The sequence below is a fragment of the Vibrio sp. CAU 1672 genome (assembly GCF_029223195.1).
Classification (GTDB): Bacteria; Pseudomonadota; Gammaproteobacteria; order Enterobacterales; family Vibrionaceae; genus Vibrio.
The window spans coordinates 1-56,183 of sequence record NZ_JARHUF010000027.1 but is presented as its reverse complement, the minus strand read 5'-3'; the positions used below and the strand labels follow the sequence as shown (position 1 = coordinate 56,183).

The following is a 56,183-nucleotide window of genomic DNA, read 5'->3' as shown; positions in this document are numbered from 1 at the left end:
CGGGTATGACTGTTATCAGAATGCTTTAGCAGAGCGCGTAAATGGGATACTCAAAATGGAACTTTTACTGAGGAAACCGAAAGATCTGGAAGAAGCGAGGAAAATGGTAGCAGAATCCGTAGATATCTATAATCAAATGAGGCCTCATACGGCTTTGAAATACAAAACGCCCGATGAAGTACATCGAGCGTTTTAGTTAAAAAGTGTCAACCCATATCAGGACGGGTCAATGTCACGCCAAGCTGGCTATTCACCGGCGATTTTCATCCGTCCAATTAAAATTGAGCCGGTTTGGATCTGTGAGCGGGTTTCCAGATCATTCCCCACAGCAACAATCTGCTTAAACATGTCCGGCAGATTACCGGCAATGGTAAACTCCGATACCGGGTATTGAATTTGCCCGTTCTCAACCCAAAAGCCTGCCGCGCCGCGCGAATAGTCACCAGTGACAATGTTCACCCCCTGGCCCATCACTTCCGTGACCAGCAAGCCGGTGCCGAGCTCTTGCAGCATTTGCTCAAAATCTTGTCCGGTTGACTGGACAAACCAATTGTGGATGCCACCGGCATGACCGGTTGGGGTCATATTAAGCTTGCGAGCCGCATAGCTGGTCAACAGATAGGTGGCCAGCACCCCATCAGTGATGATTTCACGATCCTGGGTAAAGACCCCTTCACTATCGAACGGGCTAGAAGCCAGGCCGCGTTTAATATGCGGACGCTCACTGATATTAAACCATTCCGGCAACACAGACTCGCCCAGCTTATCCAGCAGAAAAGAGGACTTGCGATACAAGTTCCCGCCACTGATCGCCATAACCAGATGGCCCATCAGCCCGGTTGCCACATCAGACATGAACATCACCGGGTAGTGGCCCGTTTTGAGTTTTTGCGGGTCAAGGCGACTGATGGTTTTTTCTGCCGCCAAGCGCCCAACGGTTTCCGGTGTCCAGAGATCGTCACGATGGCGGGCGACGGTGTAGCTGTAATCACGTTCCATCTCACCATTTTTGCCCAAGCCAATCACACAGCAACTGGTGCTGTGACGGCTGGAAGCATAACTGGCCAGCAGACCATGGCTGTTGCCATAAACTTTTACGCCATAGTGGCTGTCATAGCTCGCGCCATCGCTCTGTTTGATGACATCGCTGTAGTTCAGTGCCTCCTGCTCGGCCGCAATCGCAACCTGCGCTGCATAGTCCGGATCCGGTGCATCAGGGTGGAACAAATCCAAATCCGGGATCTCTTTTACCATCAACTCTTTCGGTGCCGGGCCAGCAAATGGATCTTCTGATGTGAACTGGGCGATATCCAACGCGGCCAGGACCGTCTGCTCAATTGCGGTCTGGCTCAAGTCAGACGTTGACGCGCTGCCTTTACGCTGGCCCCGGTAAACGGTAATGCCCAACGCACCATCACTGTTAAATTCGACATTTTCCACATCGCCCATGCGGGTGGAAACACTCAGACCGGTGCTTTTGGTGATCGCAACTTCGGCGGCATCCGATTTCGCTGAGGCGATATCGAGTGCCCGGGCAACGGCTTGTTCTAGCTCAGTTCGTTGCTCGGCAACCTGCTGTTTAATATCCATTGTCTTTCACATCATATTTTTAGTTGCCAATAGAATAACAAGATTTTCGCTTTCTCCCCAAGATTCTTGTTAAAATAGTCATATTATCCATCAAAGACAGGCTACAAAAATGGCACGTAAGAATCAAAAGGCGCCATGGGAACCGGAAGAAGAGATCATTTGGGTCAGCAAGACTGAAATGAAGCGCGACATGGAAGAGCTGCAAAAACTGGGTGAGGAACTGGTGTCTCTTAAACCTGCGGTTTTAGAGAAGTTTCCTTTAAGTGACGATCTGCGTGAAGCGATTGCTGATGCGCAGCGTTTTAAAAATGAAGCTCGCCGCCGCCAACTGCAATACATCGGTAAGTTAATGCGTCATGAGGATCCAGAGCCGATCCAGGCGGCGCTGGATAAAGTGCGCAACAAGCACTCCCAGGCAACTGCGGCACTGCACAAACTGGAGACCCTGCGTGATCGCGTTGTGGAAGAAGGCGACAGTGCCATCAGTGATGTGATGGAGCTGTATCCGGAAGCCGACCGCCAACGCCTGCGCCAACTGGCCCGCCAGGCGGCGAAGGAGAAAAAAGCCGGTAAACCGGCCAAAGCGTTCCGCGAGATTTTCCAGATCCTCAAAGAGCTCAATGACGAAGAAATTTAACTCTTCCGGCTCTACACAAAATACAACCAAGCAGACCTCCGGGTCTGCTTTTTTATATCGCCGGCCAAGGCGTGCACCTGGCTACACCAAACGGTTAAGCGACTCCCCCGCCTGAAAAGCATTAATGTTGTCGATAAGAATGTTAGTCAGCCGCTGAATGGATGAATCACTGCCCCAGGCCACGTGTGGGGTAAGTAACAAATTTGGCAGATGCATACTGGCGATCAATGGATTATCTTGATCTGCGGGCTCCTGGCTGAACACATCACAACCAGCTGCAGCGATCTCACCACTGCGTAACGCCTCGACCAGGGCGTTTTCGTCCACCAACCCTCCCCGGCCTGTATTGATCAGAATCGCGCTGGACTTCATCTGCGCCAGTTCATCTTGGCCTATCAGATCCTGGGTATCGTGATTAAGCGGGCAATGCAAGCTGATCACATCGGCCTGGGCCAGTACCTGATTAAACGGCAGATACCCCTCCCGGCACTGACTTGCACCTTTACGCTCAGCAAACAGCACTTTCATCCCCACAGCCCGGGCAAGCTTGGCGGTGGCTTTCCCCAGCGTACCACTGCCGATAACCCCCAGGGTGCTGCCAGCCACATCGCCAATCGGATGGGTAAAAAAGCAGAACTGCTGATTACGCTGCCACTCGCCGCGGGCAATATCCTGATGATAGGCGAACAGGTTCCGGCGCAGAGCAAACAGCATGGCAATCACATGCTCGGGGACCGTTTGGGTTGCATAGCCACGTACGTTGGCCACCGCGATCCCCCGCGCGGCACAGAACTCCACATCAACGTTATTAAATCCCGTCGCCGCGATGGCGATCATTTTCAGCTTTGGCAGTTGAGCCAGCACAGTTTGATCGAGCAACACCTTATTGCTGATCACGATCTCGGCATCGTTAGCCCGTTCAACAACCTGTTGCTCTGAAGTCACATCATACTCCAGCCACTGGTGCGCAAACGCCGGGCGGGGAAGGGAAATGTGAGCCGGGATGGTGGCCCGGTCAAGAAACACCACTTTAGGCAGTGACATAAAAACTCCTTTTTCTTTCACTGCCGGGCAATCGCCAGTTACGGACGTGGCAGTGTTTTATAATCCGGTAATTTACGCTCCGGATCAAAAATATCAAAGATCATCTCTTGCGCTTCAGGATAAAAGTCACACGCGACAAAAATACTGCGCAACCAGTGGCTCCGGGGGTGATAAAAACTCAGCTCTGAGGCATGCAACGCCAGACGGTCAGAGAACGCTTTCGCCTCAGGCGTGGCATAAAACTCATCCCCGACAATCGGGTGCCCCAACGCCTGCATATGTACCCGCAGCTGATGTGAACGTCCGGTCACCGGCAGCAGGCGGACGATGGTGGTCTTCTCCCCGCCCGGATGCAGCTCACGCTTTGTGACTTCAAAGCGCGTTTTAGATGGTTTTCCCTGCTCAAAGCAGACTTTCTGCAACGGCCGGTTTGGCCAGTCGCAGATCAAAGGCAGGTCAATTTCCCCCTGCTGCGGATCGACATGCCCCCAGACCCGGGCGTAATAAATTTTATGGGTCAGGCGAAACTGAAACTGCTTTTTCAGGGCACTTTCCGCACGCTTATTTTTGGCCAGAACCATCAGGCCAGAAGTCGACATGTCGAGGCGATGCACTATCTGGATATCTGGGTACTGCTCTTGCAGCCGGCTCCACATGCTGTCGTGGTGCTCCGCCAGGCGCCCGGGCACCGATAACAAGCCAGATGGCTTATTGACCGCCAGAATATGCTCGTCTTCATAAACAATCTCAGTCCAGGGATCGGTCGGTGGCGTGTACTCAAGCATTGCCATGGGTCAGTCTCTACTCAATTAAAACGCGCCAATTATACCTGACTCTCACCAAGATGCGCGGAGAAAACACACCGGCCCGCCAAATGCAAATGGCCCACCAAAAAGAAAGAATGTCAACCCGGACCAAAAAACAACAAAATCCCAAAGCGTAAGTTTTTATTGACAGCATTAATATGCATGTTATTTGTATGTAATCAATAACATCAAAGGACAGAAATACACATGGAATCCGTAGTACCAACCCGCCCCCAATCCAGGCTTTCCCAATTCATGCGCTCGTTAGGACCCGGCATTCTGATGGCCTCTGCCGCAGTTGGAGGATCCCACCTTGTGGCCTCAACCAAAGCCGGCGCTATCTACGGCTGGCAACTAGCCGCACTGATCCTGCTGGTCAATCTGTTTAAATACCCATTTTTCCGTGCCGGGGTGCAATATACCATGGGCACCGGTCTGACACTGGTGGAAGGCTATGCCAAACTCGGACGTCCCTACCTGTGGGTGTTCCTGTTTCTGAGTTCAGTGTCGGCGGTGATCAATACAGCGGCCCTGCTGATGTTCAGCGTCAGTTTACTGGGCTACTTCATTCCATTTTCACTCTCTATGGCGTCACTCAGTGTCATTGTGCTGCTGACCTGTTTGACCATTCTCATCGCCGGGCACTACAAGGCGTTAGATACGTTATCCAAAGTGATCATGTCGGTCCTTACCCTTGCCACATTACTGGCGGTGGCCATTGCTTTTAATAACCCCGTAGAGCCGGTGGCAAACTTTGAGGCCCCTTCTCCCTGGTCTGTTGCTGCAATTGGTTTTATTGTCGTAACCATGGGTTGGATGCCCGCTCCGATAGAGATTTCCTGCTTAACCTCTGCCTGGCTCAAGCGCCAGTCAAGCCAGCAAGAAGTAACCCCGCGCTCTGCCTTGTTTGACTTCAATGTTGGTTACATCGGCACAGCCATACTGGCTATTGTCTTTTTGTCTCTGGGCTCACTCATGCTGCACGGCTCAGGTATTGAACTGAAGAGTTCCGGGGTGGGATTTTCGCACCAGTTGGTTGGCTTGTACGCCTCCACCATTGGTGAGTGGTCACGGTATCTAATCGCGGCGATCGCGTTTTTCTGTATTTTCGGCAGTACCATCACCGTGATCGATGGCTATTCCCGAGTCATTTCTGACTCGCAGCGCCTGCTTCGCAGCCAAACACAAGCTAATCCCAACGTAACCTCGGCAATTATGGTCACCGTGTCGCTTCTGGCTTTGGCTATTATTGTGTTCTGGGCGTCAGCACTGTTACCTATGCTTGATTTTGCCATGGTCCTCGCTTTCATGACGACCCCATTCTTTGCGCTGCTGAACTATATTCTTGTGAGCAGAACTGAATTACCACAACCATTGGCACTGGGCACTAAATTGAAATGGCTATCCGTTGCTGGCTTGATTTACCTATTTGGCTTCCTGGCGTTATTCATTTGGTGGAAGTGGCTGATGTGATCCGGCCTACACCGACAAGCAGGCTCAGGGTAATAGCACTTCCCTGGCTGAGATAAAACAAAGGCCTTCAGATGAAGGCCTTATTTATTTGACATGCGCTGTTTAGTTATGGCTGACGACTATCAAACGCAGTGAGTCAAGCTGAACCTGGGCTTGGTTGATATACCCACTCAACTCTTGTACTTGCGCTTCAATCGCTTCAATCTCTTCATCTCGGATATTCGGGTTGACCGCTTTGAGCGCCTGCAAACGCTCCAGTTCCGCATTCAGGCTCTGGTTCATCTCTTGTTGCGCCTGCTGACGTGCTTGTTCAACCTGCTGCTCCACCAACACATCACCGGCTTCAATCAGGCGATGGACATCACTTTGTACCGAGGTAACCAACTTACTCGCCAGATGACGGTTGACCGGGCTGAGCTGGCGGTTGAAACTTTCAAACTCCACCTGGGCAGACAGATCGTTGCCACGCGCATCCATCATCAAACGGATTGGCGTTTTCGGCAAAAAGCGGGCAATGCCGCTGCGTTTCGGTGCCTGCACATCCACCGCGTAGATCAGCTCCAGCAAAATGGTTCCTACCGGCAGGGCTTTGTTTTTGAGCAGTGACACAGCCGAAGTACCGACGCCCTCACTCATCAGCAGGTCGATCCCGCCCTGGATCATCGGGTGTTCCCAGCTGATAAAATGCATATCCTCACGTGACAACGCCGTATCACGATCAAAGGTGATGGTAGCACCTTCATACGGCAGTCCAGGGTAGCTTGGCACCATCATATGTTCAGACGGGGTCACCACCAGGGCGTTTTCGCCTTTATCGTCTTGGTTTAGGCCGATGGTATCAAACAGGCTGAGTGCAAATGTTACCAGATTGGTATCGCCATCGGTCGCCGCGACTTTATCTACGATTTGTTGGGCTTTTTCACCGCCGTTAGAGTGCATTTCCAACAGGCGATCCCGGCCCTGCTCCAGTTGTGCCTTCAGAGATTTATTCAGCTTGGCCGACGCATCAATGACCTCATCCAGCTCACTGGTATCACCAGAAGCCAGCATTTCGATCAGCGCATCGGCATACTTGTCATACACTGCACGGCCGGTTGGACAGGTTTCGCCGAACGCGTTTAACCCCTCATCAAACCAACGAGCCAGAATTGCCTGCGAGGTCCCCTTCAGGTATGGAACGTGAATATCAATATCACGTTGCTGACCAATCCGGTCCAGACGACCAATACGCTGTTCAAGCAGATCCGGGTTAAATGGCAGATCGAACATCACTAACTGGTTGGCAAACTGGAAGTTACGTCCTTCCGAACCAATTTCGCTACAGATCAGCACCTGCGCACCGCCCTCTTCCTGGGCAAAATACGCCGCCGCTTTATCCCGCTCCAGAATCGACATGCCTTCATGGAACACTGTGGCACGGATGCCTTCACGTTCACGCAGGGCCTGCTCAAGCTGCAGTGCCGTACTGGCGCGTGATGCAATCACCAGGATCTTCTCACTGCGTTTTTCTTTGATCTTTTCCAGTAGCCAGTTGACCCGGGAGTCAAACTGCCACCAACTTGAATCTTCACCTTCAAATTCCTGGAAGATCTCTTCAGGGTAAAGGTTTTTCACCGCACGGGCTTCGGCGCTCATCTTGCCGCCGATCATGCCAGCCACGCGCATTGAGGTACTGTATTGTTGCGGGATCTCCATCGGCAACAAATGCACATTCCGCACCGGGAAGCCTTTCACCGCCGAACGGGTATTACGGAACAGCACCCGACCGGTGCCGTGGCGGTCCATCAGATTATCAATCAGCTCCTGACGGGCTGAGGCCACCGCTTCTTCTTCCGTGGCACTTTCAATAATGCGGAACAGCGGTTCCACGTCTTGTTCCGACAACAGTTCAGTAATCTGGTTTTTCGCTTCATCCGAGAGTGTTTCGCCGGAGAACAGTGCAGTAATCGAATCCGCCACCGGGGCATACTGCTCTTCTTCTTCCACAAACGCGTCGTAATCATAGAAACGGTCAGGGTCGAGCAGGCGCAAACGGGCAAAGTGGCTTTCGCGGCCCAGTTGCTCCGGGGTCGCGGTCAGCAACAGTACGCCCGAGGTACGCTCTGCCAGACCTTCCACCACCTGGTATTCGCGGCTTGGCTTATCCTGGCTCCACTCCAGATGGTGCGCCTCATCCACCACCAACAGATCCCACTCGCCTTCAAGCGCCTGTTCAAAACGCTTACGGCTTTTACGCAGAAAATCCAGTGAGCACAGTACATATTGCTGGGTATCAAACGGGTTTTCCGCTTCAGCAAACGCTTCAATACAGCGCTCTTCATCGAAAATTGAGAAATGCAGGTTGAAACGGCGCAGCATTTCCACCAGCCACTGGTGCTGCAGGGTTTCCGGTACCACAATCAGGATACGTTCAGCGCGACCGGACAGCACTTGCTGATGGATGATCATCCCGGCTTCAATGGTCTTACCCAGACCGACCTCATCCGCCAGCAATACCCGTGGAGCATGGCGGCGACCCACTTCATGCGCGATATACAACTGGTGCGGGATCAAGCCGGCACGCATACCGCACAGGCCTCGCATCGGGCTTTTATGCTGCTGATACTGGTTTTGCAACGCACGATAGCGCAGGACAAAATTGTCCATCCGATCGATTTGGCCGGTATACAACTTATCTTGCGGCTTGTTAAAACGAATTTGGTTACTGAGGAAAATCTCACGCAGCACGACCGCGGTCTCTTGGGTATCTTCGCGGGTACCAAAGTAGGTGTACAGTCCCTGGTCTTCCAGAACCTCTTCCACCTTCAGTGACCAGCCTTCCTGACAGTCAATCACATCGCCAACATTAAACGTTACTCGGGTCACTGGTGCATCATTACGTGCGTAAACTCGGTTCTCTTCTGATGCTGCAAACATCAATGTCACGGTGCGTGCATCCAGTGCTACGACGGTACCTAAACCTAAATCGCTTTCCGTATCGCTAATCCAGCGCTGCCCCAAAGCAAATGTCATGAATTGACTACCTCGTTGTTGTTCATTGTTGGTTTACCCATCCGGCATGGGTAATAGTTTAGATCTGTTTCTGGCTTCTGCTACGTGGGCAACGCATGTTTAACCGCGTTACCCTGCTTAAAATCCGGCCACCGCAACATCATAATCCGAGCGGTATCCAAGCGCAGAAAAAGGTCGCTAATCTTACTTGAAGCCGTGATTCAGGTCACGTGTAAACGGCCTTTCGTACAAACTTTTTTTGTTTAACTCTGAATGCAATCAAATTGTAAAAAACTCATGACAATTATTAGCTTGTAGTCAGTGATTCTTACGTATAATTCAATTGAGGAGCACGTTGCTGCATAAGCAAAAGTGCGTGATTACACGATTAGGATCAACACGGGTTTGCAGTAAGTCGTCTTGCTACTCGGTTGCGCTACTAACCGCTACGCCCGATGACCTCTGTTGCAAAAGTCAGAGCCAGAGCTGGTTCGATGCTGTGTGCCACCCGGCTCTCAGCCAGCAACGCCGCGCAGCGGCAAGGAGTATCTATGGGCGATACCGATCGGAAACTGTTTGTCCTCGACACTAATATCCTGCTTCATGAACCTTTCGCTATTTTTTCTTTCCAGGAACACGATGTCGTCATTCCGATGACCGTTTTAGAAGAACTCGATCGCATCAAAGACAGTAAACGCGACGTGGCGCGTGACGCACGCGTGGCAATTCGGGCTCTTGAAGATCTGTTCCGGGATTCCACCCCGGAAGACATTTCAGAAGGGATACCGGTCAACAAAGAGTGCCCCGAACAGGGCAGCATTGCTATTCTGGCTGATTTTGAACTGCAAGAAACCGTCAAAGCCTTCGCCGATAAAGCCGGCGATAACCGTATTCTCAATGCAGTACTCTATTTGCAAAACAAACGAGCACCACGGGAAGTGGTACTGGTGACCAAAGACATCAACATGCGCCTGAGAGCCAAAGGTGCCGGGGTGCGTTATGTCGAAGACTACCGCACCGATCAACTGATTGATGACGTACAATACTTAACCAAAGGATTCCAGCTGTGCGAGGGGAACTTCTGGAGCAAGGTCGAGGAAGTAGACAGTTATACGCTGGGTGGCCGCACCTACCACAAGCTCAGCCGGGAGCCGTTTGAACCGACCTTCCTCAATCAATACATTATCGACGAAGAGAGCGATTTTGCCGCCCGGGTCGAATCGATCAACGAAGAGCAACTGACCCTGCTGGATCTCAGCCGCGAGCGGATGCTGCACCGCAAAGCGTGGGACATTACCCCGAAAAACATTTATCAGGGCATGGCGCTCGATGCGCTGCTCGATCCGGACATTGATTTGGTGATCCTCACCGGGGCCGCCGGTAGCGGTAAAACCTTACTCGCGTTGGCTGCAGCGCTGGAACAAACCATCGAAAAAAACATGTTCGATAAGATCATCGTTACCCGTAATACCCCGGATATCGGTGAATCGATCGGCTTTTTGCCCGGCAGCGAAGAGGAAAAAATGCTGCCCTGGCTGGCGGCGGTTACCGATACTTTAGAAGCGCTGCACAAACACGATCACTGTACCGAAGGCTCTTTAAAATACATCTGTGACAAGGCCAATATCCAGTTCAAATCGATCAACTTCATGCGCGGTCGCTCGATCCAGAATGCGTTTGTTCTGCTGGATGAATGCCAGAACTTAACCGCCTCACAAATCAAAACCATCATCACCCGCTGTGGTGAGGGCACCAAAATCGTCTGCTCCGGAAATCTGGCACAAATTGACTCACATTACTTAACCCCGGTCACCTCCGGACTGACTTATATGGTAGAGCGGTTTAAAAACTTCGAAGGCAGTACCAACATCCACCTCAATGGGGTTGTACGTAGCCGCCTGGCTGAGTTTGCCGAAGAAAATTTATAGGGCACAACACAAAAGAGCGCTCAATGAGCGCTCTTCCTCGTCCGGTTTTCGGGTAACCTACTCTGTACCACCCACGGTTATCGCATCGAGTTTCAGGGTTGGCTGTCCGACACCGACCGGTACGCTTTGACCAGCCTTACCACAAACCCCAACCCCTTTATCGATGCTGAGATCGTTGCCGACCATCGAGACCTGTTGCATTGCCTCGATTCCCGAGCCGATCAACGTCGCGCCTTTTACCGGGCGGGTGATCTTACCATCTTCAATCATGTACGCCTCAGAAGTCGAGAAGACAAATTTGCCAGAGGTAATGTCCACCTGGCCACCACCAAAATTAGGCGCATACAGGCCGCGTTTGACCGTCGAGATGATCTCTTCCGGGCTATGCTCACCCGGCAACATGTAGGTGTTGGTCATGCGTGGCATCGGCAGGTGCGCGTAAGACTCACGGCGCCCATTCCCCGTCGGGTTAACCCCCATCAAACGCGCATTGTGTTTGTCTTGCATATAGCCTTTCAGCACCCCGTTTTCAATCAGGGTATTGTACTGGCCGTTTACCCCTTCATCATCGATGTTCAAAGAACCACGCAGATCGGTCAACGTCCCGTCATCGACAATCGTACACAACGGAGACGTCACTTGTTGCCCGAGCTTACCGGAGAAGACTGACGAGTCTTTACGGTTAAAATCGCCTTCCAGGCCATGCCCCACAGCCTCATGCAGCAGCACGCCCGGCCAACCAGAGCCCAGTACAACCGGCATCGTGCCCGCCGGTGCAGCTTCCGCTTCCAGATTAACCAGCGCCATGCGTATCGCCTCATCAGCAAATTCAAACGCCTGTTGCACACCGTTATTCTCGGTCAGGAAAAAATCGTAGCCATAACGGCCACCGCCTCCGGCGCTGCCCCGCTCACGGCGATCGCCTTTTTGCGCTAACACACTGATAGAAAGACGGACTAAGGGACGGATATCCCCGGCATAGGTACCATCCGTGGCGGCCACCAGCATCTGTTCATGCACGCCACTTAAGCTGATCGATACCTCTTTGATCAGCGGCTCCTTGGTGCGAATATAGGCATCCAAAGACTTTAACAATTCAGTTTTCTGCTGTTTTTCCCAGCACATCAACGGGTTTACCGCCTGGTAATAAGCCTGGTTATCATGGCGCTTGAAGGCCTGCACCTTACCATTCTGCCCGTGTTGGGCGATGCCTCGGGCGGCAATCGCACTCTGCATCAGGCCCTCAAGCTGGATCTGATCCGAATAGGCAAAACCAGTTTTCTCTCCGGTGACCGCGCGCACACCGACACCACAATCGATGTTAAAAGAGCCGTCTTTGATGATGCTGTCTTCAAGAACCAAGGACTCATGCCAGCTGGACTGAAAATAGATGTCCGCATAATCGATCTGACGGGTGGCGATACTGGCTAGAGTATCAGCAATATCTTGCTCGGTCAGACCATTAGGGGCAAGCAGTGCCTGTTCAATTTGATTCGTGCTCATAATTAGCTCTTTTGTTTCCGTTTCAATTGAATTTGAAATCGATTGTGTTGGGTTAGCGGCATATTCTGCCTCACTTGTCGGCATTGTGACAAATCTATCTCAGTAACCAGCAGCCCCGGCTCATCGCCCAACTGCGCCCATACCTCGCCCCATGGAGAAATGACCATCGAGCGGCCCCAGGTTTGCCGGCCGCAAGGATGGGTTCCGGTTTGCCCGCAGGCTATCACCCAGCACTGGGTTTCAATCGCCCTGGCTTTCAGTAAGGTTTCCCAATGCGCAGCGCCGGTCACCGCGGTAAACGCGGCCGGCACCAGCAGGATCTCCGCCCCCTGTTCAGCGAGTGCCTGGTACAGCGCAGGGAAGCGCACATCATAACAAATACTCAGCCCAAGCGTACCAATATCACTCTCAGCGGCCACAGTCCGCTCCCCGGCGCTGAAGGTGTCTGATTCACGGTAACTGCCGTGGCCATCTGTGACATCAACATCAAACATATGCAACTTGTCATAATGAGCCAGTAACTCGCCGCGCGGTGAGAAGAGCAACGAGGTGGTCGTGACGCCATTCTCGGTTCGGATCGGCATACTGCCTAAAACAACGCTGACCTGATACCGACGGGCCATCCCGGCCAGCCGATCCTGAATAGGGCCATGGTTTAGCCACTCAGCATGCTGGTGGTAGGCCTCGCGGTGCGCGAACAAAACCGCATTTTCCGGCGTCACTACCAATTGTACCCCCTGTGCCGCAGCGAGCTGACATTGCCGGTCGATTTCCGCCAGATTGGCCTCTATATCCGGGCCGGACGTCATTTGAATGATACCCACACGTTCCATATGCGAAGGTTCCTTATTTAGCTTGTTCGAGGAGTTTTTCCGGTAATTTGTACTCGCCTTTACTCCTGGAGATCTCTTTTACGGTCGGCGAATCCAGCGAGCCTTTGACTTCATAGTTAACTTGAGTAAAAACCTCGACTACCGGTGAGATCACGGTGGATATCGCCAAAACATATAATGCCGTTTGGGGTGCCACCGCAAATGCGGTAAGCATTGGAATACCAGATGTCACGTCTGGGGTAAACTGAACTTCAGCATCGACCATTTTGGTATTGATATCGGCCATGCCGCGAATTTTCATCTCCCCCGCGAGGGCATCCATGACAATGTCATTGGTCACGAACACCCCGTCCTGGAATCGGCCCGTGCCGGTAATTGAGTTAAACGCCATCCCCTTATCGAAGACATCGGTAAAATCCAGCTGCATCTTACGAATAATAGAATCAAGGCTAAATAAACCGAGCAGTCTTGCTGCACCGCTGACTTCAGAGATCACCCCTTTACCAAACTCGGTCGACACGTCCCCCTGCAGGGTTTTGGTCTGCATTGCCCACGGTGCCCCTTCCCACTCCATGTTGGAGCTGAGCTCAAACGGTGCCTGCTGGATCCCAGAAGTAATACCAAACCGCTCCATCAATTCGGTGTTGTTATCACTGATGATTTTCGTTACCAAACTGGAGTGACTGCGATGCTCATCCAACTCCCACCAACCGGTCAAATCAACCCGGTTTTTCCCACTGCGAATGGTCGCCTGGTTCAACTCAAGGCGCTGTTCACGGCGTTGCACACCAACATTAACCTGGCCGACTTTGTAACCCTGCAACCAGAAATCATCAATGTTGAGGGTCAAATTGGGCATAGCGGTATGGAGCTGGCGGTCAAAATCAGAAATCAACGGCATCTGCTGATCGTCATTAGCGAACAGTGAACCACGCGTCTGGGCCAGTTCATCCAGGCCGGGGATGTAAAGATGCAAACGCTCCAGAGAAACCGCTAACTCGTAGGGCTGCAAATAGTTTGCTTTGCCTTTCATCTCCTGGCTGTTGACATCCAACTGCCAGCTGAGGTTCTTCTTGCGCGCGTGGAAGTCCACATCATTAAACTCAATACCGCCCAACGTCAGTGAGTTAACATCAGCATTAATCTGGGTCGGCAGCGGTATTTTCGGCGTCGTCATGTCAGACAACACCGAAGGGGCTTCGCTTTCCGGCAGCTGCATCAACGCGCTCCAACGATCCAGATTGAGTTTATCCAGTTTCACATTAGCCTGATGGCCAACCACCGGGCTGACTTTAAACTCCCCCTCTCCCAGCACCAGATTCGAGGCGGTTAACAACGGCACACTGCCGCTGATATCGATTTCGGTTTGGTATTTGGCATGCGGAAGTTGTAGTCGCGCCGATACACTCTGCTGATCTCCGGAAGCCTGCAGCTTAGCCTGGGCAACCTCACCGGCAGGTTTAGCCAGCGGGTAAGGATAATCACTGACCAGTGGCGCTAACTGTGCCAGCACGTCGATCTGATAAGTAAAACCGATGTCGTTAAGCTGCAAATCGATGTCCATTTGCCAGGGGGCATACCCTGAGACCAAGCTCAGCCACCGTTCACCCAGATAAGGCTTCAGTGGCTCCACTTCCCAGTCACCGATGGTATTGATCACAACGTTATAGCCCTGTTCAGCACTTTCACCTCTGAAATCAACTGAAATCGGCTGTCCCAGCAGCTCTGCGGCTAAACCTGAAGTGGTCACCACATCGTTGTCAAAATAGATCCGCCCGGTGGCTTTTTCCAGCTTCATCGGCGGGGCATCAATCTCAACCGGATTGGCCTTTAGATCAGCAAATCCCCAGGCTCGCGCCTCCTGATCCAGGTCAAAGGGGATACTTAATTGAAACTCCGACGACACCGGGCCACTAACCTGCAAGGCCGTCAGTGCAGCACCAACCGAGTCAACCAGTGGCGTCGCCATCATATAATCACGCACTTCATTGCCCGGGGCGCTGGCTTTGGCTTCGATTTCGATATGTCCGTCGGGAGCCAGCGACGGGATCCGGCCGGTTATTTGCTTTGACGTGACCCCTTTTAAGGTGGCGGATCTGGAATCCAGGTACATCGCATCGTTTTCAAACAACAAATCGAGTTGCAAATCGGTGATCGGTGGCCAGGCGGTGTCAAAACTGAACTTACCCTCTTTTAGCCCCACCCAGGCCTGGAACATGCCATTGTGCTGATGATAAGGAAAATCACCCAGTTCACCATACCAAAGCAGTTTGGCCGTATTAGCTTTACCACCTTGAATGGCTGCCGACAGGTAATCGGTCAACTCTTGCCCAAGCGCCAACGTTGGCAGATAGCGCCAGGTCTCCCCGGCGTTATACAAATCCGCTTCAGCATAAAAAGACAGAAAAGGACTTTGCTGGATTGGAAAGTCGAGACGAAAAGCCCCTAAGACCTGTAGATCCGGGGTTGCTGCAGTGACTTTATCCGACCACAAACGCCAGCCTTGCTCATCACGTTGCCAGTTGATCTCGACTTCCCCCTGCTTGATATTCAGCGGAGCCTGAAAGACATCACCATAGGGAAAAACATCATCAATCACGTTAATGCTAGCTTGGGCCTGATAAAGATCCCCAGACAGTCGGCCATGTACCTGATGAAAGCCGGGTAGCAAATCCCACTGAGTTAACCCTAAACGTTCCAGCTCAGCAGAATAACGCAGAGACTCCCAACCGTCTTGCATCGATATACGGATATCTTCCACTTCGCCTTTCGGCGCCAATTGTTGTAACTGCTGACTCAGTGAAGCAGAATCCGGCATTAGCTTTACCAGCGGGAGCAAGGCTTCGATATCCACCTGAGACAGGTTTAACACCCAGCCCTCTGGCTGCCAGTCAAACGCCACATCGAGTTCAGGCCAGGGCATGTCATCTGTGCGGATCTGAAATGAGTGACCACTTACTTTCCAGCCATTGCTATCCGGTGAAAGCTTCACTCTGCCAGATTCGACTAATAGTTCATGACGCCCATCTTCACTCCACACCAGCTCCGAAGGTTGTAATTCAGCATACGCATCACTAGGCTGGCTGTGGCTTAACGTCAACCAAACGTTCAGGCTGACTTTCCCCGACTCAATACCCGATTCCGTCTGGATGTAATGGGTTAGCCAGGGAGTAACCGATACATCCAGTGCACTGATATAAAACTCACCTGAAACGTCGCGCAAAGACCCATGATCAAAAAAGTTAGCACTTACTTGCAAAGAGTTGAGTTTCGCGTCGGCAATGCTGACCGTACCCTCAGCGAAATGGCGCCGGCCCTGGTTACTCCAGCGCAGCTGGTCGATATCAAGGCGACGCTCTTCACCCGAGATCGATTTGTACCAAATTTTTGAATCGGCAATAGTAAAGTCTTCAAACTGGCGTAAAAACAGAGAGTCAAGCTGATCGATCAGTTTGATTTCGCTTGGCTCGCTGGTTGCCTGCGGCCTCACTTCCGCCTGAGGCAGAAGATCCACAGTCCGAATGTCCAAAGCCAGATTGCGAATAGACAAATCCGCCACCACCGGCTTGAACTGCCACAGCGACTGGAGCAAATCGAACTCGATGTGGATTTCATCCACGGCAAAACGCGCATCATTATTGTCAGGTAGATTAGCTTCTAAGCCAATAAGTGCCACGGAAGGGTGGCTGTTGCGCCAGGCCCCGGCCACACTGGAGATAGAAAAATCAAAACCTGTGCCGTGCTTGACCCAGGTTTTGATCTCATCTTGAAATTGATTAAGGTGAGGTAAGGCTATACGCAAGCTGGTCACTACAATGGCCAATAGCACCAGTAGTGTAACCAAGCTCCACGCACAAAAGCGCCCTAAACGTTGAAAACCAGAACTCACAAAATTTCCATTACATCATAACGACGTCAAACTGCTCCTGAATATACAAAGGCTCGGCTTGCACACGGACTTGTTTACCAATGAAAACTTCAAGTTCCGCCAGTGCGTGGGACTCTTCGCCCAGCAGTGCCTCGGCAACAGAAGGGGATGCATAAACCACGAAATTATCGGCGTCGTAAGCACGGTTAACCCGGGTAATTTCCCGCAGTACTTCATAACACACCGTTTCCACTGTTTTGACACTTCCACGCCCCTCACAAGTAGGACAACCAGAACATAAGATGTGTTCAATACTTTCACGCGTGCGCTTGCGGGTCATCTCAACCAGGCCTAACTGGGTAAAACCGTTGATATTGGTTTTTACCCGATCTTTTGCCAATGCCGCTTCCAGTGAAACAAGCACTCGCTTCCGGTGCTCTTCCGATGACATATCGATAAAGTCGATGATGATGATACCGCCCAGGTTACGCAAACGTAACTGACGTGCAATGGCCTGAGTAGCCTCAATATTGGTATTAAAGATAGTTTCTTCCAGGTTACGCCGCCCGACAAACGCACCGGTGTTAATATCGACGGTGGTCATGGCTTCGGTTTGATCAATGATCAGGTAACCGCCCGACTTCAGTTCGACTTTACGCTCCAGAGAACGCTGAATTTCGTTCTCGGTATCGTACATATCAAAAATCGGCTTATCCCCTTCGTACAGCTCAAGCTTATCCGTCAGCTCAGGGACATACTCAGAGGTGAACTCGATCAGGTTTTCATACTCCATACGTGAGTCAACCAGGATCTTATCCAGCTCTGTACCAACAAAATCACGCAAAATACGTTGCGCCAGGCCAAGCTCACCATAGAGAGTCGAACGGGTTTTGTACTTAGAACGACGCTCCATCACCTTAGTCCACAGACGCTTAAGGAAGGCCGCGTCTTGTGAAAGCTCTTTTTCATCCGCACCTTCGGCAGCAGTGCGAATAATAAAACCGCCGTGTTCATCGCAGTAATGACTGACCACTTTCTTCAGCCGCTCTCGCTCGCGTTCACTTTCGATACGTTGTGAAACCCCGACATGGCTGGCTCCCGGCATAAAGACCAGGTATCGTGACGGCAGGGTGATATCAGTGGTCAGGCGTGCCCCTTTGGTACCGAGCGGGTCTTTCACCACCTGTACCACGATGTCTTGCCCCTGACGCACCAGTTCCGAAATATCACGAACCTGAAACTGCTGCTTTTCGTTCTCTGCCACACACTCGGTATGAGGAACAATATCCGACGCGTGCAAAAACGCCGCTTTGTCCAGGCCAATATCGACAAATGCAGCCTGCATGCCCGGTAAAACCCGGCTGACTTTACCCTTATAGATATTACCCACAATGCCACGCCGAGCCTCGCGCTCAATGTGAACTTCTTGTAGTACTCCGCCTTCAATCATGGCCACACGAGTTTCACTCGGGGTCACGTTAAGCAGCAACTCTGCACTCATGTGCGCACCTCAAAATACAATTTATAAAAATTCGTGCAAGAGCTGGTCAGTTTCAAACATAGGTAGGCCGACTACGGCGTGATAACTTCCTTCTATCCGGGTGACAAAGCGTCCCCCGAGTCCCTGAATACCATAACTGCCAGCTTTATCGCATGGTTCACCTGACTGCCAATATTGTTCGAGTTCCTCTAAAGTCAGGGTTTTAAACCATACATCAGTGGTAACAACCACCGAATGTTGTTGTTCAGACGAGACGACGCTCACCGCGGTCATCACCTGATGCTGACGACCGGATAACTGCATCAGCATCCGTTTGGCATCTTCAAAACTGCGTGGCTTTTCCAGCACCTGCTCATCACACACCACTACGGTGTCGGATCCCAGCACAACGGAATCAGGCTTAGCCAATGCCAAGCCTGCCTGTGCTTTTTCCAGCGACAAGCGCAGCACGTACTCTTGCGGTTGCTCATCAGGCCGTTGTGCTTCCTCTATATCCGGAAGCACAATATCAAAATCATACCCGAGTTGACTGAGTAACTCTTTTCTTCTTGGTGAACCCGAGGCTAAGACCAGAGAGATAGCTTTGCTCACGACATTACCTTACATGCCACAAACGGCGGATACGCCGCATCAGTAAAAACATCCATGGCCAAAGTATACAGTTTATTACCGCCGTCCATAGCGATAATGGATTGAATACTACGTCCTGGTTCAAATATTCCCCACAGAATATCAGCAGCTCGAGTAAAACGGTAAAAAATGCTATTAAAATAGACTGTTGCCACAATGCCATATTGCGGATCACTAAGAAGTTCAGTGCCACAAGATAAATCACGATCGACATCATCATGCCGCGGATCCCCAGCGTTGAGCCGATCAGAATATCCCACAACAACCCCACTACCAGCGCGCTACCGACATTCACCCGGTGTGGCAATGCCAGTACCCAATAGCAAGTGACGAGAAACAGCCACGACGGACGCAGCAGATCGAGCACCCCGGGCCAGGGAATGGTCTGCAGCACCAGGGCGACCAAAAAGCTGACGCCAATAACCATCTTGCTTCTTAATACACTATTGGCCATGGCTTACCTCATTTGCTCGGTCTTCACTTTCGTTAGACTGTAAGACTTTATGTTGTCGATCTTCATTTGGCCATATCAGCAACAGATACCTCAAGCGGTCAAACTCCACCACCGGTTCAGCTTTGATCGAGGCGAATTCCTGGCGGGTATCATGATCCACCATCGAAATGTAGGCCACTGGATAGCCTTCAGGATAAATGCCCCCCAGCCCGGAGGTGACCAGTAAATCCCCTACCTGTATGTCGGTACTGGTAGGAATGTGCTCAAGCTGGATTTCATCCATTTCGCCATTACCCGAAGCGATCACCCGGATGTCGTTACGGATCACCTGAACCGGGATCGCGTTTTTCGCGTCAGTCAGCAGTAACACGCGCGCATTGTGCGCGGCGACAAAGGTCACCTGGCCAACAATCCCTTTTTCATTAATCACCGGCTGACCAACATACACGCCATCAGTACGGCCCTTATCAATCACAACCTGGTGACGATACGGCGAAGTATCAACCGCCATCACTTCCGTCACGACCTTCTTCTCATCGCGAACAAATGATGAGCCAAGCAACTTACGCAAGCGTTGGTTTTCTTCCCGGTACTGTTCCAGCAAGATCAGCTCACTCTTAAGCCGCAAGACTTCTCGCTTAAGGTTACGGTTGCTTTCAATCAATTCCTGGCGGGTATGAAAACGTTCAAACACCCCATCGAACATAGTGCGTGGTAAATTGGCCGCATATTGGATAGGGGCCACCATACTGTTAAGCAGATATCGTACGTTGGCAAAAGTATCGAGACGACTGTCGGCCAGCATCAAACAAGCTGACACAATGACAGCAAGAAAAAGACGCAATTGCAGGGATGGGCCTCTGCCAAAAATCGGTTTCATCTTGTTTTGGACCTGAATGCTACCATGATCACTAAGCCTATACTGGCCTCCGTCGACGGGATAAGAGTGGGCTCTTATCACCTTTCCGGTGTTGTAGCGTTTTGGATGATTGAGAGTGCAGAAGTAACAAGGTGAAGCTTGGTAAGCTTCACCAGATTAACTTATTCTTCAGAGAACAGATCGCCACCGTGCATGTCGATCATTTCCAGCGCTTTACCGCCTCCGCGAGCCACACAAGTCAGGGGATCTTCTGCAATAACGACAGGAATCCCGGTCTCTTCCATCAGCAGGCGATCCAAATCTTTCAGCAGAGCACCACCACCGGTCAGCACCATACCGTTTTCAGAGATATCAGACGCCAGTTCAGGTGGACACTGCTCTAATGCGACCATCACCGCAGAGACGATACCTGACAGCGGCTCTTGCAACGCTTCTAAGATCTCGTTCGAGTTCAGGCTAAAGCTGCGTGGTACACCTTCAGCCAAGTTACGGCCACGCACTTCGATTTCGTGCACTTCATCACCCGGATAGGCAGAGCCGATTTCGTGCTTGATCTTCTCGGCGGTTGCTTCACCGATCAGGCTGCCGTAATTACGGCGCACATAGTTGATGACCGCTTCATCGAACCGGTCACCACCAATACGCACAGAGGATGAATAAACCACTCCGTTTAATGAGATAACCGCAACTTCTGTGGTACCACCACCAATATCAACCACCATCGAACCTGTTGGTTCAGAAACGCGCAGACCGGCACCGATCGCTGCCGCCATTGGCTCATCGATAAGGTACACTTCACGCGCACCCGCGCCTAACGCAGATTCACGGATCGCACGGCGTTCAACCTGGGTAGAACCACAAGGGACACAAACCAGGACACGCGGGCTTGGTTTAAGGATGCTGTTGTCGTGCACTTGTTTGATAAAGTGCTGGAGCATTTTTTCCGTCACATAGAAATCAGCAATCACACCATCTTTCATAGGACGAATCGCAGAGATGTTACCCGGCGTACGGCCAAGCATCTGTTTTGCTGCGTGACCTACCGCTGCGACACTTTTTGCGGAACCAGCGCGATCCTGACGAATAGCAACGACTGAAGGTTCATCGAGGACAATGCCCTGTCCTTTGACATAAATAAGAGTGTTGGCAGTACCTAAATCGATCGATAGGTCGTTAGAAAACATGCCACGAAGTTTTTTAAACATATTCTTCGTTCATCCTGCAAAAATTAGAAGACAAAAATTGTCCTAAATGTACCAATGCCTCGCTGTCACAGCAAGGCATTGCTACACAAACATGGGCGGAAAGCCTCAATTTCTTGCAGTTTCCTTACTTAAGCCGCTAAACCAGCGCTTAGTTTCCACTGGCCAGCCCCGGCTCTCCGCGGTAAAGCACCCGGTCATTGCCGCGGTGAACACCAAAGGTCACCACCGCTGACGGATTCTCTTCACTGTCATCGTTATCCCAGTCGTACTTCAACCACGGTACGTTGTTGGCCCCACCCTCCAGTTCCAGCCATACTCGGGTTTGCTGGCGAGGAAACGCTTCCGGGAGAGGATCCGCTTTCTGGCTGGCACTGAGCGTACGGGACTGGCCTGAAGCAACCTTGCCCCCGTCTTTCAGCTCAACACTGACCGGTGCGGCATCTTTGCCGGTCGGCCAGATGTGTTGCTGCTTCTCTTTCACCCCGGCGACCGTGGTGCGGTTATCATTACCATTAACGACAAACCTGCCGTCTCGCCAGTATTCAACCCGCAGCGGCACATGCAGGGTGGTACCTTGCTGTCCGCCGACATCATCCAGGTTGACCCGGCCAAAACGCACATCCGGTTGTGCCAGCAATGCCTGTGCCACACTGTTGGTCAGTTGTTCTTTGCCGTCAACGGTAGTCTTGAACCTGAATAAGCTCGGGTCAGCATAGCTACTGGTTTTACCACCGGAGCTGCTCAAGGACAGGCCGATCGAGGTGCTGGTCGATTTGTCCGCGACCACTTGCGAGTTAAACGGGCCGTCGGGCGAGATCGGTTTGCTCCATTGCACCGAATTATCCCACTGCTTGCGCCACACCGCGCCGCTCCAGTTTTTATCATCAAGATCGGCATTCGAGATGTTGAGGCGATCCGAATGCTCACCGGACAGGTAGAAATCCGCTTTTAATCCACTGGCAAACAAACCATAGTTATTTGTCGCGCCGCCACTGGCGTTATAAGCGGTCACGGCAAAACTTACTGAGTCAAATGCCTGCCCCATGTAGGCTGACTCACCCTGGTTATCCGGATAGTCCCAGTTGGTTTCTGTGACGCTAAAGTAAGCCGGATAGAAACGGCCGATTGTCGCGACCGCATCCTGAATCTTGAACGCGCTACTGCCTAAATAGCTTGAGGTGGCCAGCGGTTTGCCGTTTTCACCGCTCGCCTGCGGCGCGGCCACGCTAAGCTCAAAGGCACCGACTTCCGAGACCGACTGCGGTAGCATCACCTTACCATTGGCCCATTTTGCCCCCTCTGGCAATGAGGTGTTCAACAGCGTGGCTGAAGCCCCCTTAGCCGGGTATTTGACGCTGTTGGCGATGGTGATAGCCGGCTCCTGGTAGTTTTTCGCTACCTTTTCTGTATTTCCATCCGCCGCCTGATAGGCGGTCACGGTCAGGTCAAACACCTCACCGGCGGCAACAAAACTGTTAGTACAACCAGCATCAACCTTGGCACACCTACCATCTTTCTTCGCTTTGGTTGCCGTAAGCTTCAGATACTCAGGGAAGCTGACAAAGCTGGCAAAACCGGCAGAATCACCCACCCCAATCACACTTGCATTGAGCTTCACTTTACCGGCTTCCGGGTACTTAATTTTAAAGTACGCCTTGCCCTGCGAGTCAAAGTACACATTATTCAACACGCTACTTGTGGTCTTCAGTGAGGTTGGCTTGCTGGTCCACTCAACCGGATTAGTGCCGACCTTTCTCTTATACCAGATCGACACCGGCTGGGTGTTATCAACCGGTGCGACTTCATACGCCATCGACATATTAACGTTGCGCGACTCACCATCCGCATCTGCCTGCGCAGAACAGAACGACAAGTGATCCTCACCCTGGCTCTGGCGGTTCGCCACCACATCGGCGACGTTGACCGCCAAAACATTCTTAACGAAAGTCACATCACAGTTCTCTGCCGAGAGCGGGCCATTATTAATTCGGCAGCGTGCGCCTTCGAAGCCAAACTGCGGTACCGAGCTGCTGGCGACCCCCATGGTAACAGTGCCAGACTCAGAAGCCTGCAGTGCTAACTCCTTCTGGTTTTCAAGCGTGACTTGTGTACCACCAACCCAGTTAGCAATGCTGTTCCCCGCCGATGGCGTCAGCGTCACACTGAGCGGTTTCAACGTACCGTCATTATAGGCATCACGCGGGTAGCGTTTGCTACAATCCTGATTCATACACGCGCGCAGCTCCACTTCTGAGGCCTGGCAGGTACTGCCGGAACCCGAGTAATCAAACTCAAAGTGGTGGATCCCTTCTGTCAGAGGTATCGCCTCATCAGCACAAACCTGGAAGTTGTCAATTTCGTGGGTGTTAGTTGACCAACCGGTTGATGCGGTGACAGAAAGACGGAAGTTCTCTGGCACCGTATTGAAGCTACCTTGCTGGAGTACATCAAACTTCTTGATTAGTGTGTTCCATTCTCCTGCACCGATTTTTCTTTCCACCGAGAGATAATATTTACCAGCATCACGTGAGTTGAGAATTATTCTGTAACGATGTAGGCCACTGCTGCGACCATCAATATCTTCGGCTGGTTGCTCATCTTTATTAAGTCCATAGCCATTAACAAATTCATAGCCCCTGAGCCACTGACCATTGGAGTCCGTGGAGCCGGGACCGCGAATACCTATCAGGTTCGGCTTCAACGGTGAGTTTTGAATCACCACCTCTCCACCGGTACGGTAATAGTTACCGTATTCATCAAGGCCAACCCCCAGCCAGCCACCGGCAAAGCCCTCAATGTCTTTACTGATTTCTTCGCTGTGATTTTTCTTCAGTTTCATCCCATACCCCAGCGGGCCGCCAAACGCGCCGGTTTTCGGCGGCACGTTGGCATCCGACAGCACCAGGGCAATACCATCGGCACCATCACCACCATAGGCGTAATGGTCAAACTCAACCTGCAAATAGTTTTGTGCCGACGGGAACACATAATTGTAGGCCGATGCGGTAGCCTGAGCACGCTTACTTTCATTCAGCCTGAAACGCCCATTGTTCGCCTGTGGATGGGTACTGCTTTCAAAGCCCATCACTGACCAGTTGGCCAGGCTGCCGTTATCGAAGTTTTCGGGTGGTAATGGCTTACATTGCTTAGGCTGCGGCGGCGTCCAGCACGGCTGCGGATAGTCCGGTTTGGCAACTTGGGTCGAACCTCGCATATCTAACCAGCGGCTGGTGACCGCACCATTAATTTGCTCGCTGGTATCCAGCACCAGGCTCTTGGCAAGAATAAAGCCTTTGAACTGTTGTGACGCGGCGGTTTTGAAATGCACACTCGCCTGTGGCCCATAGATCACCGGCAGTACCAAATCACTTTGCGTGGTACGGTAATCAAAATAGGCATCCTCAAGTTTAAAGTCCGCCTCATTGCCAAAGTATGAGCCTGGCGTCTGATTCGTGCCCACCACATTCCAGGTAACATTGCTACCAAAAATCAGCTTCGGCTTGGCACCTATATTTTTGAAAGTTTTCACTGTCAGGTTGGTGTTATCGGCCAAATATAGTGAGAGATTGGACTTAGACTCGTAAATCAACTCTTCTATTTTGCGTTCACCAGCGATCTTCAGCTCAACCTTTTGACTGTTTGCACTTTCAATAATCTTTAGTCGTTTAAGATCGCGCTTCAAGCTGATGACAACGCGATCGCCGAACTCTTGGTAACTACAAACATCTGACTCATTACCACAAACCTCGCCATAGTATTTTTTTGCAGTTGGATTCGTACGAATAACCTGTTGTTTAGTGGCGTTAAAGATCGTATTCAAAGCTGCTGGTTTTGGCGCTTTCCGCACCTCAACCAGGCCATCATTACCAACCTGATCGCCTTTTCCGCTCAGGCCATCACCCGGGAAACAGCCCAACCGACCATCACATACGGACGAGTATTCGTTTTGATAAAGCTTCCAGGCCTGCTCACCCTTATCAAAGCCGACACGCAGGTTGCGCCACTGGCTGCCGCTGTCCCAGTCCTGTTGGTAGGTGTAGTAGTTGCGGCTGTCCGCCAGATATTCATCAGACCAGCCCAACGCCCTGACAGTTGAATTAGTCACAATCAGCTTACTTTCTTCCTGCTGCCAGCCCTGGACAGGTTCAGGGAAAAGCTGACACACGTTATCCGGCACCGCCCACGAGTTAATTTCCGGCTTGATCTCCGGCTCGGGAGCATTTGAGTTACAACTGATGTTCGAGATCGCGGGGCCAGTAGTGTGCACCATCAGCTTACCGTTTTTCATGTCCTTGTTCATCGAGCCCATTAACTGCCAGTCCGACTGCCCCTTAATACGCCGATAGTACTTGGACAGGTTGTTCGCCGCAGCATCATGAAAGATCTCAATTTCATATTCTACGCCCTTCTGCAAAGACTGCTCGTTAAAGTGGTAGCGCTCGCTCGAAGAGTCAGCTTTTACCCCCTGCGTATACCACGCTACTTCATCAGCATGACTACCGTTATGCCTAAAATACACCGCTTGATAGGCTGTGCGGTCTCCCGTTACAGTGAAGGTAGCTGAAAAATTAGTGTTACCAAATATTTGGCATGACGTACCAGTTTCAAGACCTGGTTTTTTTGCATAAGCGATATTGGTTACATTTACCATCAACAGGATGGTCGCTATTTTGAGCCATCTATTCATCATTCTAATCCTTTACCCAAACCTCTTGCTGGCGCTGTACCTGTGTCACCCCGGAACCACAAGTTGCCGTGGCCTGCACCTTAAACAGAGATTCAGCATCAGGGGTACCCGCATTGAAGGTACCGATATTTATACATGTCATCGCGCTAACCTGACACCCGCTTCCCGCTGTTACCGGCGGGACGGCACCGCTGACCTCCCCGCTGCACACGGTCGCGATATCCGTCGTGCTGGCGTTTAACGGATACATCTTGGTCAGTGCCCACTCATTGGCGGACTGGGCCATAAACCACGCTTTAGTGCCGAGAAATTCACGGGACAAAGTACTTTGGTTAGACCAGCTGACCCGCATTAATGACGAGGCAAGAAAGCCCATCACCACAATCACAAACAACACCACCATCAGCACGTTACCGGTTTGCCGTTGATTGCTTTTAACTTGATTGCCAGGCTTATTAAGGCCATTGGTTTTACTAAGGAACATTGAGCACCTGCACGTCTTGTTGGTAAACACTACGCTCCCCGTTCTGTAAAAATTCCAGCTTGAGATACACTAAGCCGCCACGCTGCAAAGTGGGCTCAAGGTAATGCATAGCACTTTTAGTACTATCGATGTCTTCCGCCACAGTAATGCCATTGCGCGTCACCTGACTGCCGGCAAAACAGTAACGCACCGCTGAGCCCTCGGCATAAATGTAATGGCGGTTCGAGACCGACTTAGACGTACCACCGATGGCCGTCGCTCCTCCGCTAACCAGATAGCTGTCGCCGGTTTTTGCTAAATTACCGACATCAAAACGCTGCGCGGAGGTTTCCCCAGCCGCAGGAAACAGATCTTCATAGCGGGTTGGATTAATCACCATCCAGCGCTGCGCCGGAAGCGGCGCCGGGACTGAATTGTTACCGATTAAAAACTCAATATCATTACCAGTTAGAATGTAAAACCCGGAGTATTCAATCGGCACAAACTCCAGGCACCCGGTGGTTCCCGCCGGCTGGTGAAAACTGTTTGGCACCGCATGGCGGATCTCACGTGCCATTTTTTCTAACACAAACTGCGCCTGGGTCTGAATGCGCTGGCGCTCGATAGTATCTTTGTAGCCCTTCATCCCCAGCTGCACATACCCGGCAATGCCGAGCATAATAAAACTGCCGATCACCAGGGTGACAACCATCTCCATCAGGGTAAAACCACGTACTTTCATCAGTAGTTCCCCTTAATCGCGCTCAGGGTCAGCGGCTGGGTGCTCGCGGCAAAAATTCGCACGGTAACTTTTTTATAAGCGGTCGGCGCAGTTGGCGTTCCGCCGGCCAAGTCATCATAGGCCACCGCAACTTCCAGACGAAAATTCTGGTAGTCGCCGACGCTGGCCGTGCCGAGTACGTCGGTGATGTTGCCACGATGAGTGCCCTCCGGGCACTGGGCAGCAGTTGTCGGGGTACTCCAGCAGCCGATAAAGTCATCCACATCGTTAAACGTACTGGGATCGTTACTCACTTCCTCATAGATTGTCTCTACGCCCAATGTGGCCGAACAGTTATTCTCCGGGTTATCCGGATGGGCGTCAGGATCCGGTTCACCGCAGCGGATCATACCGCCATCAAAATTGCTCCAGTGATCAAAGCCACGCGCCAGGATCTGCGACATAAAGCTCTGGCCCAGCGCCGCCGCACGGGTCTGGTAATGCGGCACGGCCGAGTTACTGATCTGCGGCACCAGAAACGCACTGAAACCGACCATGGCAATCCCCATCAGGACGATGGCCAGGATCATTTCAATCAGGGTCATGCCTGCCTGTTTGCTCATGAGCAGGCCCCCTTAGAGACATACCCTTGGGTGTTGATTTCCACCACACACTGGCTCTGGCCAGATTTATCCTGGATCAGTACGGATACTCCCGCGCTGGCAGATGCCAGTGGGTTGCCACGCAGATCAAAATTAACCGGACTGGTGACAGCGCCCTGCAGGGTAAAAGTAGCCTTGGGATCGGTGACAATATCACTGCGGGCATCGCGCGCGCTGCCGCTCAGCGAACAGGCCTGGACTGAGCCAAGGCAGTTAGTGGTAACTTGCAGACGGAAATTATCGTTAAGCGTCGACACATTCGACTGCATCCGGTTCACCTGGATCTGGCGGATCACCGCGATGGCTTGCTCTTGCAGGGCGTAAGCAGAAAAGCTGCCGGTACCGATATAGCGGCTGGCAGCGTAAAGTGACAGCACCGAGAGCAGGATGATCACGGTGATTAGTTCAATTAAGGTAAATCCTAATGCAGAGCTGCGAGTGGTCATAACCCAACCTTAGGCTTGGAGCGAGCAAGTCCAGTATACGCTGAAATATATTGAGTATTGATAGGTTTATGTTTTTTCACGCCGAACTGTGAGATGGTGAACATTTAACCAGCTATTGCCGGGTATCTTCGCCCCGTCCCAGCTCCTGCTCGATGCGGTCATAGGTGGCTTTGTTGCTCAGTGTTTCCGTCACCTGCTCAGCTTTATGTTTGGTCTCTTGCCAGGTCGCCTCGACCATCTCCGGCTCAATACTGATAAACCTTGGCAATAGCACATAGCCGGCCACGGCGAAAAAAGTCAGCAGCACGATAAATTCAGTGGTGCTTAATCCTGAAGACTGGCGCATCCGTCCCATTCCAAGGCTCACTATTAAGTTAAGTAAAAGGCCAGCCAGACTGGCCTTTTACTCTTATCAGCATTATTTAAGCTTTACAAGAAGCATCACCTTTAGCAATTTCGACCTTAGCAGGAGTATTTGCATCTTTTGCCATGGTGTATTTCACACACTGCTTAGTGTATTTGGCGAAACCAAATGTAACCCACTGGGTGTTGTCATCTAATTTACCGTCAGTTTTCAACTGCTGGAAGTCATCATCAGTACCAGTGCTAAGCCCGTCGACAATCTTCGCAATTTGCTCTGTAGTAGCAAGGGGATAACCGTAAATTGTCTCGACTTCTGTACCATCACTCAACGTAAGCTTAGTTTGCGTGGTAGCACCTTCGATACCATCGATAGCAGCTTTGCCGTAAACAATACCAACGGCACCTTGAACTGCACCTTTAAGACCTTCCAGCGTTGAGTTACGCGCATCATCCTGTAGGTTGAGGAAACGTGGTGCCGCCGTCACCGCCAGAATACCTAAAATTACAATTACCACTACCAGCTCGATAAGGGTAAAACCACCTTGTCTTTTCATCGTTGTCTCTCTCTATATAAGTAAGCATGCAGTGTGACTGCAAAGTTAAGGTCACGTGACCATGTTGAATTGTCAATACGGCATGGCACACCCACCAGGCATCATCATCTTTAACGAGTGTACGCACTTGCCGCCTGAGCAAAACCGGCTTTTTAACCAGCAACAAGCATTGCAAAAATCAGCGGGCAAGAACATGCGCATTCTTAGTATATTTTGTAACTATGGTAATGCTGGGATTATACCGGGTTCTGCTGGTATTTACAGCATCAAGGTGTCAATTTTTTTACTCTGTCGGTATTTCGACATCAATTTTCAGCGCATTAGCAGAGAAAGAAACCACCACCTTCTGGCCACTTTGATAGCGGTAATAGCAGCGGTAACCATCATTTTTACGCTCGCCATGCACTTTTTTTAACTCAGAGGCCATTATCTTACGTTGTGGATAATGCACCGCCAGCCAGTAACGGCAATCAAACTGCCGGTGCGGGTTCACCGGCAGGACTAAACCATTATCATTCATGCTCAGTTCAGCCTGCCCGACCCGCATCAGTTGCGGCTCGCCGCTTGTCAGCCACATCTGCTGGTAGCGGTTGACGCTATCGCGCATCGCGGCTTTGGCCAACAGCGCCCCGGTCTGCCGTGCCTCGCGGCTGACCGGTCCCAGGCTGACCAGCAGGCCAGCGGCAATAATGCCGGCAACCAGCAGCGCGACAATCCACTGCGCCTGGCGGTGGTTCTCGATCACAAATTAGCCTTTAATGATGTCCAGCATGCCCCACATTGGCAGGAAGATCCCGAGTGCCAGCACCATCACCATACCGGCGACAATAACCAAAAGTAACGGTTCGATTCTCGCGGTTAACGACTTGAGATCATAATCTACTTCCCGATCATAAAAATCTGCGACTTCGAGCAATAATTCATCAATTCGACCGGTTTCTTCGCCGACGGCGATCATCTGGATCACCAGCGGGGTAAAGATTTTACTGTTGATCGCGGTGACCGAAATGGTACTGCCGGCTTCGATCGCAGCCTTCATTTCCAGAATACGGTTTTCCAAAAACCGGTTGCCCAGCGCCTCAGCCGCCAGGGCCAGCGACTGGTTGAGCGGCACACCGGATTTGAGCATCAAAGCAAAGGTACGCGAAAAGCGTGACAACTGGGCCCGGGTAACAATATCACCGACTATCGGCAGCCTGAGACGCAACTGGTCATATTTTTCCCGCCCGTCGGCGGTGGCAACCCAGGCTTTAAACACCAGTAAGGCGGCGATCATCGCGATGATCACCAGCCCCCAGTAATTGACAAAAAAGTTCGACGTGGCAATCAACACCCGGGTGGGCAGCGGCAGCTCGACCCCAAACCGGGTAAACATCGAGGCAAACTCAGGGATCACCCAGATATTGAGAATGAACATCGCGATGGTAATAAAGCTGATCACAAAGGTCGGATAGCGCATCGCCGCCTTGATCCGTTTACGGGTTTCCAGCTCCTGCTCATAATAGCCAGCCAGCTGGATCAACGCCTGATCGAGACGACCGGTATTTTCACCGACATTGATCATTGAAACAAACAACGGGCTGAACACTTTGCGGTGCGGCTGCATCGCAGAAGAGAGCGCCCGGCCATTACTCAGCTCAGAAACCACCTCTTCCAGCGCTTCCTTGAGCTGCTTATTTTCACAGTTTTGCAGTAGTCCGCGCATGGAACGCAGTAACGGCACCCCCGCCTTGGTCAGGCTGAACAACTGGCGGCAAAACAGAATGATCACTTCCAGCGGAATGGCCGGTACCAACAGCTTAGCCAGGCTGAACTGGCTGTTAAGCGACTCTTTTTGCAAGCGCACATTAAGCGGGATCACCCCTTTATTCATCAGGGCTTCAGCCGCCGCTTCCGGGTTAACGGCATCGATTTTGCCACTGATGGAGGAGCCATCCAGCGTACGGCCTTGATAATGAAATGTTGGCATCTAGTTACCTACAACAAAATCGGGTCAGTCTTACCCGATGCATCACCTTCACCGAGAGCCATCACTTCATCTAAACTCACGATACCCTGCAATGCCAGCTCCATGGCCGAGGCCAGCAATGGCTTATAATTGTCCGAGCGGCGCGCCACCTGGGCAAAGCCCACCGCATCATTGGCACGCAGCATATCCATCATCTCGTGATCCGGCTCCAGCATCTCAAATACGCCAATCCGGCCACGGTAACCGGTCAAGTTACAGCTCTGACAGCCTGCCCCTTTATGGAAGGTGGCATCCACCTGATTGGGAAAGCGCTCGGCCAGCCACTGCTGGCGCGAGGGTTCTAATGTGTCGCTGGTTTTGCACTCCGGGCAGATCCGGCGCACCAGACGTTGTGCCACCACGGCGCGCACCGCACTGGCCACCAGGTACCCCGGCGCCCCCATGTCGATCATCCGCAGCGCACTCTCGATAGCATCGTTGGTGTGCAGGGTACTGAGCACCAGGTGGCCGGTCAGAGCCGCACGTAAGCCGATTTCAACCGTTTCCTGATCGCGCATCTCGCCGACTAATATAATATCCGGATCCTGACGCAGGAAGGTGCGCAGTACACGTGAGAAAGTCAGATCAATCTTATTGTTGATCTGCACCTGGGTGATACGCGGCAGTCGGTACTCGACCGGATCTTCCGCGGTGATGATCTTTTTCTCCGGATCGTTGAGTTCACTCAGGGCGCCATAAAGCGTGGTGGTTTTACCTGATCCGGTCGGGCCGGTTACCAGGATCATGCCGTGCGGACGAGCCAACTGGCGGCGCAAACGCTTAAGCAGCTCTGGCGGCAAGCCTGATTCTTCCAGTTTACGTAACCCGGCCGACTGGTTGAGCAAACGCATCACCACCGATTCGCCGTGCTGGGTCGGCAGAGTCGACATCCGGATATCAATCGACTGACCACGGACTTTAACATTAAAGCGGCCATCCTGGGGCAAACGCTTCTCTGAAATATCGAGATGTGCCATTAACTTAAGGCGCAGTACCAGTGCTGAAGCGATGTTGACCTCGTTAAGCAAGGTTTCATGCAGCACGCCATCGACCCGCTGGCGCAGGCGCAGTACTTTTTCGTCCGGCTCAATATGAATGTCTGACGCGCCGATCTGCACCGCATCCTCAAACATCGAGTTAACCAGCTTGACCACGGTGACTTCTTCACTGTCGGCCTCATCAATGCCGTAATCAAACTGCTCATCACTCTGGCGCTCGGCATGCAACTGCTCGGCGAAGGAGGCAATCTCTTTCGTCCGCCGGTAGTAGCGGTCAAAACTTTTCACCAGTTGCCGCTCTGAAGCAATAATGAACTCCAGCTGGTATTGGCCGAGCAAATCCATCAGCGATTCCTGGGTAAACAGGTCAGCAGGATCGCTCATCGCCACGCGCAGCGTATCCCCCTGTTTGGCCACCACCAGCGCCCGCAGGCGTCGTGCATGAACTTCAGGTAAAATGGCCACGGCATCAGCATCCACCGGAGCCCGGCTCAGATCAATCAACGGCAGCCCGAGTTGCTGGGATAAGAAATCGAGCATCTGCTTCTCGGAGAGAAACCCCAGCTCAATCAGCACACGGCCGAGCTTTTGCCCGGTTGAACTCTGCGCGGCCAGAGCCTGCTGAACCTGAGACTCGGTAACAATTCCCTCTTCAACCAGCAGATCACCCAGCCGCTTTCTCAGTTGTATTTTCATTGTGCTTTCTCCAACTGCTCGAGTAACGCCAGACGGTCACGGATAAAGGCCTGCGACTGGTTCGAGATGCCGATTTTACCCAAAGCATTCTGATACGCCTGGATCGCATCCTCAAACGCCAGAGCCCGCTCCTGCTGAATGGCCAGACCTAGCCACCAGCGGGCATTTTCCGGCTCTTGCTCGGTTAATAGCTGGTAACTTTCCAGTGCGATGTCGTTGTGTTTTTGCTTCTGCGCCAACGCGGCCCGCATGGCGATGTAATCCCGCTCCGGATTAGCCGGCAAATATACCAGGGGACTCAGTGCCGCCTGAGGCTGGCCGGCCTTGACCAGCATCTGAGCCAGCGCCAGGCGCAGGGTCTGGTTGTCAGGATCCGATTTAATCCCGGCCTGAAGCAGCTCATAAGCTTTGCGCGTATCCCCTTTGCCAAAATACAACGCCGCCAGTTTTTGCCGCGCCACAACATGGCCTGGTTCATAGCGCAGCACCTCATAAAAGGCACTCAGCGCACTCTGCATGTCGTTGGCATCCATCGCCTTCTCTGCCCGGCCCAACGCCGCCTGCGCCAACTGTTGCGGCGTCAGTTCAACCTGTTCAATACTCATCACCGGCACGGCCTGCACCTCTTCGGCGGCGGCAGGTTCTAAAGACATAGCAGGGGCGGGTTGGACAGAAGTAGCCTGAACCAGCAGCAGCGGCTCCTGCCGGGTGATATCCGCGCCAGGCAAATCAGGAGCCGGCTGCGAATGAGTTGCAGAAACAGATCGCGCGGTATCCTTGAACGGGGCTTCGATTCGCCTGGTTTGCACCACCCGGGTTAGCTCAGGCGTGACTTTACTGGTCGGTGAGACCACTGATGGTTCAGCCAGCGAAGCCTGGCTGGAGCCGGTTGTGACAACCTCGGCCAGCGGATGTCCCTGGTGCGCTTCCGGTGCCTGAGACACCGCCCAGCCACCGACGGCTAAACTTAAAGAGAATCCCGCAACCAGCCACAACCAAGGCTTGGGCGATGCTATCGCGGTCACATCCACTTTTTCCAGCGGAGAAGAAGATTGTTGCTCGGCTAGCTCTGTCAATGCTTTGTTAATCGCACTCAAGGCAGACTCCATCCCCAAAAAGTGGGGGTTTTAAACTTGGGTTTACAGGCATCGAACGTGTCGTGGATGGCCATATAAACATAATGATTCTTCATGTTAGTGCTGCGTTGATTAAACGCCGCCAGCAGGGCTTTATGGCATATCTGATTGATCAGTCGCGGAATGCCGCTCGCAGCGCGCCAGATGGCTTTTTTCTGCGCCATACTGAACACGCCGCCCGCATCTCCGGCTTTCTCCAGCCGGTTATTAATATACGCCACGCCTTCTGCCAGAGTTAACGGGCGCAACTGGCAACTGAAGGTGATCCGTTGGCGAAACTGCCTGAGTTGATGTGAACAGAGCCTTTCATCCAGTTCCGGCTGGCCAAACAGCACCAGTTGGATCAGTTTGGCATGAGCGGTTTCAAGATTGCCCAGCAGGCGCAGAGTCTCTAATGCCTCTTGTGATAACGCCTGCGCTTCATCAACGATCAATACGGTTTGTTTACCCGTCTGGCGGTTTGCTACCAGTTGGGCCTGTATTTGCTCAACCACAAGCAGCGGATCGTCCGATTCAATCCCCAGTTCCCTGGCCACCGCAAGCTGCACCTGAGCCCCGCTTAGCACCGGATTGGGCAGGTAAACCAGCGCCACCTGCGGTTCAATTTGCTCAATAAGCTTGCGGCACAGCATGGTCTTGCCGGTACCAACCTCGCCGGTCACCTTAATCACCCCTTCCCCCATCTGAATCGCCGCCATAATGGTATGGATAGCTTCATAATGGGGCGCAAGTCCCAAAAACATCTCGGTGTTTGGCGTTAAAGCAAATGGCTGAATCTGGAAACCAAAATGCGACAAATACATACTCAGCTCAATGTATCCCGGTTACTCGTCACTGCAGCATGAATTACTGTGCATCAGGAAACCATTCCTGCAACAGATCACGTGAACGCTCCAGTTCCTTTTGCCATGAGTTCACCCCCACAACCGTAGGTTTAAGCAGGATCACCAGTTCGGTTTTCCGGGTTACATTCGACGTATTGCGGAACAGGTGCCCCAAAGCGGGAACGTCACCAAGAAACGGAACTTTAGAAACCTGCTCCAAATTGTGTTGCTTCATCAGGCCACCGATGACCACCACGTCACCGTCCCGGGCGCGGATCACTGAGTCTGACTCACGGATCGAGCTTTTTGCCAGTGGCAGTTGTACGTTTTGGAAGTCACCGCCCAGGTTGAGCTTTTTCACCTCTTCCTGCACCTCAATGACCGCCGGGTGGACATGTAAAAACACATTGCCGCTGTCATCAATTTGCGGCGTGACATCCAGCGATATCCCGGAGAAAAACGGCGTCAATTCGACTTCAGGCACCGCATTGGAGTTTTCACCATTACCGGCGTTGCTTGACAGCTCGGTAACAAAGTACTCATCGGTACCCACTTTGATCACCGACTTCTGATTGTTGGCTGCGGTGAGCCGCGGGCTGGACAACACATTCAGGTCTCCCTGGGTAGACATGAAGCTCAGGACTGCATCGAAACTACCGTCGGAAATAGTGACATTGGTTTGCCCGCCGAGCAAAGTACCGATGGCATCAAGCGGCGGCAGTACAGAAGCCGGACGATCAACGACAATACTCCCCGAGTTGCCTATCGAGGCTGATAAATTTGACCAGTTAATCCCTTGCTGATAGCCATCGCTGAGCGTCACTTCCATGATCTTGGCTTCCAGGATCACTTGCCGCTGCATGCGCTGTTGTGACACACCAAGAAACTCTCGTACCTCACGAATTTCATCCGGGAATGCCCGCACTGTAATGACGCTGGCCTGGGGAGTCACCACCACACTTTGCCCTTTACCGGTGCCGATCAAACTGGCCACCGATTGCTGCAGCATCGGCCAAAAATCACTTTCGGTGATGGTTTCAATCCGGGTACCACCGGTAGAGGCAGTCGTGCTACCGCTATCGCTATTGTCGGAGCTGGACGAGTCAGAATCGCTGGAACTGCCCCCAGAATTGGACGCACCAGCCGAGGTCACCGAACCGGTCACAATGCTGGTTAATGAACGCCCCGAGCGCTTAAACTGCAGGTAATCCACCGGAATAGTCACGGTACGCATACCCGCCGGGTACACCTGAATGACTTTGCCGGATTTAACCACGTCATAGCCATACATATCCTGCACAACCGCCAACACCTCATCCAGTGTCACATCAGACAGGCTGACGGTAATACGCCCCTTGACTGCCGGATGGATCGCAACACTAAACTCAGTGCCTTTCACCAGTGACGCAAAAAAACTGCGTGCCTCAACCGCGTTCGCTTGAATACGAAAGCGCTTGATCATGCCTTGCTCAGCTACAGCATGATTATCAAGGTTCGGCATCAGATCTGCTTCCACTGAGGAAGGGATCTCTTCCAAGGTCCGGCTGTTGGCTTCATTAATCGATTCGTTCAGCGCTTGTTTCACCTCAACCGGGTCTCGGTGTCCCATCGCACATCCCATCAGGGACGTTATCATTATTCCTACAACTAATTTGCGCATATCTGATCAGGCTCTGGTTATTATTGTTTTATGTTCAAACGAAAAGGCTCTAGCTTCCATTGGCGGCTGCCACGCTTTAACGTTACATATTCACTATTAATCTGGGCAATGCGGTAGCCTTTAAATAGCTTACCCTGCTCGACAATCTGGTTGTTCATTACCGCCACACACTGACTGTCAGGATTGCAGACGATACTGTTGAGCGTCGGCAAACGGTATTGCCTGGTTTTTGTAGTCACCTTGGATTGGACTGCTGGTTTTTGCCAGCCAAGCGGTGCCGTTGGATCCTGGTTGGCCCAGCTGGCACTGCTGACGGCAGCCAACATCAACACCATCATCAAATGCTTAACCACCGATAAACTCCTCTCGTGATCCTAAGGTGTACACCTCCAGCACCAGTTTCGCTTTCGGGTACTCTTCCACTTGATAATTGAAACTGCGCCAAAAATAACTGACCGGAAGATTCTCTATTTTCTTGAGATACTCAGAGATGGAAAAGTAATCACCGACCAGTTCCATCCGGACAGGGTGGACGTAATAACCAGAATACTGTGACGCTTCTTCATCCTCGGTGATCGGCTCTGAAGGCAAGGTCTGCAAAGACAACAAACGAATGCCATCTTGCTGAGCCAGTACCCGCTCCAGCAGCTCCGCCATCTGCGAAGGCGTGATCAAATGTTCAATGATCTCAGATAACTGCATCGATAACCGCTGACTGACCGCAAGTAAGCTTGAGATCTCTTTATCGATCTCCGCATTGGGATCTTTTTTCAGCTGAGCCTGAATACGCAGGATATCGATTTCAGCCTGCTGATTCGCTTGATTTAAGCTGCTGAGCTGACGGTTATGTTCCATCACTGCATTGAGTTTGGGCTCCAACACCAAGGTGAACAACAACATCACGACCGACACCAGGCCACACAGCGCAATCAGCGCTTTTTCGCGCCCGCTCATTTCGTCAAAGCGTTCTTCCAACTTGAGCCAGAGTTCATTCATTGCTGTCTCCACGCGTTCTCAGTTCAAAGGTCACAATACCATCCTCATTCCGGCCAATCTTGACATCAGCAAATGTTCGTCCCACCAGGCTGATTTCATTTTTAAACTGATTCACCCAGCTCGGCACCGAGGCGGGCGTTCTTGCCAGCCCCTGCAAATCCAGGTTTTCACTATCGATGTGTATCTGGGATAACGAAATATCTTGATTACCTAATTTAGCCAGAGACTGCATGATACCGGAGTAACCGGTACGCTGTGCTTCATCATAACGCCCGACCGCTTTGAGTGAGTCACGCTTAGCTTTCACTTCGCGCTCCAGGCGGGCCTTCGCCGCCAGTTTATTTTTGTCCGGAGCCGCTTTACGCAACTGGGCCTGATAGCGCTCCAACTCCGACTTTAGAATGCCACTTTTACTTTTGCTTATCGCAATCTCATCTTCCACTCCCTGACTTTGCCAGGTAACGTAACCATAAGAGAATAAAAGCACACCGACCGCAACAGCCCATGAAAGCGCGACGTTCTTCAGCGTCAGCAGATTTTTCTTCGGTTTTAGATATTCCGGATAAAGATTGACCCTCGGTGTATGCCCAAGTGCGGCAGTATCCGCTAATACGTGCCCAGAGAATGAATGATCTGGCTCAAGCAGTGCGGAAACTTTGGTACTTAACCGGTAGTTCAGTGCTTCAACCAGCTCCGTTTCGTCTTCCTCATCACAGCAGACCTTCATCTGGTGTAACTGAGTATGTCTCAGCTGGGAAGAGAGGTAGTCAATCGAGCGCTGCAGCTCCAGTGATAAACTGTCCAGTTGCAACTCACTTGAAGGCACCCCGGTGATCGGCGAGGTCACACTACGAATGGTTCGGTGGAACGCGATAGTATGATCGACAAAAGCACTGATACGGAAGTGCCCGCGGCAACTGCGTTGTAGCAGGACAAAGTTACCCAGCTCTCCGGCGGTATCTCCCCAGATATCATCTTCAGGGATAACCGCATCAACGACAAGATGGAAACGTGCCGCGGCCGCAAGCAGTTGATCTAACAGCTTACGTGATAACACATAAGCCTGAACCTTGCTGGTGTTAGGCAGTTCTACGGCATCGGCAATAATGTCAATTGCACGTTCTGAAATCAGCTCTTTTAATAAAAAGGGTAACGCCGACGGCCACTCTGCCCGTGGCATGGTTGGCTTGTCGATTTGATACATCTGATAGTAATTGTGAGACAACACCACCGAAAGGGTATCGTACGCACTCGCCGCCACACTCAGAGCCTGCTCAAGCGCTTTTTCCCAGTTAGATTCTGAGATATCAAACTTTGAAGGACGGCTGCTTTTGGCGGCAGAGACCAGATAAATGGCATCCGCCTGTATCACCAGAAAGCATATACGGCCGCCGGATGACGACCGCTTAAGCTTATCGAGTACTGCATTAAAATTCATGATGATTATCTTTATTTTTTCCGCCAACGATTTCGTCTTCCCAGCTTAACCTGAGAATCCGACTGAGAGCCCGCATTGGTATTTCCTCGCGGTAGATAGGGCTGCTCAGCTGAAAAATAACGCCCTTGTCCGCCATACACCCCCAACTCTACCAGAGTGTTCAATTCCTGTTTGTTCTCAACGCCTACCGCAATAATTTGAGTTTTGCTGTTAGCCGCGGCACCTAGCATACTGCGCACGAACAGCTGGTTTTCATGCCGCTGGTCAATCTTAGTCACCAGACTGCGATGCAGTTTAAGATAGCGAATATCCATCTCTTTCAGGTAATGTGTGCTGACAATCGTTCGCCCTGCCTGACCAACCACTAAATCACAACCTAGTCCGACCAGCATTTTAGCAACCGGACGCATAAAGTCTAAGTGTCTTACAAATTGTGCTTCCACAAACTCAAAACTGAGACACTTTCGCTCATCGCGTGACAGTTGTAGCAGTTCATCCCGAAACCACTTGTAGTGCTCGCGCTGTGCAAAAGGTGTAACGTTTAAGTTGAGAGAGTAATGCTCGCTGGTGTTGTTAAGCTGTTTAAAATCCTCTAGGAATTTGCCTACCACCGCTTTATCCATCATCGCTTCGTAACCGACCTGCCTCACCGCTGAGATAAAGCGCGATGCTTTGACGATGCCATTATCCGGATCCCGAATGCGACAGGTTAACTCGTTATGCAATGGATTTTTATGCGCAGCATCACCTATTGAGTAAGCTAATTGTGAATACAGCATGACATTAGAAGAAGTGAGAACTTTATCTAACAGCGATCGCCAACGAACACTGCCTCGCGCTTCTTCATCATGGTTCCATTTTTTAAACCGGCTCCAGTTGTTATTGTTTTGCAACTGGGCACTGCGCAGTGCCGTTTCAGCCTCATCAATGATCTGGCTATGGCGTTCGCCCTCTTTATACATTGTGATGCCAATATGGCACCAGTTATCTGGCTCAAGTGGCGCTGGCGGGGTCAGTCTTTCCAGTTGACGGATACATTGTGATGCCAGGTTCGCGACATCTTTGCCCGTCTGATGAGGAATAAACACGGCAAAAACCGCATGGTAATAGCGAGAGAAAACCACATCCGGATAACGTTGTACCAAGTTGGAAAGCAGCCTGCCCACCTCAATGATGAATTCATCCGCCACCGCTTTACTTTGGCTCTCTTCGACAGATTTCCACTCTTGGATCCGGATTAACACCACCGCCCCGCGTGATCCGCTTTCCAGCAGGGCCGATTCCAGTTTACTGTCGAACAATACCCGGTTCGCGGTACCGGTCAGCTTATCGAGAAACGTCTGGGTACGGATAAAGGTATCAAAGCGGCTGCGCTCCTGACGAGCATCCTGTAACTCTTCTATTAATACATCCAGTGCCAGACTCGCTGTATAAGGCCACTCGAGTTCGCTGCCTTTGGCGTACTGCTCGACACGGCCGGCCAGGATCATCCTTCCACGCTCTTCCAGCATCTCTGAGCCGACCAACTGCTCTTTCAGCCAGGCAAGCCCGCGCATTAAACAGAAAATGATCAAAATGACCGCCAGAGTAATGGACCAAAGCGCTTGCATTGAATAGCCATAGCCGAAGTATGGCGGAATGGCCTTAAAACGGATGGTGTAGTCGTGATTATGCTTGAGGCGGTATTCTTGCTCAAATAAAACGGAGGCATCAAGGCTGTGGGAAGTGTCTTTAAAACGGTACACGACCGCATTGTCGGTCGACAACGTCATCTCAACAATACTGCTTGCCTGGAGCATTTTTGGCATCCAGCGCTGCATTGAGTAGGCCGCGTCAGGATCTGCCATCTCCTTATCAACCACCTCCACAATACCTTCCAAATAGTGATTGAGGTACTCCTGTCCGAGCTGCCTGAATGAGAGGGTGCCACCGACAAACAAGATAAACATAGCGCAAATTACGATCATGGTGACAAAGGCCACCAGCCGCGTGCTTAACTTTAGAGTTGGGGTATACCTCATGAATACCAAATCCCTTATTATTCACCATATACCTTAATTGAAGTACTTATACTGGATAACCCATAAGTAAACAATCCGATTACCCCGAATGTGGGACGCACCTTTCTATAATGATCCAGAAATCAAATCACAATGGTGCCTGACACAAGCATCTCACTGGAGTGGGTTTTCTACAGCTACAAGAATAAAAAACCCAGCAATTACGCTGGGTTTGATGACATTACTTGGTCTAAATTGACACTTTATATTTTACAAGGATCAGAACGGGATATCGTCGTCGAAATCCATTGGTGGTTCATTGTACTGCGGCTGTGACTGCTGAGGAGCCTGTTGCGGAGCCTGCTTTTGCTGCGGGGCATTATACTGTTGCTGCGCAGGTTGTTGAGGTTGTCCCCAGCCACCTTGTTGCTGTGGCTGTCCGCCCATAGCAGGAGCGCCGCCCTGAGCACGTCCGCCCAGCATCTGCATCACGCCATTGAAACCTTGTACTACAACTTCTGTCGTGTAACGGTCCTGGCCATTTTGGTCTTGCCACTTACGCGTTTGCAACTGGCCTTCAATGTACACTTGTGAGCCTTTACGTAAGTATTCACCAGCAACTTCCGCCAGCTTGCCGAATAGTGCCACACGGTGCCACTCTGTTTTCTCGCGCTGTTCGCCCGTCGCTTTATCACGCCATGAGTCAGATGTGGCAATAGTGATGTTAGCTACTGCGCCACCGTTAGGCATGTAACGAATTTCAGGGTCGTTACCGAGATTCCCCACCAAAATAACTTTGTTAATTCCACGGCTGGCCATGATGTGCTCCGTTTCACTCTTGGATATAAATGTTTTCAGCCCACTAGAATAGCACGCTTTAAACACCGGGTTAAAGTCCAATCGATTGTGTCCGAATGAATCTTCACCGAGAACCCTTTTGCCCGATTTCTCAACTGACCTTGCATTTTCTCATCAAATCAGACAAAGGATTTCGTCAAGCTTTGGAATCCCAACGCAATTATGAGTTTAGCCTGTGGCTCTGCTCCAACTTTGATGCCAACGTTAATGTATTGTGAAACCCGCTAGGGAGAATCCACTGATGAAAAAGTCAGCTTATGCAAGAAAGTTGTTCCTGATCAGTATAGCCCCTCAGGCAGAACAGAGTGTTAAACCGCTTGAGGCCAATGCTGAGATAAAGATTCCGGTCATCCATCCCGAAAACCTGATGGAAGCCAATCCCAAACATCGCAACAAGATCCTGTTGATCGATTTCAATGAGTACAAACACCTGATTACATCCATCAAAAATCTGCCCCTGATGTGGAAAGATTTCGAAACCGTCGTGTTTAATGTCCCCAAACGCCTGACCACCGACGAATTACTCTCTCTCGGGCAGTTAAAAGGCGTGTTTTATCGCGATGATCCCATACCTCAAATCGCGGCGGGATTGAAAGGCATTGTAAATGGTGAAAACTGGCTGCCGCGTAATGTGACCAGCCAACTGCTGCACTATTACCGTAATGTGATCAGTACCCATACGACCCCGGCCACTGTTGATCTGACCATCCGTGAACTGCAAGTCTTGCGCTGCCTTCAGGCCGGTGCTTCCAATGGGCAAATGGCGGAAGAGCTGTTTGTCAGCGAGTTCACCATCAAGTCGCACCTCTACCAGATCTTCAAAAAGCTGTCGGTGAAAAATCGTGTTCAGGCCATCGCTTGGGCAGATCAAAATTTGCTGTCATAAGCCAAGGGCTTATGGCAGCCCATGCCACCTTTCGTCTTTAATCTCCTTCAGCCTCACACTTTTTCCAACATAGTCCATGATTCATTATGGCCAGTCATGCTAAAGTGTGGCGAAGAAGCTTAATCCTAATAATGTTGAGAAAGGACAATCCCCCGATGATAAAAAAGTGCCTATTCCCTGCTGCAGGCTATGGAACGCGTTTTCTTCCCGCGACAAAATCCATGCCGAAAGAAATGATGCCGGTCGTCAATAAGCCCCTGATCGAATACGGCGTTGAAGAAGCCATCCAGGCAGGCATGAATGGTATGTGTATTGTGACGGGTCGCGGTAAACACTCGATCATGGACCACTTCGATAAAAACTACGAACTCGAGCACCAAATCAGTGGTACCAACAAAGAAGAGCTGTTAATCGATATCCGCGAGATCATTGAGTCAGCCCACTTTACTTACATCCGTCAGCGTGAAATGAAAGGCCTCGGCCATGCGATCCTTACCGGCCGTGAGCTGGTCGGAGATGAACCATTTGCCGTAGTACTGGCAGATGACTTGTGCGTCAATGAAGACGAAGGCGTGCTGTCTCAGATGGTGGCACTGTTCAAGCAATTCCGCTGCTCGATTGTTGCCGTGCAGGAAGTGCCTGCCGAAGAAACCCACAAGTATGGCGTGATTTCCGGCGAAATGATCAAAGATGATATTTTCCGTGTTGACGATATGGTGGAAAAACCTGAGCCGGGTACCGCACCAAGTAACCTGGCGATCATTGGCCGCTATATTCTGACTCCGGACATCTTCGAGTTAATCGAGAATACCGAGCCGGGTAAAGGCGGAGAGATCCAGATCACCGATGCCCTGCTTAAGCAAGCCAAGGCTGGCTGTGTATTAGCCTACAAATTCAAAGGTAAACGTTTTGATTGCGGTAGTGTCGAAGGCTACATTGAAGCCACTAACTACTGTTTCGAAAACCTTTACCTCAAAGATGAAAAGAAATCCGAACTAGGTAAGCACGCCACTACCAAGGAAACGCAAAAATAACACCGTTTCTGACTCATCAGGCCGGGGAACACTCCCGGCCTTACTGTTTTTTTATCCAGTATTCCCTTTGCACATTTCTCACTCTATGTAATACTTGCCTGACTTGGTTTTACACAGAGCGAAAAAGATGGACAAAATAGAAGTTCGCGGTGCCCGAACCCACAATCTCAAAGACATCAACCTGACGATCCCGCGCGATAAACTGATCGTGATCACTGGCTTAAGTGGCTCCGGTAAGTCATCTCTGGCATTTGATACGCTTTACGCTGAAGGTCAGCGACGTTATGTGGAATCGCTGTCTGCCTACGCTCGCCAATTCTTGTCTCTGATGGAAAAACCAGACGTTGATCATATCGAAGGCCTCTCTCCGGCAATTTCGATTGAGCAGAAGTCCACCTCGCATAACCCGCGATCGACCGTTGGCACCATCACCGAAGTCTACGACTACTTACGCCTGCTCTACGCCCGGGTTGGAGAACCACGCTGTCCTACCCACCACGAGCCTCTGGCGGCACAAACCATCAGTCAAATGGTGGATAAGGTTCTGGCTCTGCCTGAAGGCAGCAAGATGATGTTGTTAGCCCCGATAGTTAAAGAACGCAAAGGGGAACATGTTAAAACGCTGGAAAACCTGGCTGCTCAAGGCTTTATCCGGGCAAGAATTGACGGTGAAACCTGTGATCTCTCTGATCCCCCAGCCTTGGAACTGCATAAGAAACACACGATTGAAGTCGTGGTTGACCGGTTTAAAGTCCGCCCTGATTTGCAGCAGCGTTTGGCAGAATCGTTTGAAACCACTCTCGAGCTGTCCGGCGGGATCGCGGTGGTCAGCCCAATGGATGGCAACGGAGAAGAAATTATCTTCTCGGCTAACTTTGCCTGTCCACACTGTGGCTATAGCATGCAGGAGCTGGAACCCCGCCTGTTCTCATTCAACAATCCCGCCGGGGCCTGCCCTACCTGTGATGGCCTGGGGGTACAGCAATATTTTGACCCTGAGCGCGTAATCCAGGATAAGTCACTAAGCTTAGCTCAGGGGGCAATCCGCGGCTGGGATCAGAAAAACTACTATTACTTCCAAATGCTGTCGTCATTGGCCGAGCACTTTGACTTTGATCTGCATGCCCCGTTTGACTCTCTGCCGAAGAAAACCCAAGAGATCATTTTGAAGGGCTCAGGCAGAACCGAGGTTGAGTTTAAATACATCAATGATCGTGGTGACATTCGGGTTAAACGGCATCCGTTTGAAGGGATCCTAAATACCCTGGAACGACGTTATCGCGATACAGAATCAAACTCGGTGCGGGAAGATCTGGCCAAATACATTTCGACCAAATCCTGCTCCAGCTGTGGTGGAACCCGCCTGCGCCTCGAAGCCCGCAACGTGTTTATTAACGGCACCACCTTACCGGAAATTGTCGAGCTGAGTATTGCCGATGCACTGGCGTTTTTCCACAACTTAACCCTCGAAGGCCAGCGTGCGCAAATCGCAGAAAAAGTGATGAAGGAGATCAACGACCGCCTGCAGTTTCTGGTCAATGTTGGCCTCAACTACCTCAACCTGTCGCGCAGTGCAGAGACCCTGTCCGGAGGGGAAGCACAACGCATCCGTCTTGCCAGCCAAATCGGAGCCGGGCTGGTAGGCGTGATGTATGTACTCGATGAGCCGTCAATCGGCCTCCACCAGCGTGACAATGAACGCTTACTCCAAACCCTGACCCACCTGCGTGATCTGGGTAATACTGTCTTGGTGGTCGAGCACGATGAAGATGCGATTCGCTGTGCCGACCATGTGATCGACATCGGCCCCGGTGCCGGCGTTCATGGCGGACGGGTCGTAGCGGAAGGTACGGTCGAAGAGATCATCGCCACCCCGGAATCACTGACCGGTCAATACCTGAGTGGCGCACAAGAGATCATCGTTCCCCGGCAGCGCACCGCAAGAGATCCGAAAAAAACCGTGGAACTGCTTGGTGCCAGCGGCAACAACCTCAAGAATGTCGACCTGTCACTTCCGGTCGGCCTGTTCAGCTGTATTACCGGTGTTTCCGGATCCGGCAAATCCACCTTGATCAATGACACCTTCTTTAAGATCGCCCACACCCAGCTCAATGGAGCCACCACGGCACATCCGTCGCCGTACAAAGCGATCAAAGGGTTGGAGCACTTTGACAAAGTCATTGATATTGATCAGAGCCCAATCGGCCGTACCCCGCGCTCGAATCCAGCCACCTACACCGGTATTTTCACCCCGATCCGCGAGCTGTTTGCCGGCACCCAGGAGTCGCGCTCACGCGGTTATAAGCCAGGCAGGTTCAGTTTCAACGTACGCGGGGGACGTTGTGAAGCCTGTCAGGGTGACGGGGTGATCAAAGTAGAAATGCACTTCCTGCCGGATGTGTACGTTCCCTGTGATGTATGTACAGGCAAACGCTACAACCGGGAAACACTTGAAGTTCGTTACAAGGGAAAAACCATCGACGAAGTACTGGACATGACGGTGGAAGACGCGCGCAGCTTCTTCGATCCGGTTCCGGTAATAGCCCGTAAGCTGCAAACGCTGATGGATGTTGGCCTGTCATATATTCGTCTCGGACAGGCCGCCACAACCCTGTCCGGTGGTGAAGCGCAGCGCGTGAAACTGGCACGGGAGTTATCGAAGCGCGATACCGGCAAAACCCTGTACATTCTGGACGAGCCAACCACAGGCCTCCACTTCCATGATATTCAGCAACTGCTGAACGTACTCCATCGCCTGCGTGACCATGGTAATACCGTGGTGGTAATTGAACACAACTTAGATGTGATCAAAACCGCCGACTGGATTGTCGATCTGGGACCAGAAGGTGGCCAGGGCGGCGGGGAAATCATTGCCCAGGGAACCCCAGAAGATGTGTCTCAGATTGAAGGATCGCACACAGCCCGCTTCCTTAAACCTATGTTGATGTAGAAAAAACAGGTAAAGTGACAAGACCAGCAAGCGCTGGTCTTTTTTCATACAAACATAACGTTATTATTATGGCTACTATTCATGTGAGTGGAACCAAACTGTCACCGCAAAAAGTGCGCGTGCCGCTCAATCGCAAGTTTCTTGTCGCCCTGGCGGTGCTCTTTTCGGTGGCGATGCATATTTTTATGCCTAACCCGGGGGGCTCCGGATTAGCGCTCTCTTTTAATGCTACCTCCTGGATAGCGTTCAGCTTTGCGCTCGGAATCGGCTGCTACCAAACGGCAAGAAACCGCACGTTACGCTTTAGCAAATTGACTATCGGGTTACTCGCGTGTGTCGTAATCATGACGATTCCGGTCCTGTATCCCAACGCGAATCACTCGCTGGCGGCCAGTAAGTTGATTGGCCTGTGGTTTGGCCTGATGTTCTTTGTTGTTTTGCAACAATTTCACTTCAGCAACAAGCACCGGCAACGTCTGTTATGGTTTATTGTCCTCGCCGTCGGGATTGAAGCCATTTTCGGTTTCATTCAATACCTTTATCTTCAGCCCGGTAACCCATTTGGTTACGATACCCTGAATAACCGGCCTTATGGTATTTTCCAACAACCAAATGTGATGGCCAGTTTTCTTGCCACCGGCCTCGGAGTTGCAGGTTACTTACTGGCCAGACAGCCTCACAAATACGAGCGCAGACTGAGCGATATCGTATTATTGTACCTGATACCGATCTTGACGATCCCACTGCTGATCGTTTTAGCGTCGAGGACCGGTTGGCTCAGCGGGATCTTTGTTCTGCTGCTGACTCTGCCTTACCTGTATCGCTTTACCACCCGCAAGCGTCTGAGGTACTGGTTGCTTTCGGTTATGCTCGGCTTCGGTTTGGGCGCGATTTTGAGCATGGTTCAGGATGATACGGCAGACAAGCTGAATCAAAAAGCCACCGCTTCCGATATCCGCAGCACCTTATATCGACAAAGCCTGGATATGCTGATCGAGAAACCGTTCACCGGATATGGATATGGCACTTTTGAGCCTGCTTACGTGTTATATACCGCCAGACAGCACGCGCTCAACCCTAACTATCCAGCAGGACTAGCGGCGCTTGATCATCCACACAACGAATTGCTGTATTGGGGGATAGAGGGAGGTTTGTTGCCTGTTCTTGGCATCTTAGTGGCGATGTTACTGGTGTTGTACCGAATATACCAGGCGAAGCGGGGGACCCGGCTGGCACTGCTAGCTCTGTTTATTCCCATTGTGCTGCACTCCCAGTTAGAGTACCCATTTTACCATTCGCTAGTACACTGGCTTATTTTCATTATTCTGCTGTATTGGGTCGATCAGCGCGTTTCACGTTACCGCAACGCCGGCTTTAGCAACCTCACTAAGAGCTTAATGCGCGTGTGTAGCCTGATCATCCCAGCGCTGTTCAGTGTCTATATGCTGAGCGCTCTGCACACCAACTTTATCCTGACGAAGTTTGAAACATCCAGCCCCAAAGATCCTGACATTCTCAGCCAGGTGACCAACCCCGTGGTGTGGAAAGATCGCTTTGACTGGGATGTTTACAGTACTTACCTGAACCTCGGCTTGCACAACCAAGATCCGAACTTAATCCAAGCCTATATTGACTGGTCACTGGCCATCATTAAAGATAAGCCGCGACCGGCTTTTTACACCAACCTGATCCTGGCTTACCTGGGAATAAACGACACCAGTAAGGCAGAACAAATCCGCGCGGAGGCCCAGTTCTTGTTTCCGGACACGGACTTCAGCCAAGTGAGTTATCAACCGGGCATAAACAATAACTCAACCTCATCAGCACAATAACCACCGAACAAAAAGCGAAGGTAAAATACCTTCGCTTGTTCATTCCAGCTACTCAGTCAAAGACTCTTCCAGAGCACGTAAGCAGAGCGCAACGTTCTCAGCCCTGGCGGCATAGCCCATCAGACCAATCCGCCAGGCTTTACCGGCCAGCGCCCCTAGCCCGGCACCAATTTCCAGATTATACGTCTCAAGCAAATGGGACCGGACACTCGCTTCATTAATTCCTTCAGGCGCATAAACTGCGTTGAGTTGCGGTAAACGAAAAGCCGCATCGACGACAAACTTAAAGCCAAGTTTTTCCAAGCCCTGTTTGAGTTTTTCGTGCATTGTCTGATGTCTGGCCCAGGCGTTTTCCAGGCCTTCATTTTTGAGCATCAACAGCGCTTCATGCAAAGCGTACAAACTGTTGACTGGCGCAGTATGATGGTAGCTGCGTTTGCCTTCACCACTCCAATAGCCAAGTACCAGGCTTTGATCGAGGAACCAACTCTGTACCGGAGTAGTACGCGACTGAATTTTGGCAATCGCGGCCGGAGAGAAGGTGAGCGGAGACAGGCCCGGCACACAAGACAAACATTTTTGACTGCCAGAATACACAGCATCCAGTTGCCACTCATCCACCTTAAGCGGCACACCGCCCAATGACGTCACCGCATCAACAATGGTTAACACGTCATGCTGCTTAGCCAGCTTACCTAACGCCTGCGCATCACTCATTGCGCCGGTCGAAGTTTCTGCATGGACAAACGCCAGAATTTTACAGTCCGGATGAGCAAGCAAAGCTTGCTCAACTTTCGGGATCGAAACTGGCGCTCCCCACTCATCATCAATAACAATGGCTTCACCACCAGCCCGAACGACATTCTCACGCATCCGTTCGCCAAACACCCCATTGCGGCAAACAAGCACTTTATCGCCTGGTTCAATCAAGTTAACGAAGCAGGCTTCCATGCCGGCGCTGCCCGGTGCAGAGACAGCAATAGTAAAATCATTGTCAGTCTGAAAGGCATATTTAAGCAACTGCTTAAGCTCATCCATCATACCGATAAACAGAGGGTCTAGGTGCCCAAGGGTTGGACGGCTCAGTGCCTGCAATACCTGAGGAGATATATCCGAAGGCCCTGGGCCCATTAGCGTACGTTGGGGGGGAACAAAACTTTTGATCGGCATGTCAGCTCCTTGCATGCAGTGGGTAAGGTTCTTCACCCTAAAGGATTTTTCCTCAGGCGGCAATTAGCCGTAAGTATAGTGGTCAAACCAGAACCCTGTTTAACTGCATAAAAAACTTTCAATCGTGGTTAAATATTAATTGACATTAGTACGCCAAACCCGTTCAATGATTAAGCTTTAAGCAGAAGAGGAGCACTGCCCAGGCAGGTGACTGGTGGAACCACAATTCCGATACCTATCACTCAGGGGGAGCAGTGCCGAGGTGGATCATATTTGTTGGATTTGATCTGTCGGTTGACTTGGGTTGATTCCCATCAACTGTCATCAGCACGGTCTGATGAAGAGCTTCTGAGGGTAAATTTCTCTACATTTATCAATACCTCTCTATTTGCTCTGTCCCTTTCCTCACCATTACTATTCGAGTTGGTCAAACCAACTGTTGTTACTTTTTAGAAGACGTGGGAGAAATGCAGTGAGCGCATTTAACGTAGCAAAATTCGGTGGAACCAGCGTGGCAAACTTTGAAGCCATGAGCCGTTGCGCCACCATCATCGAGAACAATCCGGCTACTCGCCTGGTCGTCAGCAGTGCCTGTTCAGGTGTGACCAATATACTGGTGGAACTGGCAAATGGCGTACAAGATCAGGCTCGTCGTGCCACACTGTTGACCCAACTGGCTGAGCTGCATGAAGCTATTCTCAATCAATTAAATGATGCCACCGTGGTCGCTGCGGAAGTCTATGCGGTGCTTGATACGGTCACCAGCTTAGCGGAAGCGGCCTCGATCCAGGCCAACAAAAAACTCACCGATCATCTGGTTGCCTGTGGTGAGCTGATGTCGACCCACATCCTGACCCAACTGATGTATGAGCGGGGAATTAACGCGGTACGTTTTGATATCCGCGAAGTGTTGCGCACTGATGATAACTTTGGCCGCGCAGAACCCGACATTGAAGTTATCGCCAAGCTGGCACAAGAAAAGCTGGCCCCGCTCTGCCGCAATCACGTCGTCGTCACACAAGGCTTTATCGGCTCAGATGAGTCGGGCAACACCACTACGCTGGGCCGTGGCGGCAGTGACTATAGTGCGGCACTCATTGCCGAAGGCGTGCAGGCTGCAGGCCTTGAGATTTGGACTGATGTACCGGGCATCTACACCACCGATCCCCGTATTGCCCCTAAAGCCGCACCTATTCCGGAAATAAGTTTTAGTGAAGCCTCCGAAATGGCTAACTTTGGCGCGAAGATCCTCCACCCTTCGACTTTGGTTCCGGCTTTACGCCATGATATTCCTGTCTTCGTCGGCTCTTCGAAAGAACCAGAGAAAGGCGGTACCTGGATTCGCCAGCAAGTCGAAAGCTCGCCACTGTTTCGTGCGCTTGCCTTGCGTTGCAATCAAACCATGGTAACCCTTCGCAGCGCTAACATGTTCCATGCATACGGCTTTTTAGCCAAGGTATTTGAAATCCTGGCCAAACATAAGATCTCGGTTGATCTCATTACCACATCCGAAATTAGTGTCTCACTCACCCTAGACCAAACCGATACGGCCGGTGGTGCGCCTCAACTGCCTCAAGCCGCAAGAGATGAGTTGGAAGAGCTATGTAAAGTTGAAGTCGAACACGACTTGTGTCTTGTCGCTCTGATTGGCAATAAAATGAGTGAAAGCAAAGGTTATGCGAAACAAGTATTCGGCACACTAGAAGACTTTAACCTGCGTATGATTTGTTACGGCGCCAGCCCACACAACTTGTGTTTTCTGATGCACAAATCTGTCTCAAAACAAGCCATTCAAAAGCTTCATACTGAGCTTTTTGAGTAATGGCCGTCATTGATACTCGATAAAAAGTAAGGGGCTGCAAATATGCAGCCCCTTCGTTTTGTGAGAATCAGCCTTAAGCTGTTAGCCATGCAGGTTCGGCCCTAGCCACTTTTCTGCTTCAATTCGATCCCAGCCTTTGCGATCCGCATAGCTCTCCAGCTGATCTTGCTGGATCTGCGCAATGGCAAAGTAACGCGAGTCCGGATGGGAGAAATACCAGCCGGAAACCGAAGCGCCTGGCCACATCGCATAACTGGAGGTCAATGACATGCCTAGTGTCTCTTCGACCTTGAGCAGCTCCCAGAGTCCTCCTTTCTCGGTATGTTCAGGACAGGCCGGGTAGCCGGGCGCCGGACGAATGCCCTGATAGTTTTCCCGGATCAACTCATCGTTCGACAGATTTTCATCAGCAGAGTAGCCCCAAATCTCTTTCCGCACTTTTTCATGTAGATACTCAGCAAATGCCTCAGCCAAACGGTCTGCCACCGCTTGGATCATTATCGCATTATAGTCATCGCCTTGGGCTTTAAACGCATCGGCCAGTTCGCGCTCACCAATCCCGCCCGTCACCGCAAAACCGCCAATCCAGTCTTTCTTGCCACTCGACTTCGGCGCTATATAATCGGATAAACAGTAATTAAAGCCTTTCGGCTTCTCAGTTTGCTGACGCAGGTTATGCAACATCTTAACCACTTGCGTACGCGACTCATCACTATACACTTCGATGTCATCCCCGACGCTGGCCGCCGGGAACAAACCACACATGCCACGCGCTTTCAGCAGCCCTTCCTGCTCGATACGATCCAGCCAGTCATTAGCATCACGGTACAAGCGCTTCGCCTCTTCACCGACTTCCTCATGCTCAAAGATTGCTGGATGCTTGCCAACCAGTGACCAGGTCATAAAGAATGGAGTCCAGTCGATATAATTACGCAGCGTTGCAATATCAACATCATCAAACACATGCACCCCAGGTTTGGCTGGGACTGGTGGCGTATAGTTATCCCAATCAATCGCCACTTTATTCGCTCGAGCTTCTGCCAATGTAACCGGCTTAGTACGCGGACGCTTACGAGCATGCTGATCGCGTACCACGTCGTAATCGGCTTGCAACTTCTCAACAAAGGCGGGCTTCTGCGTTTCTGAAAGCAGCGCAGAACAGACGCCTACCGCGCGAGAGGCATTGTTCACGTAAACGACTGGATGTTGGTAGTTTTGCTCAATTTTGACTGCGGTGTGTGCCTTCGATGTGGTCGCGCCACCAATCAGCAATGGCAAATCAAAATCAAGTCGCTCCATCTCTTTGGCAACATGCACCATTTCATCCAGTGAAGGGGTGATCAAGCCAGACAAGCCGATGATATCGACATTTTCTTCCTTCGCAACTTTGAGGATCTGTTCACAGGGCACCATCACACCAAGATCGATGATTTCATAGTTATTACATTGCAGTACCACACCAACGATGTTCTTGCCGATATCGTGCACGTCACCTTTTACCGTCGCGAGCAATATTTTACCGTTGGAAGAACTCGCTTGCTTCTCTGCATTGATAAAAGGTTCTAAATGAGCCACTGCCTGCTTCATCACCCGCGCCGACTTAACCACCTGTGGCAAGAACATTTTGCCTTCACCAAACAGGTCACCGACGACATTCATACCATCCATCAGCGGACCTTCAATCACCTCTAACGGTTTTGTGGCGTTAACACGTGCCTCTTCAGTATCTTCGACAATAAACTCGGTAATACCTTTAACCAGTGCATGTTCTAAACGCTTTTCTACCGGCCAGGTACGCCATTCAAGCGCTGACGCATCGTTTTCCTTACCCACGCCTTTTTCTGCATATTCACCGGCAATATCCAGCAATCTTTCGGTGGCATCATCACGACGGTTCAGTACCACGTCTTCTACTGCTTCACGCAGCTGTTCGGGTACGTTATCGTAGATTTCTAACTGACCGGCATTCACAATCCCCATGTCCATGCCGTTCTTGAAACAATGGTAAAGGAACACGGCATGAATCGCTTCACGCACGTAGTTATTACCCCGGAAAGAGAACGATACATTAGACACCCCACCAGAAATCATTGCGTGTGGTAAGTCTCGTTTGATGTCCCCAACCGCTTCGATAAAATCAACCGCGTAGTTGTTGTGCTCTTCAATCCCCGTTGCTACCGCAAAGATATTCGGGTCAAAAATGATATCTTCTGGCGGGAAGCCAACTTCATCAACCAGAATTCGGTAAGCGTTGGTACAGATTTCAACTTTACGCTCACGAGTATCGGCTTGGCCAACTTCGTCAAACGCCATCACGATCACCGCCGCCCCGTAACGACGGATCAGTTTGGCCTGCTCAACAAATTTCTCTTTACCTTCTTTAAGAGAAATGGAGTTCACGATGCCTTTACCTTGGATGCATTTGAGACCAGCTTCAATGACCTCCCACTTGGAAGAATCGACCATGATCGGTACTTTTGAAATTTCCGGTTCCGATGCACAAAGGTTCAAGAATCGAACCATACAGGCTTGTGCGTCCAGCATGCCTTCATCCATATTGATGTCGATGATCTGTGCGCCGTTTTCCACCTGCTGACGAGCAACCTCAAGGGCTTCATCGTAGAGCTCTTCTTTGATCAAACGTTTGAAACGAGCGGAGCCGGTCACGTTAGTTCGTTCACCAACATTAATAAATAAGGTTTCTTTTTCAATCGTTAATGGCTCTAAGCCAGAGAGACGACACGCCACGTTGAGCTCTGGTAAAGTACGTGGTTTAACACCTTCGACCGCCAAGGCCATCTGCCGAATATGCTCTGGCGTTGTTCCACAACAGCCGCCAATCAGGTTTAAGAAGCCACTTTCAGACCACTCTTTAACATGCCCGGCCATCTCTTCCGGCGACAAATCATATTCACCAAATGCATTCGGCAAGCCTGCATTAGGGTGAGCCGAGACGAATGATTCGGAGATTCGAGATAACTCTTCGACATAAGGGCGCAGTTCGTCAGGGCCAAGAGCGCAGTTCAAACCAAATGAAAGTGGCCGGATGTGACGCAGCGAGTTATAAAAAGCTTCGGTGGTTTGACCTGAAAGTGTACGTCCGGAAGCGTCGGTAATCGTACCGGAGATCATCACAGGTAGTTCAATACCCAGTTCTTCAAACACGCTTTCTACCGCAAACGCACACGCTTTGGCATTTAGCGTATCGAAGATCGTCTCAATTAAAATAAGATCAGAACCACCTTTGATCAGCGCACGAGTCGATTCAGAGTAAGCAATGACTAACTCATCAAAAGAAACATTGCGGTAACCAGGGTCATTTACATCCGGAGAGATCGAACAAGTGCGGTTGGTCGGACCTAAAACCCCTGCCACATAGCGAGGCTTATCCGGTGTCTTAGCCGTCCACTCATCCGCGGCTTCGCGCGCTAGCTTTGCCGCGGCAAAGTTAATTTCATCACTCAGGCTTTCCATGTCATAGTCAGCCATCGCAATAGTGGTGGCGTTAAAAGTATTGGTCTCGAGTATATCCGCTCCCGCTTCCAAATACGCGCCGTGAATATCCTTGATCAATTGAGGCTGAGTCAGGACCAACAAGTCGTTGTTACCCTTTAGATCGCTATGCCAGTCAGCAAAGCGCTCCCCCCGATAATCTTGCTCCTCCAGTTTGTAGCCCTGGATCATGGTGCCCATACCACCATCGATCAAAAGAATACGTTGCTTCAATTGAGCTTCAATCTGTTGTCTTACGTTACTTCCCACGCTTCAACCTCATTCCTTGTAATATCCTTCCATCCTATCACACAATATTCAGGAGTCTAGACGTCTAAAATGGGAATTGGTGATTATTTTATCCACACAGGCAACTCGAAAAACACCGGTATAAAGTGTTAGGGACAATGTATTGGAAAAGACTCGTTAGCAAAGCGCCTGGGTTAAACGTAGCCGGGACTCATTAGCTACAGGCCCAAAGTACTGACAATAATCGGCATTTCTGCTGAGATCTGGAATAAAGGGCGGGATGGTACTCTGGCTGGGCCCATACCAATCTGGATAAGTAGCTGTTCAGATAAGTGCGCAGGACGAACAAAAATAACAGACGTAAAAAAGCCCAAGTCTTTCGACTCGGGCTCAGAATAAGTGGCGGAGCGGACGGGACTCGAACCCGCGACCCCCGGCGTGACAGGCCGGTATTCTAACCAACTGAACTACCGCTCCGCATTGGTTAGCCTGGGCTAAATAAGAACCTGGCGATGTCCTACTCTCACATGGGGAAGCCCCACACTACCATCGGCGCTAATTCGTTTCACTTCTGAGTTCGGCATGGAATCAGGTGGGTCCAAATCGCTATGGTCGCCAAGTAAAATTTGTATTACCTTGAAGCTGGTGCTGATACCCAGACTCGAACTGGGGACCTCATCCTTACCAAGGATGCGCTCTACCACCTGAGCTATATCAGCATCAAGGTGTCCTATGAGGACTAAAAAAGCCCGTTTACTCAAACGGGCCCTTTAAATTTAAAGCCTGGCGATGTCCTACTCTCACATGGGGAAACCCCACACTACCATCGGCGCTAATTCGTTTCACTTCTGAGTTCGGCATGGAATCAGGTGGGTCCAAATCGCTATGGTCGCCA

General features: G+C 51.2%; 41 protein-coding genes, 2 tRNA genes, 2 rRNA genes and 1 riboswitch. Of the genes, 9 read left to right on the top strand and 36 right to left on the bottom strand.

All coding sequences use genetic code 11. The features are described 5' to 3' along the window. Nucleotides 1–196: integrase core domain-containing protein (locus P2G85_RS18460; protein ID WP_275865538.1), on the top strand; the 196-nt coding region annotated here is incomplete at its 5' end. A gap of 50 nt (nt 197–246) precedes the next feature. Here the strand turns inward: P2G85_RS18460 and pmbA are convergent. Next, complete coding sequence (pmbA, locus tag P2G85_RS18455; protein ID WP_275865537.1) at nt 247–1,590, bottom strand: metalloprotease PmbA; 1,344 nt, start codon at nt 1,588–1,590, stop codon at nt 247–249. Nucleotides 1,591–1,699: 109 nt separating this feature from the next. On the opposite strand from pmbA, the gene yjgA reads away from it, so the two are divergent. Continuing rightward, on the top strand, nt 1,700–2,227 hold the full coding sequence (gene yjgA, locus P2G85_RS18450) for a ribosome biogenesis factor YjgA (protein ID WP_275865536.1): 528 nt from the start codon (nt 1,700–1,702) through the stop codon (nt 2,225–2,227). 81 nt (nt 2,228–2,308) lie between these two features. On the opposite strand, the gene P2G85_RS18445 is transcribed toward yjgA, so the two are convergent. Both P2G85_RS18445 and rluA read right to left on the bottom strand, forming a co-directional pair. Further along, a complete protein-coding gene (locus tag P2G85_RS18445; RefSeq protein WP_275865535.1) occupies nt 2,309–3,271 on the bottom strand; it encodes a D-2-hydroxyacid dehydrogenase in 963 nt (320 codons plus the stop codon). A gap of 38 nt (nt 3,272–3,309) precedes the next feature. Continuing rightward, nucleotides 3,310–4,062 (bottom strand): bifunctional tRNA pseudouridine(32) synthase/23S rRNA pseudouridine(746) synthase RluA, encoded by a 753-nt coding sequence (gene rluA, locus P2G85_RS18440; RefSeq protein WP_275865534.1) that lies wholly within the window; start codon nt 4,060–4,062, stop codon nt 3,310–3,312. 222 nt (nt 4,063–4,284) lie between these two features. Between rluA and P2G85_RS18435 the strand changes: the two genes are divergently transcribed. Then, nucleotides 4,285–5,550: a divalent metal cation transporter gene (locus tag P2G85_RS18435; RefSeq protein WP_275865533.1), complete on the top strand. Its 1,266-nt coding sequence runs from the start codon at nt 4,285–4,287 to the stop codon at nt 5,548–5,550. Nucleotides 5,551–5,652: 102 nt separating this feature from the next. Here P2G85_RS18435 and rapA read toward each other — a convergent pair whose 3' ends face one another. Then, nucleotides 5,653–8,562: an RNA polymerase-associated protein RapA gene (gene rapA / locus P2G85_RS18430; protein ID WP_275865532.1), complete on the bottom strand. Its 2,910-nt coding sequence runs from the start codon at nt 8,560–8,562 to the stop codon at nt 5,653–5,655. A 530-nt stretch (nt 8,563–9,092) separates the two neighbouring features. On the opposite strand from rapA, the gene P2G85_RS18425 reads away from it, so the two are divergent. Beyond that, on the top strand, nt 9,093–10,469 hold the full coding sequence (locus P2G85_RS18425; protein ID WP_275865531.1) for a PhoH family protein: 1,377 nt from the start codon (nt 9,093–9,095) through the stop codon (nt 10,467–10,469). A gap of 57 nt (nt 10,470–10,526) precedes the next feature. Here the strand turns inward: P2G85_RS18425 and tldD are convergent, their stop codons facing one another. From tldD to P2G85_RS18295, 26 genes are all read right to left on the bottom strand, one after another. Further along, on the bottom strand, nt 10,527–11,972 hold the full coding sequence (gene tldD / locus P2G85_RS18420; protein WP_275865530.1) for a metalloprotease TldD: 1,446 nt from the start codon (nt 11,970–11,972) through the stop codon (nt 10,527–10,529). Between the two features lie 2 nt (nt 11,973–11,974). Then, nucleotides 11,975–12,805: a carbon-nitrogen hydrolase family protein gene (locus P2G85_RS18415; protein ID WP_275865529.1), complete on the bottom strand. Its 831-nt coding sequence runs from the start codon at nt 12,803–12,805 to the stop codon at nt 11,975–11,977. A 13-nt stretch (nt 12,806–12,818) separates the two neighbouring features. Continuing rightward, nucleotides 12,819–16,694, bottom strand: a complete 3,876-nt coding sequence (locus tag P2G85_RS18410) for a YhdP family protein (protein ID WP_275865528.1) — start codon at nt 16,692–16,694, stop codon at nt 12,819–12,821. A gap of 10 nt (nt 16,695–16,704) precedes the next feature. After that, nucleotides 16,705–18,174: a ribonuclease G gene (gene rng / locus P2G85_RS18405; protein ID WP_275865527.1), complete on the bottom strand. Its 1,470-nt coding sequence runs from the start codon at nt 18,172–18,174 to the stop codon at nt 16,705–16,707. Between the two features lie 21 nt (nt 18,175–18,195). Further along, on the bottom strand, nt 18,196–18,765 hold the full coding sequence (locus P2G85_RS18400) for a Maf family protein (protein WP_275865526.1): 570 nt from the start codon (nt 18,763–18,765) through the stop codon (nt 18,196–18,198). 4 nt (nt 18,766–18,769) lie between these two features. Next, entirely contained in the window at nt 18,770–19,258 is a 489-nt protein-coding gene (gene mreD / locus P2G85_RS18395; protein ID WP_275865525.1) for a rod shape-determining protein MreD, read from the bottom strand. Beyond that, nucleotides 19,248–20,138, bottom strand: coding sequence for a rod shape-determining protein MreC (gene mreC, locus P2G85_RS18390; RefSeq protein ID WP_275865524.1), 891 nt, complete (start codon nt 20,136–20,138; stop codon nt 19,248–19,250). Before mreC ends, mreD begins: the two co-directional genes overlap by 11 nt. A 161-nt stretch (nt 20,139–20,299) precedes the next feature. Beyond that, complete coding sequence (locus P2G85_RS18385) at nt 20,300–21,343, bottom strand: rod shape-determining protein (RefSeq protein WP_275865523.1); 1,044 nt, start codon at nt 21,341–21,343, stop codon at nt 20,300–20,302. 148 nt (nt 21,344–21,491) lie between these two features. After that, nucleotides 21,492–26,030: a DUF6701 domain-containing protein gene (locus P2G85_RS18380; protein WP_275865522.1), complete on the bottom strand. Its 4,539-nt coding sequence runs from the start codon at nt 26,028–26,030 to the stop codon at nt 21,492–21,494. 4 nt (nt 26,031–26,034) lie between these two features. Continuing rightward, the gene (locus P2G85_RS18375) at nt 26,035–26,433 is read right to left on the bottom strand and encodes an MSHA biogenesis protein MshP (protein WP_275865539.1); all 399 of its coding nucleotides are present in this window, start codon (nt 26,431–26,433) and stop codon (nt 26,035–26,037) included. 70 nt (nt 26,434–26,503) lie between these two features. Beyond that, nucleotides 26,504–27,235: a prepilin-type N-terminal cleavage/methylation domain-containing protein gene (locus tag P2G85_RS18370; RefSeq protein WP_275865521.1), complete on the bottom strand. Its 732-nt coding sequence runs from the start codon at nt 27,233–27,235 to the stop codon at nt 26,504–26,506. Beyond that, on the bottom strand, nt 27,235–27,837 hold the full coding sequence (locus tag P2G85_RS18365; RefSeq protein WP_275865520.1) for a prepilin-type N-terminal cleavage/methylation domain-containing protein: 603 nt from the start codon (nt 27,835–27,837) through the stop codon (nt 27,235–27,237). Before P2G85_RS18365 ends, P2G85_RS18370 begins: the two co-directional genes overlap by 1 nt. After that, the gene (locus P2G85_RS18360) at nt 27,834–28,322 is read right to left on the bottom strand and encodes a type II secretion system protein (protein WP_275865519.1); all 489 of its coding nucleotides are present in this window, start codon (nt 28,320–28,322) and stop codon (nt 27,834–27,836) included. The genes P2G85_RS18365 and P2G85_RS18360 overlap by 4 nt, the downstream gene beginning before the upstream one ends. A 112-nt stretch (nt 28,323–28,434) precedes the next feature. Beyond that, nucleotides 28,435–28,668, bottom strand: a complete 234-nt coding sequence (locus P2G85_RS18355) for an MSHA biogenesis protein MshA (protein ID WP_275865518.1) — start codon at nt 28,666–28,668, stop codon at nt 28,435–28,437. A 76-nt stretch (nt 28,669–28,744) separates the two neighbouring features. After that, nucleotides 28,745–29,239, bottom strand: coding sequence for a type II secretion system protein (locus P2G85_RS18350; protein WP_275865517.1), 495 nt, complete (start codon nt 29,237–29,239; stop codon nt 28,745–28,747). A gap of 283 nt (nt 29,240–29,522) precedes the next feature. Next, nucleotides 29,523–29,984 (bottom strand): MSHA biogenesis protein MshF, encoded by a 462-nt coding sequence (locus P2G85_RS18345; protein WP_275865516.1) that lies wholly within the window; start codon nt 29,982–29,984, stop codon nt 29,523–29,525. A 3-nt stretch (nt 29,985–29,987) separates the two neighbouring features. Beyond that, nucleotides 29,988–31,208, bottom strand: a complete 1,221-nt coding sequence (locus P2G85_RS18340) for a type II secretion system F family protein (RefSeq protein WP_275865515.1) — start codon at nt 31,206–31,208, stop codon at nt 29,988–29,990. Nucleotides 31,209–31,216: 8 nt separating this feature from the next. Continuing rightward, nucleotides 31,217–32,941: a GspE/PulE family protein gene (locus tag P2G85_RS18335; RefSeq protein WP_275865514.1), complete on the bottom strand. Its 1,725-nt coding sequence runs from the start codon at nt 32,939–32,941 to the stop codon at nt 31,217–31,219. Next, nucleotides 32,938–34,038 (bottom strand): tetratricopeptide repeat protein, encoded by a 1,101-nt coding sequence (locus P2G85_RS18330; RefSeq protein ID WP_275865513.1) that lies wholly within the window; start codon nt 34,036–34,038, stop codon nt 32,938–32,940. The genes P2G85_RS18335 and P2G85_RS18330 overlap by 4 nt, the downstream gene beginning before the upstream one ends. Beyond that, the gene (locus P2G85_RS18325) at nt 34,035–34,880 is read right to left on the bottom strand and encodes an AAA family ATPase (protein ID WP_275865512.1); all 846 of its coding nucleotides are present in this window, start codon (nt 34,878–34,880) and stop codon (nt 34,035–34,037) included. Before P2G85_RS18325 ends, P2G85_RS18330 begins: the two co-directional genes overlap by 4 nt. A gap of 43 nt (nt 34,881–34,923) precedes the next feature. After that, nucleotides 34,924–36,561, bottom strand: coding sequence for a pilus (MSHA type) biogenesis protein MshL (gene mshL / locus P2G85_RS18320; protein WP_275865511.1), 1,638 nt, complete (start codon nt 36,559–36,561; stop codon nt 34,924–34,926). Between the two features lie 20 nt (nt 36,562–36,581). Then, nucleotides 36,582–36,914, bottom strand: coding sequence for an MSHA biogenesis protein MshK (locus tag P2G85_RS18315; protein ID WP_275865510.1), 333 nt, complete (start codon nt 36,912–36,914; stop codon nt 36,582–36,584). Next, complete coding sequence (gene gspM / locus P2G85_RS18310; RefSeq protein ID WP_275865509.1) at nt 36,907–37,557, bottom strand: type II secretion system protein GspM; 651 nt, start codon at nt 37,555–37,557, stop codon at nt 36,907–36,909. Before gspM ends, P2G85_RS18315 begins: the two co-directional genes overlap by 8 nt. Continuing rightward, complete coding sequence (locus P2G85_RS18305) at nt 37,550–38,995, bottom strand: MSHA biogenesis protein MshI (RefSeq protein WP_275865508.1); 1,446 nt, start codon at nt 38,993–38,995, stop codon at nt 37,550–37,552. Before P2G85_RS18305 ends, gspM begins: the two co-directional genes overlap by 8 nt. An 11-nt stretch (nt 38,996–39,006) precedes the next feature. Next, nucleotides 39,007–41,016 carry an RNase E specificity factor CsrD gene (csrD, locus tag P2G85_RS18300; protein WP_275865507.1) on the bottom strand — a complete coding sequence of 670 codons (2,010 nt, stop codon included), beginning with the start codon at nt 41,014–41,016 and terminating at the stop codon, nt 39,007–39,009. Nucleotides 41,017–41,274: 258 nt separating this feature from the next. Further along, nucleotides 41,275–41,814: a single-stranded DNA-binding protein gene (locus P2G85_RS18295; RefSeq protein ID WP_275865506.1), complete on the bottom strand. Its 540-nt coding sequence runs from the start codon at nt 41,812–41,814 to the stop codon at nt 41,275–41,277. A gap of 280 nt (nt 41,815–42,094) precedes the next feature. Between P2G85_RS18295 and P2G85_RS18290 the strand changes: the two genes are divergently transcribed. The 4 genes from P2G85_RS18290 (at nt 42,095) to P2G85_RS18275 (ending at nt 48,555) form a co-directional block, all read left to right on the top strand. Continuing rightward, nucleotides 42,095–42,739 carry a LuxR C-terminal-related transcriptional regulator gene (locus P2G85_RS18290; RefSeq protein WP_275865505.1) on the top strand — a complete coding sequence of 215 codons (645 nt, stop codon included), beginning with the start codon at nt 42,095–42,097 and terminating at the stop codon, nt 42,737–42,739. Nucleotides 42,740–42,894: 155 nt separating this feature from the next. Beyond that, nucleotides 42,895–43,773, top strand: a complete 879-nt coding sequence (gene galU, locus P2G85_RS18285; RefSeq protein WP_275865504.1) for a UTP--glucose-1-phosphate uridylyltransferase GalU — start codon at nt 42,895–42,897, stop codon at nt 43,771–43,773. 127 nt (nt 43,774–43,900) lie between these two features. After that, nucleotides 43,901–46,723 (top strand): excinuclease ABC subunit UvrA, encoded by a 2,823-nt coding sequence (gene uvrA / locus P2G85_RS18280; RefSeq protein ID WP_275865503.1) that lies wholly within the window; start codon nt 43,901–43,903, stop codon nt 46,721–46,723. A 68-nt stretch (nt 46,724–46,791) separates the two neighbouring features. Further along, complete coding sequence (locus P2G85_RS18275; protein ID WP_275865502.1) at nt 46,792–48,555, top strand: PglL family O-oligosaccharyltransferase; 1,764 nt, start codon at nt 46,792–46,794, stop codon at nt 48,553–48,555. Nucleotides 48,556–48,603: 48 nt separating this feature from the next. Here the strand turns inward: P2G85_RS18275 and P2G85_RS18270 are convergent, their stop codons facing one another. Beyond that, a complete protein-coding gene (locus tag P2G85_RS18270) occupies nt 48,604–49,725 on the bottom strand; it encodes an alanine--glyoxylate aminotransferase family protein (protein WP_275865501.1) in 1,122 nt (373 codons plus the stop codon). Nucleotides 49,726–49,902: 177 nt separating this feature from the next. Next, a riboswitch (Lysine riboswitch) is annotated at nt 49,903–50,081 on the top strand. Nucleotides 50,082–50,197: 116 nt separating this feature from the next. On the opposite strand from P2G85_RS18270, the gene lysC reads away from it, so the two are divergent. After that, nucleotides 50,198–51,547, top strand: coding sequence for a lysine-sensitive aspartokinase 3 (lysC, locus tag P2G85_RS18265; protein WP_275865500.1), 1,350 nt, complete (start codon nt 50,198–50,200; stop codon nt 51,545–51,547). 81 nt (nt 51,548–51,628) lie between these two features. Here lysC and metH read toward each other — a convergent pair whose 3' ends face one another. From metH to rrf (P2G85_RS18240), 5 genes are all read right to left on the bottom strand, one after another. Then, nucleotides 51,629–55,309 (bottom strand): methionine synthase, encoded by a 3,681-nt coding sequence (gene metH / locus P2G85_RS18260; protein WP_275865499.1) that lies wholly within the window; start codon nt 55,307–55,309, stop codon nt 51,629–51,631. Between the two features lie 379 nt (nt 55,310–55,688). Then, nucleotides 55,689–55,765 (bottom strand) — tRNA-Asp (locus P2G85_RS18255). A gap of 27 nt (nt 55,766–55,792) precedes the next feature. Next, nucleotides 55,793–55,908, bottom strand: a 5S ribosomal RNA gene (gene rrf / locus P2G85_RS18250). A 23-nt stretch (nt 55,909–55,931) separates the two neighbouring features. Next, nucleotides 55,932–56,007: transfer RNA gene (locus P2G85_RS18245), tRNA-Thr, on the bottom strand. 62 nt (nt 56,008–56,069) lie between these two features. After that, nucleotides 56,070–56,183 (bottom strand): 5S ribosomal RNA (gene rrf / locus P2G85_RS18240); the annotation flags it as partial.

What these genes read in the sequence shown, in the direction of transcription:
- csrD (WP_275865507.1), bottom strand. Translation starts at nt 41,016, where the DNA reads ATGAGGTATACCCCAACTCTAAAGTTAAGCACGCGGCTGGTGGCCTTT.
- P2G85_RS18435 (WP_275865533.1), top strand. Translation starts at nt 4,285, where the DNA reads ATGGAATCCGTAGTACCAACCCGCCCCCAATCCAGGCTTTCCCAATTC.
- mreD (WP_275865525.1), bottom strand. Translation starts at nt 19,258, where the DNA reads ATGGCCAATAGTGTATTAAGAAGCAAGATGGTTATTGGCGTCAGCTTT.
- P2G85_RS18305 (WP_275865508.1), bottom strand. Translation starts at nt 38,995, where the DNA reads ATGAATTTTAATGCAGTACTCGATAAGCTTAAGCGGTCGTCATCCGGC.
- P2G85_RS18445 (WP_275865535.1), bottom strand. Translation starts at nt 3,271, where the DNA reads ATGTCACTGCCTAAAGTGGTGTTTCTTGACCGGGCCACCATCCCGGCT.
- rluA (WP_275865534.1), bottom strand. Translation starts at nt 4,062, where the DNA reads ATGGCAATGCTTGAGTACACGCCACCGACCGATCCCTGGACTGAGATT.
- P2G85_RS18380 (WP_275865522.1), bottom strand. Translation starts at nt 26,030, where the DNA reads ATGAATAGATGGCTCAAAATAGCGACCATCCTGTTGATGGTAAATGTA.
- P2G85_RS18340 (WP_275865515.1), bottom strand. Translation starts at nt 31,208, where the DNA reads ATGCCAACATTTCATTATCAAGGCCGTACGCTGGATGGCTCCTCCATC.
- gspM (WP_275865509.1), bottom strand. Translation starts at nt 37,557, where the DNA reads ATGAATGAACTCTGGCTCAAGTTGGAAGAACGCTTTGACGAAATGAGC.
- P2G85_RS18365 (WP_275865520.1), bottom strand. Translation starts at nt 27,837, where the DNA reads ATGAGCAAACAGGCAGGCATGACCCTGATTGAAATGATCCTGGCCATC.
- mshL (WP_275865511.1), bottom strand. Translation starts at nt 36,561, where the DNA reads ATGCGCAAATTAGTTGTAGGAATAATGATAACGTCCCTGATGGGATGT.
- rapA (WP_275865532.1), bottom strand. Translation starts at nt 8,562, where the DNA reads ATGACATTTGCTTTGGGGCAGCGCTGGATTAGCGATACGGAAAGCGAT.
- tldD (WP_275865530.1), bottom strand. Translation starts at nt 11,972, where the DNA reads ATGAGCACGAATCAAATTGAACAGGCACTGCTTGCCCCTAATGGTCTG.
- P2G85_RS18355 (WP_275865518.1), bottom strand. Translation starts at nt 28,668, where the DNA reads ATGCGCCAGTCTTCAGGATTAAGCACCACTGAATTTATCGTGCTGCTG.
- P2G85_RS18325 (WP_275865512.1), bottom strand. Translation starts at nt 34,880, where the DNA reads ATGTATTTGTCGCATTTTGGTTTCCAGATTCAGCCATTTGCTTTAACG.
- pmbA (WP_275865537.1), bottom strand. Translation starts at nt 1,590, where the DNA reads ATGGATATTAAACAGCAGGTTGCCGAGCAACGAACTGAGCTAGAACAA.
- P2G85_RS18295 (WP_275865506.1), bottom strand. Translation starts at nt 41,814, where the DNA reads ATGGCCAGCCGTGGAATTAACAAAGTTATTTTGGTGGGGAATCTCGGT.
- P2G85_RS18360 (WP_275865519.1), bottom strand. Translation starts at nt 28,322, where the DNA reads ATGACCACTCGCAGCTCTGCATTAGGATTTACCTTAATTGAACTAATC.
- galU (WP_275865504.1), top strand. Translation starts at nt 42,895, where the DNA reads ATGATAAAAAAGTGCCTATTCCCTGCTGCAGGCTATGGAACGCGTTTT.
- mreC (WP_275865524.1), bottom strand. Translation starts at nt 20,138, where the DNA reads ATGAAACCGATTTTTGGCAGAGGCCCATCCCTGCAATTGCGTCTTTTT.
- P2G85_RS18290 (WP_275865505.1), top strand. Translation starts at nt 42,095, where the DNA reads ATGAAAAAGTCAGCTTATGCAAGAAAGTTGTTCCTGATCAGTATAGCC.
- P2G85_RS18270 (WP_275865501.1), bottom strand. Translation starts at nt 49,725, where the DNA reads ATGCCGATCAAAAGTTTTGTTCCCCCCCAACGTACGCTAATGGGCCCA.
- P2G85_RS18370 (WP_275865521.1), bottom strand. Translation starts at nt 27,235, where the DNA reads ATGAAAGTACGTGGTTTTACCCTGATGGAGATGGTTGTCACCCTGGTG.
- rng (WP_275865527.1), bottom strand. Translation starts at nt 18,174, where the DNA reads ATGAGTGCAGAGTTGCTGCTTAACGTGACCCCGAGTGAAACTCGTGTG.
- P2G85_RS18415 (WP_275865529.1), bottom strand. Translation starts at nt 12,805, where the DNA reads ATGGAACGTGTGGGTATCATTCAAATGACGTCCGGCCCGGATATAGAG.
- P2G85_RS18335 (WP_275865514.1), bottom strand. Translation starts at nt 32,941, where the DNA reads ATGAAAATACAACTGAGAAAGCGGCTGGGTGATCTGCTGGTTGAAGAG.
- yjgA (WP_275865536.1), top strand. Translation starts at nt 1,700, where the DNA reads ATGGCACGTAAGAATCAAAAGGCGCCATGGGAACCGGAAGAAGAGATC.
- uvrA (WP_275865503.1), top strand. Translation starts at nt 43,901, where the DNA reads ATGGACAAAATAGAAGTTCGCGGTGCCCGAACCCACAATCTCAAAGAC.
- P2G85_RS18425 (WP_275865531.1), top strand. Translation starts at nt 9,093, where the DNA reads ATGGGCGATACCGATCGGAAACTGTTTGTCCTCGACACTAATATCCTG.
- P2G85_RS18350 (WP_275865517.1), bottom strand. Translation starts at nt 29,239, where the DNA reads ATGAAAAGACAAGGTGGTTTTACCCTTATCGAGCTGGTAGTGGTAATT.
- P2G85_RS18385 (WP_275865523.1), bottom strand. Translation starts at nt 21,343, where the DNA reads ATGTTTAAAAAACTTCGTGGCATGTTTTCTAACGACCTATCGATCGAT.
- P2G85_RS18375 (WP_275865539.1), bottom strand. Translation starts at nt 26,433, where the DNA reads ATGGTGGTGTTGTTTGTGATTGTGGTGATGGGCTTTCTTGCCTCGTCA.
- P2G85_RS18275 (WP_275865502.1), top strand. Translation starts at nt 46,792, where the DNA reads ATGGCTACTATTCATGTGAGTGGAACCAAACTGTCACCGCAAAAAGTG.